Here is a 57,671-nt window from a genome sequence, read left to right as displayed (position 1 = left end):
CGACCGTTGCCGGGCCGTAGTTGTAGTTCACGCCTGCGCCGAAGGTGCGCTGCGTCTGCGCCGACAGATTGAAGTTGTTGCCGTTCGATGCCGAATTCGCGCCGTTGGCGTTCGTGTTCGTCGGCGAGTTGTTCATCTGCAGGTAGGCAGCCGCAAAGTTCAGCGGGCCGTTGCCGTACGATGCGCCAGCGCTCCATGCGCGGTTGTTCGCGAACTGGCCGGCGTCGTTGCTGAAGCCGTACAAGCCACCGAACTTGAAGCCCTGGTAGTTGACGCTCTGGTACTTGACCGCGTTCTTGATCGAGAACGAGTGGTCGAGGTTGTCGTTGTCGAACGGGTGAGCGGCAAGGTTGTTGCCGTAGCCTGAACCCGCTTCCGAAAGCGGGCCGAGGTAATCGACCATCGAGTCATACTGGCGGCCGAGCGTCAGCGTACCGAAGCGGTCGCTCTGCAGACCGACGAACGCCTGGCGGTTGAACATCGTGCCGCTCTCGGTGTCCTTGCCGTTGTTCAGGTTGAAGCCGTTTTCCAACGTGAAGATCGCATGCAGACCGCCGCCCAGGTCTTCGCTGCCCTTCAGGCCGAAGTACGTGTCGCCGACGGCGCCGCTACCCTGGTTCCATGCGGCGTGGCCGCCTGCATTGTTCGCGTAGACGATACCCGCATCCAGTGCGCCGTAGAGAGTAACGCTGCTTTGTGCGTGAGCGGAGGCTGCGAATGCGCCGAGGACGCCCGCGATAATCAAAGTATTCTTCATGACTTTCCTTATGACATTCAGACCGCGCTGAAGCGGCTCCGGGTATTGGAGCCACACCGGCAATCCCGAGCGAAGTCTACGTGTCAAAGGCTTTAAATCGCCTCGGCAAACGCTGTAACAGATATTTGCTAAATCTGGAAATATCGCAAAAAATCCCGTAAGTGCCTGTTTAAAATGAGAAATACAGAGTAACGCACGAATCGGCCCGAATCGGTTGTGTGGCAATCACGCGACGCCCGGATTCGCACGGTAATTCGATTATTGTGGAAATCGGCTTAATTTCCGGGTATTTCCGCCGATTAAAATTTCGTCGACCGGCTGAACTTTATCACGGCAATGCCGGTCTTATCGCGCGCGTGAATTATTGCCATATGCGGCGATTATTATTGCGTGAAATCGCGATTAACAAACGCGGCGTTTTCGGCTTCCTCGGCGTGGTTCGTCATTCCCCTCGCGCGGCACGCGCGCGGGCGCGGGCGCGCGCATCCGTTAAAATCCCCAAACACGCGTGCATCGCGCGCACCATCCGCATCGACGCCACTTCTACCGAACGGCCGCGTCGCCCTTACCCGTCCGGCGCGAGACCCCGTCATGACAAACAAAGCCACTCCTACGCACGCCCAGCCCTTCAGCGAGCTGCCGCTCGCGCCCGCCATGCTCGCCAACCTCACGCGCCTCGGCTACGTCGACATGACGCCGATCCAGGCGGCGAGCCTGCCCATCGCTTTCGCGGGCCACGACCTGATCGCCCAGGCCAAGACCGGCAGCGGCAAGACGGCCGCCTTTTCCCTCGCGCTGCTCTCGCGCCTCGACCCGCGCCGCCAGGACGTGCAGGCCATGATCCTCTGCCCCACGCGCGAGCTGGCCGATCAGGTCACGCAGGAGATCCGCCGTCTCGCTCGCGCCGAAGAGAACATCAAGGTGCTCACGCTGTGCGGCGGCACGCCCATGCGTCCGCAGGCGGCGAGCCTCGAACACGGCGCGCACATCGTCGTGGGCACGCCGGGCCGCATCATGGACCATCTGGAGCGCGGCAACCTCGCGCTCGGCGCACTCAATACGCTCGTGCTCGACGAAGCCGACCGCATGCTCGACATGGGCTTCTTCGACGACATCGCCACCGTGGCTCGCCAATGCCCCAAGGAGCGCCAGACGCTGCTCTTCTCGGCAACCTACCCCGAAGGCATTACGAAACTGAGCCAGCAGTTTCTTCGCAATCCGAAGGAAGTCAAGCTCGAAGAGCATCACGACGACAGCAAGATCCGCCAGCGCTTCTATGAAGTCACGGAAGACGAGCGCCTGCACGCCGTGGGCATGCTGCTCAACCACTACCGCCCCGTAAGCACGCTTGCGTTCTGCAACACGAAGCAGCAATGCCGCGACCTGCTCGACGTGCTGCGCGCACAGGGCTTTCACGCGCTCGCGCTGCACGGCGAGCTCGACCAGCGCGAGCGCGACCAGGTGCTGATCCAGTTCGCCAACCGCAGCTGCTCGGTGCTCGTGGCGACCGACGTGGCCGCGCGCGGCCTCGACATCGCGCAGCTCGAAGCCGTGATCAACGTGGACGTCACGCCCGACCCCGAGGTGTACGTGCACCGCATCGGCCGCACCGGCCGCGCCGACCAGGACGGCTGGGCGCTCAGCCTCGCGAGCATGGACGAAATGGGCCGCGTGGGCGGCATCGAGCAGGCGCTCAAGCGCGAAGTCGAGTGGAGCCCGCTCGCGGAACTGAAACCCGCCAGCGACGAGCCGCTGCTGCCGCCGATGGAAACGCTGCAGATCCTGGGCGGGCGCAAGGAAAAGATCCGTCCTGGCGACGTGCTGGGCGCGCTCACCGGCGAAGCGGGCTTCAGCGGCGCGCAGATCGGCAAGATCAACGTGACCGATTTTTCGACCTACGTGGCCGTGGAGCGCAGCATCGCGCGCGACGCGCTGCGCAAGCTCAACGCGGGCAAGGTCAAGGGCAAGAAGGTCAAGGCCCGCATGATGGACGAATGAGCCGACGAATCATCCGCGCCGGGTGCGCACGCTGCTTGCGCGTCCGCCGTGCACCGCGCCACAGCGCCCCCCGCGTTCAACAGGATCAGGAAAGCCATGAAACAAACGCTCAGAATCGATTTCGTCTCCGACATCGCATGCCCATGGTGCGCAATCGGCCTCTCGTCGCTGAATCTCGCGCTCGAACGTCTGCGCGACACCGTCGATGCGCAGATCGTCGTGCACCCTTTTGAACTGAATCCGCAGATGGGCTCCGGCGGCGAATCCGTGGTCGAGTATCTCGGCAAAAAGTACAACCGCACACCCGGGCAGATCGCCGAGACGCAGGCCATGATCCGCGAGCGCGGCGCGAGCGTCGGCTTCGCGTTCGGGCCGCGCGAGCGCGTCTACAACACGTTCGACGCGCATCGTCTGCTGCACTGGGCCGGCATCGAAGGCAAGCAGCTGCCGCTCAAGCTCGCGCTGCTGCGTGCCTGTCACGGCGAGGGCAAGGACACGAGCGACCATGCGGTGCTCGTCGCGGTGGCGCAGTCCGTGGGTCTCGACGCGGACAAGGCGCGCGAAGTCCTCGAAAGCGGCCAGTATGCCGACGAGGTGCGCGCCGAAGAGCACGAATACCAGGCGGCGGGCATCCAGTCGGTGCCGGCGATCGTCTTCGACCAGCAATATCTGGTCAGCGGCGGTCAGCCCGTCGATACCTTCGAACAGGCGATCCAGCAGATCCTGGCCGAGCGCGCCAAGGCCAGGGCCTGAACGGCTCAGGCGCCTGAAGCCCCCGCGCGGCGATGCCGCCCGCCCGCGCGAGCCGCGCTTTCACGGCCCGCCGCGCCGTCGTCCCAGGCGCCCGGCAATCCGCCAATGCCGGCCGCCCCCTCGCGGGCATGTACACTAGCGGGTTTTTTGCCCAGGTGGAAAAGTGCTAGCCCCGCAACGCCTCGCGTTGAGCGGCCCGACGCTCGTTCGCTTACTTGCCCGCTTCGGCGACGCCGAAGTGCCCGAATCCCGGCAATCGATCTCGGACCATCTGAGCCAGTGGCTCGGCTGGACGGACGCCATCGCGCTTTCGACGGCGCTGAGCGTCCAGGCGCCCGGCGGCGAGCCCGCCACGCGCGTGGGCGCCAGTGCCGAACAAAGCCAGAGCGAGCGCGTGCGCGCGGCGCTGAGAAAGGCCATTGCGGGCGAAGGCGCGCCCGCGCGGCGCGATGGACGCCGCACGCAGGCCGCCAGCCAGCCAGCCGATGTGGAACCCGATTTCGCGGATTTCCGCCAGCGCTACCTGGCGCTGCAACAGGCGATGGAGACCGACATCGCCGCGCTGCGCGCCCGTCTGCGTGCCGCGCTGGCCGCCCGCGCGCCAGCGCTCGCGCGCCTTGCGACGGTCGATACCGTGATGGAGCAGGCGCTCGGCGCGCGCGAGCGCAGCCTGCTCGCCGGCGTGCCCGCGCTGCTCGGCGCGCACTTCGAGCGGCAGCGCGCGGCGGCAGCCACGGAATCCAGCGGCGGGTCCGCCGCAGAAGGCGCCGCGCGCAACGCCTGGCTCGCCGGCTTTCGCAAAGATATGCAGAGCGTGTTGCTCGCCGAACTTGAGATTCGGTTTCAACCGGTGGAGGGGCTGCTCGCCGCCCTTCGCACCAGCTAACCCAAACGCTATGTCCCGCGCTATGTCCCGATTTCGCATTGAACCTGTTGTCTTCGTCGTGGGTCTCGCCGCCGTGTGCTGGATCGGCGCCGGCTACGCGGTCACGAACCCGCTTGCAAGCGCCGTCACGCTGCTGATCGGCGCATGCTATGTCGCGGGCGCCTGGGAGCTTTATCGCTTTCAGCAGGCCACGGCCACGCTCGCCCGGGCCGTCGCGCAACTGAACACGCCGCCCGCGCGCCTGGCCGGCTGGCTCGACACGCTGCATCCGGGCCTGCGCAACGCGGTGCGCGCGCGCATCGAAGGCGAGCGCGTGGGCCTGCCGGGCCCGGCGCTCGCGCCCTATCTCACGGGCCTGCTCGTGCTGCTCGGCATGCTCGGCACGCTGCTTGGCATGGTCGTCACGCTCAAGGGCACGGGCGCGGCGCTGGAAAGCGCCACCGACCTCGATGCCATCCGCGCCTCGCTCGCCGCGCCGGTGAACGGCCTCGGCCTCGCGTTCGGCACCTCGATCGCGGGGGTGGCCACCTCCGCCATGCTCGGCCTGCTCTCGGCGCTTTGCCGCCGTGCACGCATCGAGGCCGCGCAGCAGCTCGACGTCAAGATCGCGACGACGCTGCGCGCCTTCTCGCCGGCCCATCAGCGCGAAGCCTCGTTCAAGCTGCTGCAGCGCCAGGCCGACGCCATGCCTGCGCTCGTCGACAAGCTTGGCGCGCTGATGACGCTGATCGAGCGCCAGGGCGCCGCGCAGCACGAACAGCAGATCGCGACCCAACAGGCCTTTGCCGCGAACGCCGAAGCCGCCTGGAGCCGCCTCGCGGCTTCCGTGGGCCAGTCGCTCAAGGCGAGCGCCGCGGAAAGCGCGCGCGCCGCGGGTGCGGCGCTGCAGCCCGTAGTCGAAGCGACCATGGCGGGCCTCGCGCGCGAATCGGCGTCGATGCAGGGCGCGCTCACGCAGGCGGTACAGCAACAGCTCGAAGGGCTCGTGAACGGCTTCGAGGCGTCGACGGCGAACGTCGCCGAAATCTGGAACCGCGCGCTCGCGCAGCACCGCCAGACCGGCGAGGCACTCGCCGCCGACCTCGGCGGCGCGCTGGAGCGCTTCAACGCAAGCTTCGAGCAACGTGCCGCAGGCCTGCTCGATGGCGTGTCGACGCGCTTCGAGAGCGTATCGGGAACGATGTCGCAGGCGTGGCAGGCGGCGCTCGAACAGCAAGCGCGCGCCGGCGAGAAGCTCGCCGCAGGCAACCAGCAGGCGCTCGCCACGGCGGCGGCGGCGTTCGAGCAGCACTCGGCGGCGCTGCTGCGCGCGGTCGACGAATCCCATGCGGACCTGCAGACGAAGCTCGGCGCACGCGACGAAGCGCGGCTCGCAAGCTGGGCCGAAGCGCTCGCGGCGATGGCCGCCACGTTGCGCACGGAGTGGGAAGCGACCAGCGCGGTGTCGGCCCAACGCCAGCAGGAAATCTGCGCGGCACTCGCGCAAACCGCAAACGACATCGCCGCGCAAGCGCAGCAGCACGCGAGCAAGACGATTGCCGAGATCGATCGTCTCGTCGATGCCGCCTCGCAAGCGCCGAAGGCCGCGGCAAACCTGCACGCGGAAATTGCCTCGCGCGACGCGCATCGCCTCGAAGCATGGACTGCGTCGCTTGCCGCGATGTCGGCCGCCTTGCGCGAGCAATGGGAAGCCACGAGCGTGGCCACCGCGCAGCGCCAGCAGGAAATCTGCGCAACGCTCGCGCAGACCGCGAACGACATCACCACGCAATCGCAGGCCCATAACGCCAGCACGATCGCCGAAATCGGCCGCCTCGTGCAGGCCGCCTCGGTCGCGCCGCAGGCCGCGGCCGAAGTCATCGCCGAGTTGCGCCAGAAGCTTTCGGACAGCATGGTCCGCGACACCGCGATGCTCGACGAGCGCAACCGCCTGCTCGCCACGCTCGAAACGCTGCTCGACGCCGTGAACCGCGCCTCCACCGAACAGCGCTCGGCGATCGACGCGCTCGTTTCCACGTCGTCGGATCTGCTCGAACGCGTAGGCGGCCAGTTCAGCGCGAGCGTCGAAGCCGGGAGCGGCAAGCTGGGCGCGATCGCCGCGCAGGTGAGCGGCAGCGCCGTGGAAGTGGCCAGCCTCGGCGACGCGTTCGGCGCAGCCGTGAGCGTGTTCGGCGAATCGAACGACAAGCTCGTGGCACACCTGGAGCGCATCGAGGCCGCGCTCGACAAGTCGCTCGCGCGCAGCGACGACCAGCTCGCCTACTACGTGGCGCAGGCGCGCGAGGTCATCGACCTGAGCATGCTGTCGCAGAAGCAGATCGTCGAAAACCTGCAGCAGCTCGCGAGCCAGCGCGCGAGCGCCGGAGCGGAAGCGGCATGAACGACGAAATCGACGGCGGCGCGGCCCCCGCTGCGCCGGTCTGGCCCGCGTTCGCCGACCTGATGTCGGTGCTGCTGGGCGCGTTCCTGCTGATCCTCGTGGGCGTGGTCGGCATGCAGCTCGAACTGTCGAGCCGGCTCGCGAACGAGGTGAAGCAGCGCAAGGCCGAAACCGAGCGCCGCAAGACGCTCGAGGAAGCGCTCGCGGGCCCGCTCGCGGCGGGGCGCGTGACGCTCGTGAACGGACGCATCGGCATTAGCGGCAGCGTGCTGTTCGCGCTGAATTCGGACCAGTTGACGCCGCAAGGCCGCGATCTGCTCAAGAGCCTCGCCGGGCCGCTCACGGCGTATCTGAAGAGCCGCGACGAAATCCTGATGGTGAGCGGATTCGCCGACGACCAGCAAGTCCATGCCGGCAACCGCCGCTTCGCCGACAACTGGGAGCTTTCGGCTGAGCGTGCGCTGACGGTCACGCGCGCGTTCATCGACGAGGGCGTTCCCGCGTCGTCGGTGTTCGCGGCCGCATTCGGCTCCGAGCAGCCGGTGAGCGCCAACACCGACGAGGCCGGCCGCGCGAAAAATCGCCGCGTGGAGATTGCGCCGGTGCCGCGGCCGACCGTCGGCGAGGGCAAGCATGGCCGATGACGCGCACCCGCTGGCCGAACGGGCCGCCGCGCCCGACGCCCGCGCCCTGCTCGACGCCTGGCGCGCCCGCGGCGCGGACCGGCTCGACCCGCTGCGCTTTCACTTCATCGAGGCGCTGGAACGCCGCGCCGCCGCACACGCGGGCGAAGCGCGCCGGCTCATCGACGCGCGCCTCGCGCAACTGCTCGACGCCTTTGCCGGCGACCTCGCGCGCGAGGCATCGAAAATCACGCACGGGCTCGGCGGCGATAAGCCGGGAAGCGAACTGGGCCGCCTCGTCGATTCGCTCGCGCGTGCGCAACCCTCACAACCGGCGACGCGCGTGCGGCACGAGCCGGACCCGGAGCTAGTCGAATACTTCCGGCAAACGTGGTCGCGCGTGCGCGCCGAAAAGCAGTTGCGGCAGTCGCTGGACCAGGTGCCCAGAAACGCGGGGCCGCTCAATTCGAGCAGCCTCGTGCATCGCGCGCTCTCGCTGATGCGCGAAGTGTCGCCAGGGTATCTGCAGCAATTTCTCGCCTACGCCGATGCCCTTTCGTGGCTCGAGCAGTTGAACGCGAGCGTAGGGGTTGCGGCGCCGGTGAAGGAGGCGCCGCGGGCTGCGGCAGCGAAGAAAGGCTCGCGGGGCAAAGGGCGTTAGGGGCAAAGGGCGTTAGGGCCAGGGGCTGGCGGCCAGCGCAAGCCCGTTATGAATGTGAACAGGCCCTGGCGCCCTCACCCCGCCTTGCGCCGCGCCCGCACCGCCTGCGCCAGCCCATCCAGCACGGGTGCCGTCTGCGCCCAGCTGATGCACGCATCGGTGATCGACACGCCGCGCTTGAGCGGCACGCCCGGCTTCTGGTCCTGGCGCCCTTCTTCGAGATGGCTCTCGATCATCACGCCGACAATGCGCTTGTCGCCGCCCGCCAGCTGCTCGCCGATATCGCGCGCGACGTCGATCTGGCGCTGATGCGCCTTGTTCGAGTTCGCGTGCGAGCAGTCGATCATGACCTGCTCGCGCAGCCCCGCCTTCGCAAGCGCCGCGCAGCACGCCGCCACGGAAGCCGCGTCGTAGTTCGGCCCGCTCTTGCCGCCGCGCAGGATCACGTGGCAGTCGTCGTTGCCGCGCGTTTCGAAGATCGCGGCCATGCCCATCTTCGTCATGCCCATGAACGCGTGGCTCGCGCGCGCCGCGACGATGGCGTCGGCGGCGATCTGCACGCCGCCGTCGGTGCCGTTCTTGAAGCCGATCGGGCACGAAAGGCCCGAGGCGAGCTGCCGGTGGCTCTGGCTTTCGGTCGTGCGCGCGCCGATCGCGCCCCACGCCACGAGGTCGGCGATGAATTGCGGGCTCAGCAGATCGAGGAATTCCGTGGCCGTGGGCAGGCCGAGCGCGTTGATGTCGAGCAGCAGCTGGCGCGCCGCGCGCAGGCCCTCGTTGATACGGAAGCTGCCGTCCAGACGCGGGTCGTTGATATAGCCCTTCCAGCCCACCGTGGTGCGCGGCTTCTCGAAGTACACGCGCATGACGATCAGCAGGTCGTCCTTGAGCGTTTCGGCCTTCGCCTTGAGCAGCTTCGCGTATTCGATCGCCTGATCGTGGTCGTGGATCGAGCACGGGCCCACCACCACGACAAGCCGGTCGTCGCGCTGCGCGAGCACCCCTGCAATCTCGCCGCGGCTCGTTTCGACGAGCGTTTGCGTCTCCTGCGGCACCGGCAGCTCGTCGAGCAGCAGCGCGGGCGAGATGAGCGGCCGCACGGCGCCGATGCGCGTGTCGTCGATGCGGGTCGTGTCCTGGGTGGCGTCGGCCACGCCGACTTCCTGGTCGTGCTGCGGATTGTCGATACGGCTCAAGATGTTCTCCAGCTGCGCCTTTGACGCGCGCATCATGCATGTGTGGGGGATGAATGCGCGATTATCGCATCCGGCGCGCGAGCGGCATGCCAAACGTCATCCTGAAACGCAGCGAGGCGGCCCGAAGACCGCCTCGCACGAGCAACCGCAGCGAACGCCGCGCAGCTCAGCGCGCCGCGTCGCCCAGCGGATACCCCTTGCCCGCGAGGCGCCGCGCGATGCGCACGAGCGCCAGCCACTGCTGCGCGAGCAGGCCTTCGCCATAGTTCGCGCCGCGGCCGTGCGGCGCGGGCAACTGGTCGCGAATGCCGGTGGGCTCATGCTGCTTGTTCCACGACGCCGTGCGGAACATCACGTCCCACCACGGAAACAGCACGCCGAAGTTGCAGCCGTAGCGCGTGCCCTCGTGGCCATAGCCGATCGCATGATGGCGGCGATGAAACGCCGGGCTCACCACGATGCGCTCGAGCAGCCAGCCAAAGTCGAGCCGCGCGTTCACGTGCTGCACGCTCTGCATGAAGTTGCTCACGGCCACGAGCACGACGAACTGCGCGGGCGGCACGCCGATAACGAGCGAGATGCCCGCAAAGAACGCGGCCTGAACGATGTCGTCGAGAAAGTGATTGCGATCGTCGCACCACAGCGACATCTGCTGCTGGCTGTGATGCACGGCGTGCAGTTCCCACCACACGCCGAAGCGATGCTGCCAGCGGTGATACCAGTAGCCCGCGAAGTCGAGCACGACGAGATAGATCAGAAACGACACGAGCGGCTTGTCGGTCACGCCGGGCCAGAGGCTGTCCACCTCGATGTTCGGGATGTTGTGGATCGCCATCAGGCTCTGCCAGTGGTTGAACACTGGCGTGAGCAGAAAGAAGAACGCGATGTTCAGAATGCCGAGTTTCGCGATCCACGTGTACCAGACGTCGGCGCGCAGCGCCCGGCGATCCCCCCAGTCTTCCGCGGGCCGCAGCGCTTCGAGCGGGCGCAGCAGCACATACGAGGCGCAGATCTGGAGCACGCCGACGATCACCCAGTAGAGCGCGTCGTAGGTGTCCTCGTCGTAGCCCATCAGGCCGACCTTGTAGAAGATCGGCTGCACCACGTCCACGTAGACGAGCGTCTGCAGCCACGAAACGAGGTTGTCGGCCTGCGAAATCAGCGTATCGAGCATCGAGACTCCCCAATCAGTCCGGATTCGGCGCGTACACCGGCGCGCTGTTCGCGAAGTAGATGCCGTGCGGCGAGCGGCCCACCGCGATCGTGTCGATCAGCTTGCGCGTGTTCAGGTCGATGATGCCCACGTGCTTCGCGAAACGGAACGTCACCCAAAGATAGCGCTTGTCGGCCGAAAGCTCCATGTCGTCGGGGCCGGGGCGCAGCCCCGTGATGTCGGCGACTTTCGTGAGCGTCGTGTAGTCGAGAATGCTGATCGTGCTCTCCACGCGATTCGACACGGCGATATGTTTGCCATCGTCCAGATTGCGGAAGTTATGCGCGCCGCGGCCGGTCTGGATCTTTTTCACGACCGTGCGGTTGTGCCAGTCCACCACGGCCACGTCGTCCTCGCCCGTCATGCCCACGAGCAGGTATTTGTCGCCCGGGGTCATCCACAGGCCCGCGGGCGTGTTACCCACCTGCAGCTTCCAGAGCACCGTTTGCGTCGGCAGGTCGATGGCGGCCACTTCGCCTGTGTCCTGCAGCGTGACGAACGCCGTTTTGTTGTCGGAGGCGAACGTGATGTGGCTCGGCGTTTTCCCGAGCGCAATGCGCTTTGCGATCGTCAGGTTCTGGCCGTCGTAGCGATAGACGTCCACGCGGTCGAGCCGCAGACCGGCGGTCACGAACCATTTGCGATCGGGCGAGAAGCCAAGCTGGTACGGATCTTCGATGCCTTCCAGGCGGCGCTGTACCTGCCCCGTATGCGGGTCGAGGAACAGCAGGTCGTTCGATACCGAATCGGCGACGATGAGCGACTTGCCATCGGGCGTGATCATCAGGTGATGCGGTTCCTTGCCCGTGGGCTCGGTGCCGACCACGGTGCGGCTCGCCTCGTCGATGAGCGAGAGCTTTGCCTCGCCCGAATCGAGCACGATGACCTTGTCGTCGGCGTGGGCGAGTACGCCCCATGCGAGGCCGCTCATCAGCAGCGCAGTCGCGAGCGGTTTCTTCATACGGACCGGTGTACGCGAAAAGATCGGGAATTCTGGCATTTCGTAAGGGAAAGAAAGCAGCGAAGGCGCGTCGCGCCGGTTTGTGCTGAGATAGCGCCAGGGCAGGCGCGCGGATTGCCTGCTTAACGCGTGAGGGCCCGATTCCGATGACGCATTTTCAACGTATTCGCAAATGCTCGATGCGTGCCACAGGGCGATGGGCTGCGCCTTCAGACCCCGGCATGGGCGAGAAGTTGCATGGATCATCGCACCCGCGATGACGAGGCGCAGCGCGCCCCCGACGGCCTGACGCGCAACACGGCCGCCGCGGTGCGCGAAGCGCTCGAAGGACGCCGCCGCGGCGTCGCCCTTCTGTTGCCGCTTGCGGGTCCGGCCGTCGTCATCTCGGTGGCCTATATCGACCCAGGCAATATCGCGACCAACATCCAGGCCGGCGCGCGCTACGGTTACGCGCTGCTATGGGTCGTGCTGCTCGCCAACGTCATCGCCATGGTATTCCAGGGGCTTTCCGCGAAGCTCGGCATCGCCACGGGGCGCAATCTCGCCGAACTGTGCCGCGACAGCCTGCCCGTGCCGCTCGTGTGGCTCATGTGGGGCGTGAGCGAGATCGCGGCCATGGCCACCGATCTCGCCGAATTCCTCGGCGGCGCAATCGGCCTTGCGCTGCTCTTTCATCTGCCGCTGCTCGCGGGCATGGCGGTGACGGCCGTCGTGACCTACGCGCTGCTGTTTCTCCAACGCGCAGGCTTCCGGCCGCTCGAACTGCTGATCGGCGCGCTCGTGGGCGTGATCGGCATTTGCTATGTCCTGGAGCTTTTCATTACGCCGGTCGCGTGGCAGAGCCTTCTGCGCCACCTCGCCACGCCACGCTTGCCCGACGCGCAAGCCGTGACGATCGCGGTGGGCATCATCGGCGCCACGGTCATGCCGCACGCGCTCTTTCTGCACTCGGGGCTCACCCAGGCGCGTGTGCTTGCGCGCAACGATGCCGAGCGCAAGCGCCTCGTGAAGTTTTCCAACGTCGAGGTCGTGGCCGCGCTTGCGGTGGCCGGGCTCATCAACATGGCGATGGTGGTGATGGCCTCCGGCGCGTTCCACCAGGGCTACGCGGATGTCGCCGAAATCGGGACCGCCTACCGCACGCTCGCGCCGCTGCTCGGCGCGGCGGCCGCCAGCATCTTTCTCGTCTCGCTGATCGCCTCGGGCATTTCGAGTTCGGTGGTCGGCACGCTCGCGGGGCAGATGATCATGCAGGGCTTCGTGAACTTTCGCATTCCGCTGTGGCTGCGCCGCGCGGTGACGATGGTGCCGAGTTTCGTCGTGGTGGGGCTGGGCGTGAACGCCACCCATGCGCTCGTCATGAGTCAGGTCGTACTGAGCCTCGCCCTGCCGTTCCCGATGGCGGCGCTCGTGTGGTTCACGTGCCGCCGCGGCGTGATGGGGCCCCATCGTAACGGCGCGCTCACGGCCGCGGCAGCCGTGGCGGGCGCGGCCACGGTGCTCTCGCTCAACGTCGTGCTGGTGCTCGCGGCCTTCGGGGTGGCGGCGCCGGGGCTAGGGTAAAGGTCGGCTCCCCGCCGCGCGATGCATGCGTGAACGGCCGGTCGGTTTATCGACGCAGAAGCCTCGGACGACGCCTCGTTCGCGCCACGCGTGCAAACTCGCGCGAAACCATGCACCATTAGCGTTTTCGCCGCGCCCCGCTCTTGCGGCCGGTGCGGGTTTTGCAACCGCGCGCCGGCGTTCGTGCCCAACCACGTTACCCGAGCGCGCGTCACCTCCGACCTGCCATGACGAATCAGCCTGCCCAAGCCTTGCCCGAACAGCCCGTCGACATGATCATTTTCGGCGGCGGAGGCGACCTGGCCGCGCGCAAACTGCTGCCCGCGCTCTACATGGCGCACCTGCACGGCAACCTGCCGCCGGAAACGCGCATCATCGCCGTGGGCCGCAAGAACTGGACGATCGACGACTATCGAAAGTTCATGGAAGAGCAGTCGCGTCCGTTCATCGACGCAAAAGCGTTCGACGCGCAAGCGTGGGACCGCTATCTGAACCTGTTCCAGTACGTGATCATCGACGTGAACGATCCGGCCGATTACGCGAACCTGAAGGCGGCGTCGCGCGAGCATGCCCTGCGTGTGTTCTACCTCTCGACTTCGCCTGAACTGTTCACGACGATTTGCGACAACCTCACGGCAGGCGGCCTGATCGACGGCAGCTCGCGCGTGGTGCTCGAAAAGCCGCTCGGCCACGATCTCGCCTCGGCGAAGGAGATCAACGAGTCGGTGGGCCGGCATTTCTCCGAATCGCAGATCTACCGGATCGACCACTATCTGGGCAAGGAAACGGTGCAGAACCTGATGGTGCTGCGCTTCGGCAACCCGATCTTCGGGCCGCTGTGGCAGGCGCCGTACATCCGCAGCGTGCAGATCACGGTGGCGGAAACGGTGGGCGTGGGCAGCCGCGCGGGCTTCTACGATCACACGGGTGCGCTGCGCGACATGGTGCAGAACCACCTGCTGCAACTGCTGTGCATCGTGGCGATGGAACCGCCCGTTTCGCTCGACCCGGACGCCGTGCGCGACGAGAAGCTCAAGGTGCTGCGCTCGCTGCGCCCCATGTCGCTCGCCGATATCGCGCGCGACACCGTGCGCGGCCAGTACGCGGCGGGCGCCGTGGACGGTCAGCCGGTGAAGGGCTATCTGCAGGAAGACAACGTGCCGGCCGACAGCAAGGCGGAGACGTTCGTGGCGCTGCGCGCGCACATCAACAACTGGCGCTGGGCCAACGTGCCGTTCTTCCTGCGCACGGGCAAGCGCATGCAGAAGCGCCAGTCGGAAATCGTGATCGAGTTCGCGGACCTGCCGTTCTCGATCTTCCCGAGCGGCCCGCGCAACTACGGCAACCGTCTCGTGATCCAGCTTCAGCCGGAAGAGTCGATCCAGCTGCAGATGCTCGCGAAGGAACCGGGCAGCGGCATGAACATGCTCCCCGTGAGCCTGAATCTCGACCTGCAGCAGGCCATTCCCGAGCGCCGCGCGGAAGCCTACGAGCGCTTGCTGATCGACGTGATCCGCGGCCGCCTCACGCATTTCATGCGCCGCGACGAACTGGAAGCCGCGTGGACGTGGGTCGAGCCGATTCTCAACGGCTGGAAGGAACTGAACGACCGCCCGCGCACTTACACGGCGGGCACGTTCGGGCCGGCGGCATCGTCGGCGCTGCTCGCGCGCGAAAACATGTCGTGGGCCGAAGAGATGTAATGTGACGGACTGCGAGCGCCGCGCCTCATGCGGGGCGCTCGCAGCATGGCGCTACTGGTCGCCCGGATCCGGCCGGAAAAGGTCGAAGCCGGCAAACACGATCACACCGCTGAGCGCCATCAACGGCACCGAATGGCGCCCAAGAAAAAGCACCGCGGCCGCAAGCCAGGTTGAAATACAGAAAGCGCCGATGCGCCGCATGATGCCAACTCCCTACTCTTTAATGCCCTTCTGAAGCGTTGCCGCGCGATTCCAGCCTGACATCACCTCAACGTCGCGCGCGCCGTGCGCAGGCGCGACACCGTATCCGCGAACGCCTCGCCGCCGAGCGTGCGCTTCAGGCGGCTCGCGACGTTGAGCGCCTCGCGAATCGCCATGGCCTGTGCCGTTGGCACGATCGCCGCTTCGCGACCATCGCACACGTCTGCCCAATGATAATTCAAGCGCACGGCAGCAAAAATAGAACGGTCGGACGAATCCCTGTCGCATCGGCTATGATTCGAAGACTGCCGCAATCGTCTGGCCGCCGTACTTCGCCGTACATGACACCCACGGAGACATCGATGCCAATGCGCTGTTACTGCGTTATCCATCACGGCAAGCCGCTCGAGCTGGTCGAGCGCGACGTGCCCGAGCCCAGGGGCACCGAGGTATTGCTGCGCGTGAAGGCCGCGGGCCTGTGCCATTCCGATCTGCACATCTGGGAGGGCTATTACGATCTGGGCGGCGGCAAGAAGCTCTCGCTCGCCGACCGCGGCATCAAGCTGCCGCTCACGCCGAGCCATGAAATCTGCGGCGAGGTCGCGGCGCTCGGCCCCGACGCGCAAGGCGCGCCAGAAGCCCTTGCGGCGGGCACGCCGGCAGTCGTGCATCCGTGGATCGGCTGCGGCGAATGCGCGGCCTGCCGGCGCGGCGAAGAGAATATCTGCGCGAAGCCGCAGTCGCTCGGTGTGCTGCGCGACGGCGGCTTCGCGGATTACGTGATCGTGCCGCATCCGCGCTATCTCGTGGATCTCGCCGGCCTCGATCCCGTGAAGGCCGCGCCGCTCGCCTGCGCGGGCGTGACGACGTATTCGGCCATGAAGAAGTTCGGCGCGCGCATCCACGAAGGTCCCGTGGTCGTGATCGGCGCGGGCGGCCTCGGCATGATGGCGCTCGAAGTGCTCAAGGCGATGGGTGGACAAGGCGCGATCATCGTGGACGTGGACCCCGCCAAGCGCGCAGCCGCGCTTGCGGCGGGCGCGCTCGCGGCCATCGACGCGCGCGCGGACGACGCCGTGCAGCAGATCGTCGGGGCGACGGGCGGCGGCGCACGCGCGGTGCTCGACCTCGTGGGCGCGACACCTACAGTGAAGCTCGCGCTCGACTCCTGCGCGCGCGGCGGCCACGTGGTGATCGTCGGCCTGATGGGCGGCGACCTCACGCTCTCGCTGCCCATCATCCCGATGCGGCCGCTGAAGATCGAAGGCAGCTATGTAGGCACGCTGCCGGAGCTGCGCGAACTCGTGACGCTGATGCGCGAAGGCAAGTTGCATCCCCCGCCGGTCTCCACGCGGCCGCTCACGGAAATCAACGAGGCCTTCGAAGCACTCGTGCAAGGCAAGGTGGTCGGGCGGCAGGTGCTGGTGCCCTGATGCGTTTCGTCGCGCGCGGCCTTGTTCGGCGCGCGCGATGGCGAATCGTTCGGAATTCGAATCAATCGGGGAGATCGGCCCACGGCGACGATCCCCGTTTCTATACACGCAAGCGCCCGGAACGCCCCTTACGGTCTCCCCCGGCGCCCGCCCCATCCGAAAGCCATCTGCAAGATTTTCCGGGCCGGAAGCGCTGATCGTCCGAATAAGCGCACCGGATGCGCTCAATTCGCGCCGTTGCCCGGGCATGAGTTGTCGTAATCTCGACACTGCCTCAATGTCCGTGTCGCCCACGCGCCGCGCCCCGTCTCTTACGATTTTCGCCGTGACCATTTCGACGCCCCTCGCGCCCGCCCCCGACGACCTCCTGCGCGAAGCCAATGCGCACTGCGAAGCGCACCGCTTCGCCGACGCGCTCGCCTTGCTCGAACCGCATGTGGGCGGCCAACCCGGGGCGACGGACGACGCCGCGCTCGCGCCGGCGCTCAATCTCGCGGCCTTGAGCGCGATGGGCACGGGCGACGCGGCGCGCGCCCAGGCGTTGTGGCAGCGCTGCCTCGAGGCAAAGCCCGACTTCGCGCAGGCATACAGTGGTCTCGCCGCACTCTTTGCGGCGCTCGGCGTCCTCGACGAAGCCCAGGCGCTCTATGAACGGCTGCTGAGCCTCACGCCCGCCGACGCCGACGCACGCAGCAACCTGGGCGTCGTCCTGCAGCGCCAGGCGCGCCACGCCGAGGCGGAAGCTGTCTTTCGCGCCGTCCTCGCACAGCACCCGGCCCACGCCGACGCCCACTACAACCTCGGCCTCCTGCTGCAAGGTCAAGGCCGCCACGCAGAAGCCGAAAGCGCGCTTCGCGGCGCCATCGCTGCGAACGCGCGCCATGCGAAGGCCTACAACGCGCTGGGCGCCCTGCTGCGGGACAAGGCGCGCGGCGACGAAGCCGCCGAGGCCTTTCGCCAGGCCCTGCTGATCCACCCGCAGTATCCGGAGGCGCTCAACAATCTCGCCACGCTGCTCAAGGCGTCCGGCAAGCTCGCCGAAGCGGAACTCGCGGTGCGCCTCGCGCTGCAGATTCGCCCCAATTTCATCGATGCGCTGAACAACCTCGGTTGCGTGCTCACCGACCTCAAGCGCGTGCCCGAGGCGGAGGCGGCTTTTCGCCAGACGCTCGCACTCGCGCCGAACCACGCCGAAGCGCAGTACAACCTCGGCGTCGCGCTGCATACGCTCGAGCGGCTGCCCGAGGCCGAGGCGGCGTATCGCGAGACGCTGCGCCGCCTGCCGGGCCGCGTCGAGGCGTATAACAATCTCGCCTGCGTGCTGATGGCGCTCGGGCGCCGCGCCGAAGCCCTCGAGGTGCTCCACGAAGCCATCGCCGTGCGGCCCGATTTCGCCGAGGCGCACTTCAATATCGCGAGCCTGCACAAGGAATTCGGCCGGCTCGGCGAAGCGGAGGCCGGCTACCGCCGCGCGCTCGACGCAAATCCGGAATACGGCGACGCGAAATTCCGCCTCGCCACGCTGCTCATCAGCATGGGCCGCTTCGAAGAAGGCTTCGCGCGCTACGAATGCCGCTATACCATGCCCGGCTTCGTGCATCACGCGACGCAGCGTCTGCTGCAATGTCCCGCCTGGCAGGGCGAGCCGCTCGCCGGCAAAGCGCTGCTGCTGTGGCAGGAGGACGGCCTCGGCGACATGCTGCAATTCGGGCGCTATGCGCGCGTGCTCAAGGCGCAGGGCGCGGCGCACGTCGCGTTCGCCTGCCAGCCGCCCCTGCATCGGCTCTTTCGCGGCGTGCAAGGCATCGACGCCGTGCTCGACCATGAAGCCGGCGCGGCGGCAGCCGGCCAGTTCGACTACTGGGTGAGCCCGATCAGCGTGCCCCACCGTCTGGGCACGACAATCGAAACGATCCCCGCGCCGCTCGTCCATACGCCCGAGCCCGCGCTCGTCGAGCACTGGGGCGCGCGCCTCGCCACGCTCGCGCCGGGCCCGCGCATCGGCCTCGTCTGGAAGGGCAACCCCAAGCATTTCAACGACGCGCACCGCTCGCTGCCCTCGCTTGCCGCCCTCGCTCCGCTGTGGAACCTGCCGGGCGTGCAGTTCGTGAGCCTGCAGAAAGGTCAGGGAGAAGACGAGGCGCAGCATCCGCCCGCGAGCCTGCCGCTGCTGCACCTCGGCACCGAGGTGCGCGATTTCGTCGATACCGCGGCGATCATCGCGCAGCTCGATCTCGTGGTTTGCGTGGATACCTCCACGGCGCATCTGGCGGCGTCGCTCGGCAAGCCGTGCTGGGTGCTGCTGCCTCAGTACGACCTCGACTGGCGCTGGATGCACGAGCGCGAAGACTCGCCGTGGTATCCGGGCACGATGCGCCTGTTCCGCCAGCGCATGAACGAAGCGTGGAGCGCCGTTGTGGAGCGCGTGCGCGCGGCGTGCGCGCAGCGCTTCGGCATCTGAAAAGTCGGCAGCGAGAGCGGCGCGCGTGCGCCTCAATCCCAGATGTTGCGGAACGCCACGGCGACGATCACCGGCACGCACATCACGAGCGGAATGGCGAAGTACGGAATTTCCAGATCGACGACCCACTTGTAGACGATCCAGCCGATACCCAGCGCGAGCGTGAGCACGCCCACGAGCGCCGTGAGGGTGTTCAACAGCCACTTGGGCGGCTGCTTGCGCGCGGGTTTATTCTCGGGTGACGGGTTCATGACGGCGATGGCGGAAAACGAAAACGTCTCGATCCGGACTTCGGATGTCGAATATTTTACCCCGCTGCACGCCTTCAGCCGAAGCCCGGAGGACGCGCGGAACGGCTCGAGGGCAGGTTTTCCGGCGACCTCGTCATGATCGAATTCGCGAACCGCGAGATCGAGCGCGCGTGGTATCGGTCAAGCGCCTATCTGGCGATCCTGCCGCTGCGCACGGAACACTCGCGCGGCGAAGTGTTCCTGATCGATCAAGTCGAGATGCCGCATCGCGCGACCGACGTGCTGCGTCCCGCTCGCGAAAACGGCCCCACGAAGTGAAAGCATTTCGTTAGCTGAAAATCAGCAGCGAATGGTTTTCGCGCAGCACGTTTGCAAAGGAAATTCATCGCCTGCAAACGTTTTCGCGCGTTTCACAATTCTTTCTTCAACGACGGCGAAACTGTGCGCGCCCCATCCCCACAGAACGGATGCGCACATGAGAATACGCCTTCACAACCGCGCGTCGACGACCCTGTCGACCGCGGCGATCGTTGTACTCGCAACCATCACGCTCGATGCATGCGGCCCGGGCTACGGCTCGTCGGCGGCTTCGTCGACGCCGGATACACCGGAAAGCCGGAGTGCCGCGACGCAATCGCCATTGGCGAATAGCGCGCGCATCACGCCGCTGCCGACGCCCGACACCAACACGTCGGCGAACACGTCGGCCAACGCCTCGACAGACACCTCGACGAACCCGGGCGCCATCCCCGCTTACGGCGCGAACGCGGCAACCGCCGCGAACACCGCGAGCGACCCCGTGCAAGGCGCACAGGCCAGTCTCGCCGCCGACAGCGACCAGGTCACGCCGGTCCTGAGCTACGCGCCTGGCGACAGCGCGCAGACCCAGGCCAGCAACGGCAACGATTCCAGCAGTCCCGCAACATCCAGCCATTGAAGCATTGCACCTGCGTGCCCTTGCGCCACTGCGCCGTCGGGGCACGACACTCCAACCCCAAGCAGAAAGGTGAGCAACAATGACGTCAAACAGCCGTCGCCGTTTCCTGCAGACCGTCGCGCAATCGGGCGCCGCCGCAGCAGCAATGACCGTTCTTCCCGAGTCGATCCGCAATGCGCTGGCCATTCCGGCCAATTCGCGCACGGGCACGATCCGCGATGTCGAGCACATCGTCGTGTTCATGCAGGAGAACCGTTCGTTCGACCACTACCTGGGCCATATGCGCGGCGTGCGCGGCTACAACGACCGCCTGCCCATTGCGCTGCCGGGCGGCCTGCCGGTGTGGTATCAGCCGTCGAAGGAAGACGCCACGAAGCCCGTGCTGCCGTTCCACCTCGACACGTTCAAGACGAGCGCGCAATGCGTGGGCGACCTCGACCACTCGTGGTACGCGACGCACTACGCGATCAACAACGGTCTGTACAACCAGTGGCCGCAGTACAAGACCGACATGACGATGGGCTATTACCTGCGCGCGGACATTCCGTTCCACTACGCGCTGGCCGACGCCTTCACGGTGTGCGACAACTACTTCTGCTCGCTGCCTGGCCCGACGCACCCGAACCGCTCGTATCTCATGACCGGCATGGTCGATCCGACCGGCACGATGGGCGGCCCGCTGCTCGACAACAACGACTTCGTGGACGGCGACGTGCCGCCCACGTATCAACTGCTTTCGTGGACGACCTACCCCGAGCGCCTGCAGGCGGCCGGCATCTCCTGGCAGATCTACCAGCAGGGCACGAACGGCAACGACCCGCTGAACGGCAACTACGGCACGAACATCCTGCAGAACTTCGCGAACTTCATCAACGCGCAGCCGGGCTCGGCGCTCTACCAGCGCGCGCAAACGGTGCGCACCATCGCCGACCTGAAAAACGACGTACTCCAGAACAATTTGCCGCAAGTCTCGTGGCTGCTGCCGCCGGCGGCGTTCTCGGAGCACCCGAAGTACACGCCGGCCTATGGCGCGGAGTACACCTCGCAGATCATCGAAGCGCTGACTTCGAACCCCGACGTGTGGAGCAAGACCGTGCTCTTCATCATGTATGACGAGAACGACGGCTTCTTCGACCATATCGTGCCGCCGCAGCCGCCCACCACGCCGACGCAGGGCAAGTCGACGGTGAGCGTGGACGGCGAGGTCCACAACGTGGTCAACCCGCTGCGCGGCGGCAAGTACACCGCCGACGGCCTGCCCTATGGCCTCGGACCGCGTGTGCCGATGACCGTCGTCTCGCCGTGGACCAAAGGCGGCTTCGTCTGCTCACAGGTGTTCGACCACACTTCGGTGATCCGCTTCATTGAAGCGCGTTTCGGCGTGCAGGAGCCCAACATCACGGCGTGGCGCCGCGCCGTGTGCGGCGACCTCACGACGTGCTTCGACTTCCGCACGCCCGACGCCACGATGCCCGCGCTGCCCGACACGAGCAACTACATGGCGCTCGCCGACAATCAGTGCTCGGCCAACTCGGCGCCCACGGTGCCGGCCACGCCGCTGCCGGTCGACGCTCAGGAGCCCGGCGTGCGCTACGCGCGCGCGTTGCCCTACGAACTTCATGTGAACGCGAAGGCCGAAGCGCGGAACAACACGCTTTCGATCACGTTCGCGAACAAGGGCCGCCAGGGCGCGCACTTCTACGTGTACGGCACGAACCGCAGCGACGGCCCGTGGCGCTATACGGTCGAAGCGGGCAAGGCGCTCGACGACACGTGGGACCTGAGCGTGACGAGCGGCGTCTACGCGTTCGAGGTGCATGGCCCGAACGGCTTCGTGCGCCGCTTTGCGGGCACCGCCGCGCAATCGGGTCCGGGCAAGTCCGGCCGCGCACCGGCGCCCGCCGTGACGGCGCACTACGACGTGGCCAACGGCAACCTCTTCCTCAGGTTCTCGAACGCGGGCAGCAGCGTCGCGCACCTGAACGTGACCGACAACGCCTACGGCGCGCGCGAGCGCAACGTGGTCGTGCCGGCCGGCGCGCAAATCGACGAAGTCTGGGTCCTCGCTTCGAGCCATCACTGGTACGACCTCACGGTCACGAGCCGCGACGACGCGGCGTTCGCCTGGCGCTTCGCCGGACACATCGAGAACGGCCGGCCGAGCATCAGCGACCCCGCGGCCGTTGCGCCGGTCACGAAGCTGGGCTAAGCCCGACGCAAGACACGTTCTTACGATTGCTTTTCTGTTTCCTTGTTTGCGGCGCCTCCGGGCGCCGCTTTTTTTGCCTGTCCGCACACGCACATCGGTCAGGCTGCCGCGCCCGGACCGCATAAAAGCGCAGCCGGCGCAAGGAATGTCACTTCAGGATGCAGCCGTTCCACAACCTTACTGCCAGCTTTATGTTTTTGTTGTGAATGCGACTCATTTGCATTACTATTTGCAGCGCTTTCATGCGATCACGCATCAAAACCGCTTTCGCCTGATATCTCGCGCTCAACTCGTCAGAAGAACATGCACATTCCTGCCGCCCGCCGCTCTCGCTTCGCCCCCGTCCGTTTCCGTCCATGCCCGCCACCTGGGCGCCGTGCGCAACTCAGCGCCGCGCTTCTGGTGAGTGCCGGCGTCACGCTCACCACGCTCCCCGCATCCAGCTGGGCGCAACAGCAAGACAGTGGCCAGGCCGAAGCGCAAGACAGCACGCAAACGGGCAGCCCCCAGGCGCTGCCGACCGTCAAGGTCAGCGCCGCGCGCGACAGCCAGGCGGCCTCGCCGGATCGCGTGAGCGCGGGCGCGCTCGGCAACCGCAGGCAGGTGGACACACCGTTCTCGACCAACGTGGTGACGACGGAGGAAGGCAAGGATCGTCTCGCCGCCACGGCCAACGACCTCTTCAGGTACGACCCGGCCGTGACCGACGTCGGCAACAACATGACCGGCGAAAACTCGGCGTTCAGCATTCGCGGCCTGGCGGTCGACATGCTCAACGGCGTGAAGGTGGACGGCCAGAACTTCCCCTCGTGGGACACCGAGCTTTCGCTCGAACCGTTCGAGCAGGTCGAGATGCTCAAGGGCCTTTCGGGCTTCATGTACGGCTTCAGCACCCCGGGCGGCATTGTCAACTACGTGCTCAAGCGTCCGACCGACGACCCGTACCGCAGCTTCTCGATCGGCTATCAGTCGGCGGGCGTACTCAGCCAGAAGATCGACCTGGGCGGCCGCTTCGGCCCGGATAAACAGTTCGGCTATCGCCTGAATCTCGTGAACGAAGACGGCAACACCGCCGAAGCGAATGGTCACGTGCGCCGCCAGGTGGCATCGCTCGCGCTCGACTATCGCATCACGCCGGACCTCACGTGGACGGTCGACGCCTTCTACCAGAAGCGCAAGACCACCGGCACGCTGTTCGGCCTCTACTTCGGCTCCGACGAGAACGGCAATCCACTCGGCATTCCCGACGCGAGCAAGGTCACGCGTCGGCTCACGCAGCCGCAAAACTGGTACGAAACGGAGATCGCCTCGTTCGGCACCGGGCTCGACTATCGCTTCTCGGAAAACTGGCACGCGAATATCAAGTACCGCTTCGCCAAGGAAAATCGCTACAACTCGGATAGCCTGCTCTCCGTGTTCAATACGCAGGGCGACTACACCAACACGCTCTATGCCGCGTTGACGCGCTACTTCTACCAGAACGTCGATGCCAACGTGCAGGGCAAGTTCAATACGGGCCCGTTCAAGCACGATGTGGTGGCGGGCGCGAGCTATCAGAGCCAGCAAAACGAATACGACAACAGCGAAGGCTGGAACAGCGGCTATTTCCTCGGCATCGGCAACCTCTACGGCAGCACGCTGCTCACGAACGGCGCGGTGCATATCGGCGAAAACCTGTACCGCCACGAGATCACCACGCAAACGGCGCTCTACGCGAGCGACACCGTGCAACTGACTTCACGCCTGTCCGCGCTGCTCGGTCTGCGCTATACGCAGTTCCGCGACACCACCTACAACCCCGATCAGTCGCAGGCGGCGAGCTATCGCGCGAACCCGGTCACGCCAACCGCCGCGCTCATGTTCAGGCTCGATCCGCATTCGACGCTCTACGCGAGCTATGTCGAAGGTCTGCAGCAAGGCGGCGCGGCGAGCAACACGAACGTCAACTATCCGCAGACCTACGGCCCGCTCAGGAGCAAGCAGTACGAAGTGGGCTTCAAGGCCGACCATCGCAACTGGGGCGCGAACCTCGCATTGTTCCGCGTCGATCAGGGCTACGAGTACACGAATACGGCCAACGTCTTCGTGCAGAGCGGCACGAAGCGCTACGACGGCGTGGACGCGAGCGGCTGGCTGCAACTCGCCAACGACTGGCGCGTGCTGGGCGGCGTGATGTGGCTGAACGCGAAGGCCGTGGACGTGGACGACCCGGGCGTGGAAGGCAAGCGCGTGTACGCTACGCCGCGCTTCACGCTCACGGGCCGCGTGGAATACAACCCGTCGTACCTGCGTGCGCTCACGGTCGCGTTCGGCGGCAAATATGTCGGCAATATGGCCGTCGATGCCGCGAACACGCAGTTCGTCCCCGCCTATACGACGTGGGACCTGAGCGCGAAATACGAAACCCAGGTGGCCGGCAAGGACGTCACGCTGCGCGCGGGCGTGAACAACCTGTTCAACCGCCGCTACTGGACTGCGGCGTGGGGCTATTACGTGATGCCGTCCGCCACGCGCACCTTCGTTGCCAACGCAACGCTCGAATTCTGATAGTTTGACGCGCTTCTTCTGCTTCTTCTCATAGTGTGGGTTAAAAAGGGCCAATGTCTCCCGACGTCGGCCCTTTCCCTTTACACGCCCTGCAGCATCGGCGAACCAGTGGCACAATGGGCGCTCCGCATTTTCCGGCTCCCGCCCGCGCGCATTGCCGTGCGCGGCGGGAGTTCGTCGTCGAACCGTTGACAAGGATCGTCCCATCATGAGTTCCAGCGTGAAGCCCTATCCCGACACCCAGATCTACATCGACGGCGCATGGCGCGCCGGCGCGAAGACGATTGCTGTGATCGACCCCGCGACCGAAGCGGAAATCGGCCGCCTGAGCCTCGCGAGCGAACAGGACCTTTCGGATGCGGCCAGCGCCGCCGAGCGCGCCTTCCGCGAATGGCGCAAAGTCTCGCCGCTCGAGCGCAGCAAGCTCATGCGCCGCGCCGCGCAACTGCTGCGCGATCGCGCAGACGACATCGCCGCGATCATGACGCGCGAGCAGGGCAAGCCGTTTGGCGAAGCGAAGCTCGAAACGCTCGCGGGCGGCGACACGATCGACTGGTTCGCGGAAGAAGGCCGCCGCACCTATGGCCGCGTGATTCCCTCGCGTTCGGACGCCGTTCGCCAGATCGTCACGCGCGAGCCGGTGGGTCCGGTCGCCGCGTTCACGCCCTGGAACTTCCCGCTCAACCAGGCCGTGCGCAAGGTGTCGGCCGCGCTCGCCTCGGGCTGTACCGTCGTGCTCAAGGGACCGGAAGAAACGCCGGCCAGCTGCGCCGAACTCGTCAAAGTGTTCGTCGACGCGGGCCTGCCCGCAGGCGTGCTGAACCTCGTATTCGGCGTGCCGGCGGAAGTGTCGTCGTACCTGATCGCGCATCCGGCCATCCGCAAGATCTCGTTCACGGGCTCGACGCCGGTGGGCAAGCTGCTCGCCTCGAAGGCCGGCGAGCACATGAAGCGCGCGACGATGGAACTGGGCGGCCACGCCCCCGCCATCGTGTTCGCCGACGCCGACGTGCCGCGCGCCGCGAAGCTGCTCGCGAGCGCGAAGTTCCGCAACGCGGGCCAGGTCTGCATTTCGCCCACGCGCTTCATGGTGGAAGACGCTGCGTACGACGAATTCGTCGAGCACTTCGTCGCGACGGCGCGCGCGATCAAGGTCGGCAACGGTCTCGAAGACGGCGTGCAGATGGGCCCGCTCGCGAACGACCGCCGCCTCGCGGCGATGGAACGCCTCGTGGCCGACGCGCGCGAACAGGGCGCCAAGGTGCTGACGGGCGGCGAGCGCGTGGGCCGCGAAGGCTACTTCTTCGCGCCGACCGTGCTCACCGACGTGCCGCTTTCCGCGCGCATCATGAACGAGGAGCCGTTCGGCCCGATCGCGCCGATCTCGCGTTTTTCGAGCTACCAGGACGCAATCGTCGAAGCGAACCGCCTGCCGTATGGTCTTGCCGCGTATGCCTACACGCGCTCGAGCGCGACTTCGGCTGCGCTCTCCGACGACGTGGAAACCGGCATGCTGTCGATCAACCATCACGGCCTCGCCCTGCCGGAAACGCCGTTCGGCGGCGTGAAGGATTCGGGTTACGGCTCGGAAGGCGGCAGCGAAGCGATGGAAGCCTATCTCGTCACGAAGTTCGTGACCGAGCATCGTTGATCGCTTCACGCTGACAACGCGCGCGCTTCTCCGGCTTACGGTTCGGGAAGCGCACGCGGATATTGCGGCAAGCCGTCCGCGAGCTGCACCCAGGCCAGCTTTTGCGAGGTCCAGGTGTGGCTGTCGGGCGGCGCGTCATCGGGACGATCGAGCGTGCCCGTCGCCACGTCGATCTCGTCCGCGAACGCCGCGTGCCGGTAGGTGAGCGGCGTGCCGCAATCGGCGCAGAACGCGCGCTCGACACCCGGACTCGACGCACGTGCTTTCGTTGCGCCCGCAACGAGCCGGAACGCACTCCACGGCACACTGATCCAGCCGACGAACGGCGCGCCCGATGCGCGCCGGCAATCCACGCAATGGCACACCGTGCTGCCAACCGGCGCAGCCGAAATCCGGTAGCGGACCTTGCCGCACAAACAGCCGCCAGTCAGCATGGTTCTCTCCTTCTCACATCGAGCTTGTTCGAGGCGTTCAGCGCTGAAAACGCGCGCGCCCTGGCATCGTTGCACGATTTCGCCTCGCACAGGGAATAAACCGCCGTGACGTGTTGTTGACACCAGTAACGGCCCTCGGGCCATCGACTGGACCCATCATGCGCACATTCGCACACTTTTCGCTTTCGATTGCGTTGCAGCGCGCACGCACGGGAGCGCGCCCATGAACCGCGCCTCGATCTGCGTGCCATGCCGGCTCGCGGCCATTGCGGCCGTGGTGGGTTGCGCTGGCGCGGCATTTGCATGGACGGCCGGCTGGCTCACGCCGCAACGCCTCACCGCGCCGCATATCGTCAATACGTTCGAGTCGAACTACGGCATCCATATGGGCTATCGGCGCAATCACGCCAAGGGGCTCTGCGTGGAAGGCTGGTTCGAAAGCAACGGCAACGGCGCGCAGGTCTCGCGGGCAGCCGTGTTCGCACCGGGCCGCACGCCCGTGATCGGACGCTTTGCCATTCCCGGCAGCAATCCCGCCGCGCCGGACGCGAGCACGCCCGTGCGCAGCATGGCGCTGCTCTTCCAGTTGCAGGACGGCGAGCAATGGCGCACCGGCATGAATTCCGTACCGATCTTCGTCGTTCGCACGCCGAAGCAGTTCTATAGCCAACTGGTCGCCTCGAAACCGGACCCGGCGACGGGCAAGCCCGACGCCGCGAAGCTCGACGCCTTCTTCCAAGCGAATCCGGAAACGCTGCCGTTCCGCCAGTGGCTGAAAGCGCACCCGCCCTCCTCCAGTTTCGCGAATACGGCGTTCTACAGCGTCAACGCCTTCATCGCGACCGATGCCGCCGGCAACCAGCATGCCGTGCGCTGGCAGACCGTGCCCGAAGCGGCTTATGCGCCGCAAACGCCGGCAGAAAAAGCCGACCCGAACTTCCTCGCCGACGACTTCTTCACGCGTTTCGCCCGGGGGCCGCTACGCTGGCACCTGGTGCTCACGGTCGCCGCACCCGGCGACCCCACGAACGACGCCACGCAGTCATGGCCCGCCGACCGCCATCAGATCGATGCCGGCACGCTGGTCCTGCAGCGCGCCGAACCGCAAGCCAACGGCATGTGCCGCGACGTGAACTACGACCCGACCATCCTGCCCGACGGCCTGAAGCCTTCGGACGATCCCTTGCTCGCCGCCCGGTCGGCAGCGTATGCCGTTTCGTTCAATCGACGCACACGCGAGGAAGCCAACCTCTCGCAAACGCAGGGAGGCGCGCAGCCATGAGACAACCGGGCCAACACTTCAGCGCGCTGCAGCGCGTTCTGCACTGGTCGATGGCAGTCCTGATCGTCACGATGCTGTTCGTCGGCGTGGGGATGGTCGCGACCGTTTCGAGGCTGCATGACGCGCTGCTCGCGCTCCACCGGCCGCTGGGTATCGCGCTGCTCGCGCTCGTGCTGCTGCGCGTAGCCGTGCGGCTCAAGCGCGGCGCGCCGCCCTTGCCGGCCGATCTGCCCATCTGGCAGCGACTTGGCGCGCACGCCTCGCATCTCGTGCTCTATGCGTTGATGATCGCCATGCCGCTGATCGGCTGGTCGATGCTGTCCGCGGGCGGCTATCCCATCGTGATGCTCGGCGGCGTGCACCTGCCTCCGATCGTGCCTCACGACGTCACGCTCTATGCATGGCTGCGCGCCGCGCATACGTGGCTTGCCATGGCGCTCTACGCGACGGTCCTGCTGCATCTGGGCGCCGCGCTCTTTCACGCGCTCATTCGCCGCGACGGCGTGCTCGCCAGCATGGCGCGCGGCGAGGCACGCGGTTGACGCGAGGCCGGCCTGCCGAACCTGGTTAGCCCGGCGTGGCGGCTGTCTCGGCCGTGGCCGTCGTGGTGGTCTGCCAGCCGAGACCGAGGCTCTTCTGCAGCGACACGAAGTCCTTGAGCAAGTCGGCCTGGCCGGACACCACGTTCTGCTGCGCAGCGAATTCCGTGCGCTGCGTGTCGAGCAGATCGACGAGGCTCGACGCCCCCGCACGGTAGCGCTGGCGCATGAGCGTCGCGGAGCGCTCGGCGGAAACCTGCACCTTCTGCAAGGTCACCAGATGCTCGCGCTGATAGCCATAGCGCGAGAGCGACGCGTTCGCGTCCTGCAGCGCCGCGAGCACGGCTTTTTCGTAATGCGCTTCGGCTTCGTCGCGCGACGCTTGCGCGCCACGCACCGCGCCCAGCGTGCGCCCGAAGTCGAATACGTTCCACTGCAGATATGGCGCCCCTACCCAGCTGAAGTTGCTCTTGCGGAACAGGTGCCCCGGCTCCGCGGCCGAAAAGCCGAGGTCGCCGAACAGTGTGAGTTTGGGCAGAAAGTCCGCCACATGCTCGCCGATCTGCGCGTTGCTCGAAGCGAGACGCCGCTCCGCCGCACGGATATCGGGGCGCTGCGCGAGCATCGTGGTGGGATCGCTCACGGGCACGCTTGCGGGCAGCGCGGGCAGCGGCTGCGCCGTTGCCAGTTCCGCATCCAGCGCGCCGGGGGCCTTGCCGGTCAGCACGGCCAACTGATCCAGCGATATTTCCACTTGCGCCGCGAGCGGCGTAATCGTGGAGCGCGTGTTTTCCACCTGGGTGGTGAGCCGCTCCACGTCCACCTCGGCCGCCGTGCCGCCCGCGCGGCGCTGCTCGGTGAGCGTGAGCATCTCCTGCTGCAGCTGCGCCGTGCGCTGCGCGATGGCGAGGCGCTGCTGCTCGTCGCGCAGGTCGATGTAGGCTTGTGCGACTTCGGCCGCGAGCGATACCTGGGTGTCCGCAAGATCGGCGTTCACGGCATCGGCCTCGTCGCTCGCCGCTTCCACGGCGCGGCGCGTGCCGCCGAACAGGTCGATTTCCCACGAGGCATCGAAGCCCGCCGTGTAGAACGTGACCGGGCCGCCGCCGGAAGCGCCGCCCTGACCCGAACTGCTGCCCGACGACGTCAAGGCGCTCAGGTCCGGCTGGCGCAAGCGGATCGCCGCCGCGCTCGCGCCGACCTTCGGCAGTTCGGCGGCGCGTTGCTGTTGCAGTTGCGCGCGCGAAGCGCGCAAGCGCGCCTGCGCCGCGCGCACATCGGGATTGTGCGCGAGCGCCGCTTCGATCAGCGTGTTCAGTTGCGGGTCGTTCAGCACGAGCCACCATTGGCTCGGTGCACGTGCGGGCGTCACGCCTTGCGCGGGCGTGCGCAGGAACGACGCGGCGTTCGCCGCTTCCGGCGCGACGGCCGGTGCGCCGCGATAATCGGGGCCCACGGTGCAGGCGGCCAGCGTGCAGGCAGCGGCAAACGCGCTCAGCGCGGCGCAGGAGATTCGGGAGTAACGGGTTGCCGTCATGAGTCAGTGATAATCTTCAGTGGCCGCCAGACGGCGCTTGTGCACCGGGCTGCGGCTTCTTGAGCAGGAGCGCGAGCGGCACGCAAGCCGCCAGTGCAATGCCGAGCACCCAGAATGTTTCGGAGTACGTGATGACCATCGATTGCAGCGAGATCTGCGCCGCGATCTGGCCGAGCGCCTGCAGTTGCGAGTGCGCCATGTCGCCCGTCTGCGTGAACCAGTTGGCCGCGCTCGCGGCCACACGCTCCTGGCCGATGATCGAATTGGCGCTGAGCGATTCGCGCAGCACGGCGGTATGGAACGCCTCGCGCCGGTCGATGAGCGTGCCGATGATCGCAAGGCCCACCGAGCCGCCCAGATTGCGCGCCATGTTGTAGAGCCCGGCCGCGTCGCCGGAGTCTTCGCGCGACACCGCCGCCATCGAGGCCTGGTTCAGCGGCATCATCGCGAGCATTTGCGCCACGCCGCGCACGAGCTGCGACCAGACGAAATCGTGACCGACGCTCTGCGCGGTGAGCGAAATGTCGAGCATGCAGCTCAGCGTGAAGAGCAGCAGCCCGGACACCACCAGAATGCGGAAATCCACCTTGCCTAGCAGGCGCGGCAGAATCGGCATCACGAGGAACGCGGGCAGCCCCGAAAGCAGCATGATCGCGCCGGACTGCTGCGCGTTGTAGCCGGCGACGAGGCTCAGAAACTGCGGCAGCAGGTACGAAATGCCATAAAGCCCGGCGCCCACCGCGAACACGATAATGATGACGCTCGCATAGCGCGGATTGCGCATGAGCGACAGACGCAGAATCGGCTTTTTCGCGGTGAACTGCGAAAGCGCGATGAGCGCCATACCCGCGAGCGAGACCCACGTGAGCGTGACGATGAAGCTCGACTCGAACCAGCGTTCGCGCTGGCCCTCTTCGAGAACGACCGTCAACGAACTCAGGCCCACTGCCAGCCCGGCAATGCCGAGCCAGTCCGCCTTGAGAAAGGCTTCCCAGTGCGGCCGGTCGGCTTCGAGCCCGACGAGAAGCAGCGTGATGAGCGCAAGACACACGGGCAGATTGATGAAGAAGCACCAGCTCCAGCTGATGTTCTCCGCGAGCCAGCCGCCCACCACGGGCCCGAGCAGCGGGCCGAGCAGCACAATCAGGCCGAACACCGTCATGCCCACGGGCAGCTGCGACAGCGGCAGGCGCGTGCGGATGATGGTCTGGCCGGTCGGGATCATCGCGCCGCCCGTGAAGCCCTGACCGATGCGCCCGGCGATCATCATGCCGAGCGTGGTCGACCAGCCGCACATCATCGAAAAGGCGATGAAGAGCGCCGAGTTCGCGAGCAGGAAATTTCGCAGTCCGAACACCCTCGTGAGCCACGCGGCGAGCGGAATCATCACGATCTCGGACATCAGGTAGCCCGTGGAAATCCACGTGCCTTCGGTGCCCGTCGCGCCAATCTGCCCCTGGATCTGCGGCAACGCCGAGTTCGTGATGGAGATGTCGAGCGTGGCCATCAACGCGCCGAGCGCACCCGCCGCGACGGCGATCCAGTCGGCCGCGCTCGCGCGCTCGCCATGCGGATGCGGCACCGCTGCGCGAGCCGTATTAGCCACGGTGGTTCTCTTGATCGATACGGCGGTCGTCCTCACGCGCGGAGCGCGTGTCGACATCGACGGTCACCGACATGCCCGGCAGCAGCACGCTGCGCGTTTGCGGCCCGGTTTCGAGGCGGATGCGCACCGGCACGCGCTGCACGATCTTCGTGAAGTTGCCGGTGGCGTTCTCCGGCGGCAAGAGCGCGAACTGCGCGCCCGTGCCCGGCGAGAAGCTGTCCACCACGCCGTGCAGCGTGTGGCCGGGCAGCGCGTCGACGTGCAGCTCCACGGGCTGGCCTGCGCGCATGCGGCCTATTTGCGTTTCCTTGAAGTTCGCCGTGAGGTAGGTGCGCTGCACCGGCACGACGGTCAGCATGCGCGTGCCCGGCTGCACGTACTGGCCCACGCGCACGGTGCGGTCGCCCACCCGGCCCGCCAGCGCGCTCTTCACCACGGTGTTGTCGAGGTCGAGTTGCGACTGCGCGGCGTTCGCCCGCGCCGCCTCGAGCTGCGCGCGCGCCTGCGAGAGCTGTGCGTTCAGTGCCGAGATTTGCGAGCGTGCGGAGGTGACGGCGGCTGCGTCGGCGGCGAGCGTGGCCTGCGCCTTGTCGCGTTCGCTCTTGAGTTCGGCCAGCCGTTCGGTGGTTTCCGCACCCGTGGCGGCGAGCGGCGCGTAGCGCGCCACTTCGTCGTTCGCGTGGCGCAGGCTCACCTGGGCGACTTCCTGCTGCGCCTGTGCCTGAGCCACGTTCGCGCGCTGCTGCTCGATCTGCGCCTGCGCATTCCCGATGTCCGCCATACGCGCATCGACGTTGGCCCGCGCCTGGTCGAGCGCCACCTGATACTGGCGCGCGTCGAGCTTCACGAGCGGATCGCCCGCCTTCACAGCCTGGTTGTCGGCCACGTAGACGTCCGTCACGTAGCCACTCACCTTCGGGGCGATCGTCACGCTGTCGGCTTGCAGATAGGCGTCGTCGGTGGATTCGATGAAACGCCCGACGACCCACCAGTGGCCCAGCCACACCGCCGCGCCGACGAGTGCCGCGAGCGCCAGCAGGATCAGGATGGTTCGTTTGGCGCCGCTGCGCGCGGGCGCGGCGGCGGCGTCCGGCACGTCGCGCACGGGCGCGCCTGCAGTCGTAGACATGATGTTGTTTCTCGATTTATTCCAGTCGGCAAAATTATTCCATCTGGAAAAATTGTGTCAAGTGTTATATTTCGCAGGGATATGAAAGGAAATTGCATGAGCGAAGGTAAGAAACTGCGACGTTCGCCCGAAGGAGGCTATGCGCGTGGCGACGAAACGCGCCGCAAGATCATCGAGGCGGCCATCAGCCTGTTCGGGCAGCACGGCTTCGACGGCGCGTCGACGCGCGACATCGCCGCGCGCGCGGGCGTGAACGCGCCGGCGCTGCAGTATTACTTCGAGAACAAGGAAGGCCTCTATCGCGCCTGCGCGGAGTCGATCGCCGACGAATCGTGGCAGTCGTTCGAACCGGCCGTGCAACGCGCACGCGTTGCGCTCGCACGCAACGCGGACACCGAAGCGCTGATCGACGCCTTCATCGACATCCAGTCGGCCGTGGCCGACCGTTCCTTCGTCAAGCAGCACGGGCCGGACCAGCGTCTGTTCTTCGCGCGCGAACAGGGCGGCGGCGAACCGGAGATCGGCTCTGAAATCCTGCGTGAGCGCGTGCGCTTGCCGCTGAACACCATCAACGTGGAACTGCTCGAACGCATCACCGGCATGCCGGCCCACGATCCGCTCACCGTGGTGCGCATGTTCAGCCTGTACGGGCAGTTTCTGCTTTTCTTCATCGCACGACGCTCCACGCTCACGATGCTCGGCTGGGACGACATCGACAGGTCGAAGGCCGATTTTCTGAAGCAGAGCATCGCGGAACAGACGCGCGTGCTGCTGCACCACTGGAATCGCGAGCGCGACCAGCACAAACGAAACGCTCAAGATAACTAAGCACTATTCAGGCGGCTGGCACGATCACGCGGCGTCAGCGGGGAATCCTCGCGGCGCATCTGCGCGCGTGTTAGTGTTCGGGATTCCCTCCCGCATGGAGCCGCCAGCATGTCCCCCCTCGCCGCCGTCGCCAGCATTCTCCTCGCTGTTCTACTCGGCGCCATGAGCCCTGGTCCGAGCTTCGTGCTCGTCGCGCGCAACGCGATCGGTCTCTCGCGCCGCGACGGCGTCGCCACCGCACTAGGCATGGGCACGGGAGCGATCTGCTTCGCGGGTATCGCCCTCGCCGGGCTCTACACCCTGCTCGCCACCGTTGCCTGGCTGTACGCCGCGCTCAAGATCGCGGGTGGCGCCTATCTGCTCTACATCGCTTCGCGCATCTGGCGCGGCGCCGGCTCGCCAGTCGCGATGAGCGGGACGGCCGTACCGGGCGGGCGCCCCGGCAAGTCATACTGGAGCGGCCTCACCACCCAGTTGAGCAACCCGAAAACGGCCATCGCCTACGGCGGCATCTTCGTCGCGCTGCTGCCGCATAACCCGCCGCTGTGGTGCTACTTCGCGCTGCCGCCGCTCGTCTTCGCGATCGAAACCGGTTGGTACACGGTCGTCGCGCTGTGCTTTTCGAGCCAGCGTCCGCGCGATCTCTATCTGCGCGCCAAGGGCTGGATCGACCGCATTGCGGCTGGCGCGATCGGTGCGCTGGGCCTGCGCCTCATTTTCGGCGCCGGACATCGCGGGATCTGATATCACCCCGCCGGACGCGGCCAGGAGGTCGCGTCGCGCCCGGCACACCGGAATTTTTTCGCGAAGCGCTTGACAATCTATCTTCCAGTAGATAAATTGGAGCCCATGAACACGAAGTTGACAGTCCGGGAGCAGGTTCTCGATCACGCCATCACGCTCATGATGCTGCGCGGCTATAACGGCTTCAGCTACCGCGACCTGTCAGAACTGGTGGGCGTGAAAACGTCGAGCATCCACTATTACTTCCCGTCGAAAGACGACCTGGTGCTCGAAGCGGTGAGCCAGTACAGCGGCGAAGTCATGGCGGGATTGCAATCGATCGACGCGGCGCTGCCGGCGCGCGAAAAGCTCGCTACGTACACGCGGCTCTTCGGCAAAACGCTGGGCGACGGCAACCAGATCTGTCTCTGCGGCATGCTGGCGGCCGATATCGAGTCGCTGCCGGAAACCGTGCGCCACGCTGTGCAGGCGTTCTTCCGCGCCAACGAAAGCTGGCTGGCCGAGGTGCTGGCTCAAGGCGCGAAAGAAGGCACGCTGGTCGTGCGCGGCAAGCCGGAAAGCTCGGCCCGTACGTTGTTCGCGGCCTTGCAGGGCAGCGTGCTGGCGAGCCGGCTGTTCCATACGAAGTCGCGCCTCGAAGATGTCGAAGCCATGTGGCGCGTGGCTCAGTAAAGTATTCTCGCCCGTAAGACGGGGCGGCTAGCCGCCTCTTTTATTGGGCCGCGAATTCTATCTTCTGATAGATAGCTAGAAGGAGGGGCATCATGAACGTGTTTCGACGGCCGGAAATCTATCTGATGATCGATAGACTGCAGAAATTGACGGCCGGAAACTCGCAAGCGCTGCTCTTCTGCTGGACCCTGGTGCACATGGCTGTCGCCTTGCACCACTAAATTGAGTGCCGTACACCGCCGTACTTTCAATGAACCGTCTTTGCTCAAAGGAGCCTGTCATGTCGATCGAAAAAGTCCTCTACCGCGCCGAAGCCAACGTCACCGGCGGCCGCGATGGCCGTGCCGTCATTCCCGCCAGCCACCTGGACCTCAAGCTCACCACGCCGCGCGAACTCGGCGGCGCGGGCGGCGACGGCACGAACCCCGAGCAGCTGTTCGCCGCGGGCTACAGCGCATGCTTCATCGGCGCGATGAAATTCGTCTCGGCGCGCGACAAGATTGCTCTCCCCGCCGATGTCTCGATCACCGGCAATGTCGGCATCGGCCAGATTCCGAATGGCTTCGGCATCGAAGTCGAACTGAAGATCTCGTTGCCCGGCATGGATCGCGCGGCCGCCCAGGCGCTCGTCGACAAGGCACATATCGTGTGTCCGTACTCGAACGCCACGCGCGGCAACATCGACGTGACGCTCACCATCGTCTAAACCACGAGCAACACGCAGCACGAGTCGAGGGCCGCCCAAAGCGGCCCTCGGCCTTTTTGCCGCTCGCTCACGCAGCCTGAGCGTCGCGCGCGAGCCCCGCCATGAGGCCGCTTGCGCGCTGTACCTTGGCGAGCACTGCGCGATCGAGCACGGAGCGCCCTTCGGGCACCGCGAGCGTGAGGAACGAACGCGCACGCGTAATGCCGGTGTAGACGAGTTCGCGCGTGAGAATGGGGCTGTAGGTATCGGGCAGCACGAGCGCCGCGTGCGTGAACTCCGAGCCCTGCGATTTGTGGACAGTGAGCGCAAACACCGTCTCCACGCTCTGCAGCCGGCTCGGCGAGACCCACTTCACGCCGCCCGAGCCGTCGCCGGCCGGGAAGGCCACGCGCAGCACGCGCGGCTCGCCCGCCGCAACGGGCAGTTCCAGCGCGATGCCGATATCGCCGTTCATGAGCCCAAGCTCGTAGTCGTTGTGCATGACGAGCACGGGCCGGCCCGCGTACCACTCGCCGTGCGGGTCGACGAGCCCCTCTTCGTGCAGCAGGCGCGCCACGCGGCGGTTCAGGCCTTCGACGCCCCACGGGCCGCGCCGCAGCGCGCAAAGCAGCTGAAACGCGCCGTGCGCCTCGAGCACGCCGGCGGCCCAGCCCGACAGTGCCTCGGGCGTCGCGCCGGGCTCGGGCCGGGTCGCGCGCATCGTGTCGAGGTAGTGGCGGTAGCCCTGGCGCTGCGCGTGCACGGCACCATGTTCGCCCACGCGGCCATCGACGATCAGCGAACGCAACGGGCCGTCATCGTCGGCGGGACACACGAGGCGCGCGAGATCTTCGTAACCCCGCGCCCAGATCTTCGCGACACCCACTGCATCGCCCATGTTCACGCGTTCGGCCAGCGCGCCGATGCCGCTTTCCGATGCGAAGCGATGGCTCTCGCGCAGCATCGCGATGGCTTGATCGAGCGGCAGGCCGTGCACGTCGAGCATGGCCGCGTCGATGCGCTCGCCCGTGGCGGCTTCGAGCCATGCCCGCGACGCCTGCGTGTAGTGGCCTTCGCGCGCGCGGTCGCACAATTCGCCCAGCACCGCCCCAGCCTCGACCGAAGCGAGCTGGTCCTTGTCGCCAAGCAGGATGAGCCGCGCGGAGGACGGCAGCGCGTCGAGCACGGCGGCCATCATTTCGAGGTCGACCATCGAGGCCTCGTCGATCACGAGCACGTCCACGGGCAGCGGATTCGCCGCGTCGTGCCTGAAGCGCCGGCTGCCGGGCCGCGTGCCGAGCACACGATGCAATGTGCTCACGACGGTCGGAATCGCATTGCGCAGCGCCACGGCGTCGACGTGTGCCTGCAGCGTATCGAACGGCAGCCGCGCCACCGCGCCCGCAATCGATTCGTTCAAACGCGCCGCGGCCTTGCCGGTGGGCGCGGCAAGCCGGATGCGCAAGGGCCGCGCGGCACGCGCTCCCCGCCCCGCGTGCCCGAGTGCGAGTGTTTGCAGGAGTGCCAACAGTCTCACGACCGTCGTCGTCTTGCCCGTGCCCGGCCCGCCCGTGACGATGCTGAACGCGCTGCGCGCGGCGAGCGCGCAGGCGAGCTTCTGCCAGTCGGCGGCGCGCGCAGCCTGAGCGGCTCGTGCCTCGCCGTTACGCGGTGCGAACAGCGCATCGAGCGCCGCGTGCGCGATGTCGAGCGGCAGCGCGGCTTCGAGCTGGGCGGCGCGGGCGAGCCGGCGCTCGATGCCCTCGCGCACGTCCTGCTCGTATTGCCAGTAGCGCCGCAAATAAAGCCGCGTACCCGCGAGCACGAGCGGCGTGTTGCCTTGTGCGACGCCGGTGGCCGATGTCTCTTCGCTCACCAGATCGGGCATCGCGAGCGCCGCGCGCCATTGCGCGAGCGTGACACCCGCGAGCACTTCGGCAGGCGGCTGCGCCGGCGCCGCGGCCAGCACTTGCGGCCCGTCGGGCGGCAGCGAAAGCGCGAACGCCGGATCGTCCAGCGTGGCCTTGAGGTCGAGACACACATGACCACGCCCGAGCTGATGGCTCGCAAGCGCGGCCGCGAGCAGCAACAGCGGCGGGCTGTGCGGCGCTTCGGTCCACAGAAAGCGCGCGAATGCGGCATCGAGCGTACGCAGCCAGCCGCGCTCGACCCAGTTGTCGAGCACGCCGAGCATCTGCCCGGCCGTTTCGCGCGCGGCGCCCGACCCCGGTTCCGGCGCGGCGCCCGGCAAGTCCAGATTCTCGAACAAGTCGCCGGTGAGGCCGTCCTGCCCTTTCGTGCGGCGCCTCGTCATGCCACGTCCTCCAGCGCGTTGCGACGCGCGAAGAGCGCGTCGAGCCGTTCGATCAGCTCGCGCGGCGGCCGCTCGCAATGCAGCCCCTGTCCCGGCGCCCGGCCGCCGCGCAGGAACAGATACACGGCCCCGCCCACGTGGCGGTCGTAATCGTAATCGGGCAGGCGCGACTTGAGCAGCCGGTGCAGCGCGAACAGATAAAGCACGTATTGCAGTTCGTAACGCGAATGCAGGATCTGCGCGCGCATTTTCGCGCTCGTGTACGACGCATCGTCGGGGCCGAGCCAGTTCGACTTGTAGTCGGCCACGTAATAGCGGCCTTCGTGTTCGAACACGAGGTCCATGAAGCCCTTGAGCATGCCGTTGAGCGTGGCGGCGTCGAGCGCGGGGCGCGCCTCGCCGTCCAGCGTGAATTCGGTGACGAGCGCATCGATTGCGAGCGTATCGACGGCATGCGCCGTGACCCAGAATTCCAGTTCGGCCATATACGCGCCGGGTTCGAGCTGCGCGAACGCCACGGGCGCCACGCGCTCGCCTTCGATATCCGGCAGGCGCAATGGCGTGCGCACCAACTCCAGTATCCACGCCGTGAGCGTGTCGATCCAGTGCGACCAGCCGCGCACGCTGCAGCGCCGCGCGACCATGTCGCGCACGCGCGCTTCGTCCCGCGCGATTTCGGCGAAGCCTTCGTTGGCGGCCCATTCCATCAGTTCGTGCAGGAAGGTGCCCGCGTCCGCGCCGCGCTCGAAGCCGTGCATCGGCGCAAACGCGGGGGCGACGAGCGTCTGGCCGGCGCTTGCGAATGCTTCGTCGTCCTCGGGCGGCACGCCCGCCTCGAGCAGTTCGAGGAACACGTCCTCGCTGCGCGTGTCGGGCACGCCGCGCGCATCGTCCGCTTCGACAGGAACGCCCGAACCGATCGACGTTTCGAGCGTCTTGAGGCTCGAATAGCTCGCGATCCACCAGCGTTCGCGCTCGCGAGGCACGAGCGTGCGCGCCTCGCCGCGCACGGCGCCGGTGTCGCGCAGCGCGAGCACGTCGCGGCTTGCCTCGGGAGCAGGGGCGACGGCGATGTCTGCGCAAGGGCCGCGCAATGTGTCGAGTAATGCTTCGGTTTCCTCAGCAGGCATGGCCGCGCCGCCGCCCAGCAGATAACCCAACGCGCTCGCCTCGACGCCCTGCACCGGACCATAGCCGACCCACGTCGCGTAACGCGCGCGCGTCAGTGCGACGTAGAGCTTGCGCAGATCTTCGCCGAGGCGCTCGCGATCGGCCTGACGCAGCACGCGCGCGTCGGCTTCGAGCGTGACGCGCAGTTCGCCATCATCGTCGTGCCACTCGAGGGGCACATCGTCGGGCTTGACGGCGCGATGCGCGCACGCGAACGGCAAGAACACGAGCGGATATTCGAGGCCCTTCGACTTGTGGATCGTGACCACCTGCACGAGTCCCGCATCGCTTTCCAGACGCAACTGGCGCGCGTCCCCCCCGCCGCCCGCACTTTCGTCTTCGCGCTGCTCGTCGAGATAGCGGATCAGCGCGTGCTCGCCGTCGAGCTGCGTGCTCGCCTGTTGCAGCAGTTCGGCCAGATGCAGCAAGTTGGTGAGCGCGCGCTCGCCATTGAGCCCTGCGCCAGCCGCTTCGCCAAGCAAGCGCTGCGGCACGTGAAAGTCGTTGAACAAGCGCCGCAACATCGGCAGCACGCCCTTCCTGCGCCAGCATTCGCGATATTCGCGGAACTGCAGCACGCGCGACTCCCACGCGAGCTCGTCGTGGCCGAGCCGGTCGAGTTCGGCCCATGCGAGCCCGAGCGTCGGCGTGGCGAGCGCCGTGCGCACGAGGCGGCCGTCGTCGGGCTCGGCGCAGGCCGCGAGCCAGAAGCGCAGTTCTTCGGCCTGCGGCGTCTGGTACACCGAGTCGCGGTCCGAGAGATAGACGCTGCGCACGCCGCGCGCGGCCAGCGCTTCGCGTATCGCCTGCGCCTCGCTGCGGTTGTTGACGAGCACCGCCATGTCGGCGGGCTGCAACGGCCGCATGCCGCGTTCGCCCGAGAAGCCCGCCGCCTGCTCCTGGCCGAGATTGAGCAGGCGCACCATCCCGGTCGCGCAGCTGCCGGCCATGCCAGCGAGATACGCGCCCTTGCTGAGCGGCTTGCCATCCGCGGGAGGCGGCATCCACCAGACGTTGAGCGCGGGCAGCGCCGCACCGGCCGCTACCAGCTTCTCGGGCCGTCCATGCGCATCGGCAGCCACGAACGGCAACGCATTGTCGCGTCCATCAGGGCTGCGAAACAAAAACGCGCCGCTGCCCTCGGGCCGCGATTCCGCCGCCTCGAAGCAACGGTTCACCGCCTCGACCATCGCGCGCGTCGAGCGGAAATTCTTCTTTAGCGTATAGAGCCGCCCTTCGCAGGCACGGCGCGCACGCAGGTAGGTGTAGATGTCCGCGCCGCGAAACGCATAGATCGCCTGCTTCGGATCGCCGATCAAGACGATTGCCGTCCCGGTGTCATGGTCGGCGATACGATAGATCGCGTCGAAGATCTGGTACTGAACCGGATCGGTGTCCTGAAACTCGTCGATCAGCGCAACCGGGTACTGCTTGCGGATGACTTCTGCGAGACGCGGACTGTTCTCGCGCAGCAGCGCCGCGCGCAGCCGCGTGAGCAGATCGTCGAAGCCCATCTGCGAGCGGCGCGCCTCCTCTTCCTCGAAGCGCTTCGCCACCCAGCGCGCCGCATGGCACAGCAGGTCCTGTTTCGCTTCGGGCGGCGAAGCCAGCGACTCGCGCAAGCTTTCCATCGCCACGAAGGCCGCGTGCTCGGGCGGCTCGCCCTTCACCCAGATCTCGGCGAGGCCCGCGGGCGTGAGGCGCGTCCACACTGCCGCCTTGTCGTCGAAGCCCGGATGCGCGGATTCGGGATCGTTGGCCCAGTCGCGCAGCTTGGCGATCCATGTTTCGCTGTGCTTCGAATTGAGCTTTCTGGCGTCGAACTGCTTCGCTGCGCGCGCCGCGCCCAACAAGGCCTCGACCTCGTCGATCCAGACGCGCCACGGCGCCTTCAGCGTCTCGAGTTCGTCGCGTGCGCGCTTGCGGGCCTCTGCGAGCGCCGCGCCGGGCTCGCATGCAGCGGGCAAACGATCGGCGTGCGCGAGCAGCCCGCGTATCGTACTGTGCAATTCGTCGGGACTCGCGAACCACGCCCTCACTTCGGCGGCGCTCGCCGCGTCGAGGGGCGCCAGGAAGGTGCGCCAGTAGTCGCGCACGACTTCGGCGCGCAATTCCGTCTGGTCGGTTTCGAGCGTCTGCGAAAAGAGGCTGTCGCTGTCGAACGCGTGCTCGCTCAGCATGCGATTGCACCAGCCGTGGATCGTCGAAACCGCGGCCTCGTCCATCCATTCGGCCGCAAGTTGCAGGCGGCGCGCGCACGCGGGCCACTGCTGCGGCGAGTAGTCCTCGCGCAGATCGTGCAGCAGGTCCTCTCCCGGCTCGCGCTCGGACACGTCTTCGGGCTCGGCGCGAAAGCAATCGGCGGCTTCGATCAGGCGCGCGCGAATACGCTCGCGCAGTTCCTTCGTCGCCGCGTCGGTGAAGGTCACGACGAGAATTTCAGGCGGCGTGAGCGCGCGGCCCGCTGTGCGCGCCTCGTCATCGACATCCGCTTCGCCGCTTGCCGCGTTGAGCACGCCGTGCCCCAGCACGAGGCGCACGTACAGCATGGCGATCGTGAAGGTCTTGCCGGTGCCTGCGCTCGCTTCGATCAGGCGGCTGCCGTAAAGCGGAAAGCGCAGCGGCTCCAGGACTTGCGCATCCATGTTCCCGAGCGGATTCATGCGGCTCCTCCTGCCTCGCCCGAGGCCCGCTTCGCACGCGACGACGCGAGCGGCGCGCGGCTCACCGGCAGCAGCAGCGTCGCGGCGAGCGTCATGAAATCGTCGTGGGCAACGAGGGCTTCGAAATCGGGGAAGGCGCGGCGCAAATACGGATTCGTCCCGCGTTCGCCGGGCGTGCGGCCATTGCCCTCGTAGGCCGCGCGTGCGGCTTCCCACGCTTCGGCCGGCACCGTCGCGCGCGTGCCGTCGAAGGGATCGGGCAACTTGCGCAGCCATGCAAACGCGGTCTTCACCGCGAGCGGCAAGGGCCGGCGCGCACCGTCGTCCCATGCGGCAAGCAGCGCGAGCAGATAGTCGCGCGCAACCTGCGCGTCGAGTGGCGCGAACTCCGCCACGCCCACCTTGCTGACGATCACCGTGGTCACCGGGCCGGCCGCGATCTGCGCGGCCACGTGCGCGACCCACCAGGGCACGAGGCGATCGCTGCGATAGCGGCTGTCCTTCACGAGCGTGCCCGGCTCCAGAATCACGCGGCCGAGTGCGCCGTCCGCTCCCGCACGCAAATCGTCGAGCCAGTCGTCGAGCGAAACGACGCGGCCTTCCAGCGTCGCATCGAGCCGAATTTCGTACTGGTGCTCGAGCGGCTCGGGCCAGCGCGCGAGCGCCTTGCGATATTCGGCAAAAAGCTCGGGCATGGGCGCGAGCAGTTCTGCGCCGATCACCTCGCCGAAGCCGCCGGCCGCGAGGTCGCCGCTGCGATGCATGCGCTCGAGGCGCGCCAGCGCGGCCGGTTCGAGATCGTCTTCGCCGCGCTCCATCGCGAGAACCTGCGCGCGGATCAGCTCGCCCTGGAGCTGCCACGCCTGCAACGCATCCACCTCGAAGGGTTCGTGATTTTCGCTCGCCGCGTCCTCGCTTTCGAAGGCCACACGCAGACGCTGCCGGAAGAAGCTGCGAACCGGCTCGCGCAGGAATTCGCCGAGCTCGCGAATCGACAGCGGCTCGTCGCGTTCGGGCGGCGCGAGGACTTCGGCGTTCGCTTCAGCCGCAGGCAACTGTGCGGGCTTGCTCCACTCGTGCGCATACGTGTAGAGCGTCGCCTCTTCCGGGCGCGGCGGAAAATAGTCCGGGCTGAACGGCTGCAGGCGATGCTCGATGGTCAACGCATCGAGCAGCGCTTCGCCATCGTTGTCTTCTGCGCCTTCGAGCCGCCAGCCGGCCTTTAGATGATCGCGCAACTGTCCGACGAGCACGGAAGGCGGGCGCGGCGTGTTGTCGGTCACGCTGCGCCCGATCCACGAAACGTGCAGATGGTCGCGTGCCGAGAGCAGCGCTTCGAGGAACAGATAGCGGTCGTCTTCGCGGCGCGAGCGGTCACCGGGGCGATAGTCGCGGCGCATGAGGTCGAAGTCGAGCGGCGTGCGGCTGCGCGGATAGTCGCCGTCGTTCATGCCGAGCAGGCACACGCGCCGGAACGGAATGGCCCGCATCGGCATGAGTGTGGCGAAGGTCACCGCGCCCGCGAAGAAGCGCTGCGAGAGGCCGCCGCCTTCGAGCGCCGCGAGCCAGTTCTCCGCGACGATGGCGAGCGGCAAGGTCTGCATGAGCGCGGCTTCGTCGCAGGCCTCGCGCCACGTTTCGAGCGCGCCGTCGAGGCGGTCCAGCGTGTAGGCGTCTTCGTCCTGCGCCGCGAAAAAGGCCGCCTTCAACGCCCGCAGACGCTCGCACCACACGGGCACCGTAGCCGGCTCGCGCAGCGTGCGCCACGCGTGGTCGAGCGCATCCACGAGGCGCGTGAGCGGACCCAGCAACGCGGCGTCGAGCCCCCCGATCTCGCTGTACGGTTCGATGCCGCGCCATGCGCCCGCACGTTCGCCGGCGGCGTAGCCCAGCAGCATGCGCCGCAAACCGAACGCCCAGCTGTTGGGCGCGCCCAGTTCGTCGGCCTGGGGGAGCCCGAGACTCGCACGCTGGTCCGCATGCAGGCCCCAGCGGATATTCGCGCCGTCGATCCAGTTGCGCAGCGTGGGCACGTCTTCGGCGTCGATGCCAAAGCGCGCGCGCACGGCCGGCACTTCGAGCAGGTCGAGCACGTCGCTCACGGTCACGCGCGCGTACGGCAGCGAAAGCAGCATTTCCAGCGCGCCGACGAGCGGGTCGAACGCGCGCTGCGCCCGGTCGGCCACGCTGAACGGAATGCTGCGCGGGTCGTTGCCGTCGAGCAGGCCGAACACGGCCTGGATATGCGGCGCGTAGACCTCGATGTCGGGCACCATCACGATCACGTCGCGCGCACGCAATGTGGGGTCCGCCGCAAACGCGGCGAGCAGCCGGTCGTGCAGGATCTCCACTTCGCGCTGCGCACTATGCGCGATGTGAAAGCGAATGGATTCGTCTTCCTGCGCATCGACCGGTTCCCAGTGCTCGCGCGTCTCGCCAAGCGGCCGCAGATCGCGAATGTCGTCCTGCAACTGCGAGAGCAGCGTGAGCGCATCTTCGCCGTCGAACAGATCGATACGCTGGCCGATGCGCGTGAAATGCGGGGTGTACGTCTCGCGCGCCTCGTCGCTATCGTATTCGTCGAGCAGGCCGATGAAGTCGCGCCCCTGCTTGCCCCAGGCCGCGAGCAACGGCTGGGAATGCAGATGCAGCTGCGCCTCGTCGAGCTGGTCCGGCGCGCCCGCGCGGCGGCGCTGGCGCGCGTGGCGCGCGCGCAGCAGGTCCTGGTCGGCGACGATGTCGGCCCAGTAGTGCATGCACGGGTTGTGCACGCACATCAGCACCTGGCTCCAGCGCGCGAGCGCCGCGAGGACTTCCACCGACTGGCGCGCGAGGCTCGAAATGCCGAACACGACGAGCCGGCGCGGCAAGCCCTGCGGCCGCGCGTCGCCCGCCTGCCACGACTGCGCGCGCGCCATGAACGCTTCGTGCACGGCGGCGCGCCCCGTGTCGCGCAGGCCGATGCCGTCTGGCGCCTGCGCGCTCACGTCCGCGAGCAGCGCGCGCCAGAGCGCCGCCTGCCAGCGCGCCTCCTCGGGCAACGGCGTGCGCGTATTGCGCGCATCGATCAGCACGTCCTCGTTCGCGGCCCACGCAGCGAGCCAGTCCGCGCGATAGACCTGGTACTGGTCGAGCAAATCCGCCACGCGCTGCGCGAGCTGGAAGCACTTGCGCTGGTCCTCGTCGTTGGCCATGAAGCGCCTGAGTGGCTCGTATTCGCAGCCCGGCTCGTCGAGCAGCGCCGGCAGCATGCGCATGAGACGCCAGACGAGGCGCGACTTGTCGAACGGCGAGACCGCGGGCACGGCGTCGTTGCCGAGCACGGCGCGATACACCTGCCACAGGAAACGCGACGGCAGCGACATTTCGAACGCCGCCGCGATCCCGCAGCCGCCCTCCTCGGGATCGGCGGCAAACGCGAGCTTGAGCCACTGCGCGATGCCGTTGCTCTGCACGAGGAACATTTCCTTTTCGAGCGGCGCGACCGGGTTCTGGCGGATCCAGCTCACGATCAGGTCGCGCATGCGCTCGGGCTGATTGCCGTGAACGAGCATCAGCCCGGTGGGCAGGTCGCGCGCGCTCAAGCGAGGCTCCGGCGCGCCCGGCACACGTTACGCGCGGGTCGGGCAGATGGGGCGAGGAAGCGGAGAAAAGGAATGACGGCCATGTCGCCTGTTCGTGTTGGGTGCCGGTACTTGCCGATACTTGCCGGCACGAATGGCGCAGGCGGCATTGCGCCCACGCGATGCGACAGTTTACGACAATCGGGACCGCGGCGAGCACCGCTGTCGCGCGCAGGCCGCTGCGTTGGCGCCGCGACCGGCAAGGCACGTTCGCAAGCCTGGTATTAGCGTAAGCAGGCTTTAGCCCAACCGCTTGCCCGTAACCGGATCGAAGAAATGCAGGCGCGCCGGCGGCAAGTGCACCGCCAGCCGCTCTCCGGGCGTGGGCCGCGTTTCGTGCGGCAGGCGCACCACCACATCCGCGCTGCCCCAGCGGCCGTGCGCGAGGTTGTCCGCGCCGAGCAGCTCACACGTCTCGACTTCGAGCGTCACCGGCTCGTTGGCGCCGCGCGCGTGCATATGCTCGGGCCGCACGCCCAGCACGCATTGCGCGCCCTTCGGCAGCCAGGCCGGCGCATCGCCAAGGGGCAGATGCGGCCCGTTGCCCTCGCTTTCGAAGCGCCGGCCGTCGTCGCTCACGCGCCCGCGCAGCAGGTTCATGGCCGGCGAGCCGATGAAGCTCGCCACGAACATCGAAGCGGGCCGGTCGTACACCTCGCCAGGCGTGCCGATCTGCTCCGCGCGTCCGCCATTGAGCACCATCACGCGCTGCGCAAGCGTCATCGCCTCGATCTGGTCGTGCGTGACATACAGGCTCGTCGTACCCAGACGCGCATGCAGACGCTGGATTTCAAGGCGCATCTGCACGCGCAGCTTCGCGTCGAGGTTCGAAAGCGGCTCGTCGAACAGGAACACCGAAGGCTCGCGCACGATCGCGCGGCCCATCGCCACGCGCTGACGCTGACCGCCCGAAAGCTCGCGCGGTTTGCGCTCCAGCAGCTTGCCCAGTTCGAGAATTTCGGCGGCCGCCGCGACGCGCGCCTCGATCGTCGTGCGGTCGAGGCCTTGCAGCTTGAGGCTGTAGCCCATGTTGCGCGCGACCGTCATATGCGGATAAAGCGCGTAGTTCTGGAACACCATGGCGATGTCGCGATCCTTGGGCTCCACGCGATTGACCACTTTCCCGCCGATGGCGATCTCGCCCGCCGTGATGGTCTCCAGCCCCGCGACCATGCGCAGCAGCGTGGACTTCCCGCAGCCCGACGGGCCGACGAGCACCAGGAATTCGCCGTCCGCCACCTGCACGTCGATGCCGTGCAACACCTGTTGCGCCCCGTCGTACGACTTCGTGACGCCCCGTATGCTCAATGCCGCCATGCCGTCCCCCGAATTGCACCCATGCTTATTTCTCCACGTCCACGAGGCCGCGCACGAACCAGCGCTGCATGGCCAGCACCACCACGAGCGGCGGCAGCATGGCGATCATCGTCGCGCACATCACGAGATGCCATTGCGTGGCCGCGTCGCCGCTCGAAATCATGCTCTTGATGCCCACCACGGCGGTCGTCATCGAGGCCGTGCTCGACATGAGAATCGGCCACAGATACTGGTTCCAGCCAAAAATGAAGGTGATGACGAACAGCGACGCGATGTTCGTTTTCGATAACGGCAGCACCACGTCCCAGAAAAAACGCAGCGGCCCCGCGCCGTCGATGCGCGCGGCCTCGATCAGCTCGTTGGGCAGCGTGAGGAAGAACTGGCGGAACAGAAACGTGGCCGTGGCCGAGGCGATGAGCGGCAGCGTGAGGCCCGCGTAGGTGTTCGTGAGATGCAGCGTGGCCGCGACCTGCACCGTCGGGAAAATGCGCACTTCCACGGGCAGCATGAGCGTCACGAAGATCAGCCAGAACGCGAGGCGCCGGAACGGAAAGCGGAAAAACACGATCGCATAGGCCGAGACGATCGAAATGGCGATCTTGCCCACCGAAATCGCCAGCGCCGTGATGACGCTGTTCATGAGCATCGCGCCGAACGGGCTCGCCGCGCTGCCCGTGCCCACGTTCCACACGGTGGCCATGTTCGCGAACAGATGGGTGCCCGGCACGAGCGAGAGCGGCACCGAGAAGACTTCTTTCTCGTTCATCGTGGCGGCGCAGAACGCCACGTACACGGGGAAAGCCACCACCGCCACACCGAGCACCAGCATGACGTGGCAGAACAGGTTGAAGTATTTGCGGTTCTCTACCATAGCTAGTACTGCACCCGGCGTTCGATGAAGCGGAACTGGAAAATCGTGAGTGCGGTGACGATCAGCATCAGCACGACCGACTGCGCGCCCGAACTGCCGATGTCGAGGCCCCGAAAGCCTTCGTCGAAGATCTTGTAGACGAGCGTGCGCGTGGCCTGACCAGGCCCGCCGCCCGTTGCCGCGTCGATCACCGGGAAGGTGTCGAAGAGCGCGTAGACCACGTTCACCACGAGCAGAAAAAAGCTCGTGGGCGAAAGCAGCGGGAACGCGATGCCGAAGAAGCGCCGCACGGGGCCCGCGCCGTCGATGGCGGCGGCCTCGAAAAGCGATTGCGGAATCGACTGCAGGCCCGCGTAGAAGAACAGGAAGTTGTAGCTGATCTGCTGCCAGACCGATGCGATCACAACGAGCGTCATGGCCTGGCCGGGATTGAGCGCGTGATTCCATGTCACGCCCAGGCGTGCGAGCGCAAAGGTCACGAGGCCAATGCTCGGGTTGAACAGAAAGCCCCACAACACGGCGGCGATGACGGGCGCGACCGCATACGGCCAGATGAGCAACGTTTGATAAAAGCGCTTGCCGCGCGTCACATGGTGCGCCATGGCGGCCAGCAGCAGCGAAATGGCGAGGCCGCCGAACGTGACGAGCGCCGTAAACACGAGCGTCGTCTGGACCGAGGCCAGATAGAGCGGATCGTGCAGGAGCCGCGTGAAGTTGGCGAGGCCGACGAAGACGGACGACGTGCCGAAGGCGTCCTGGGCCTGGGTGGACTGCAGGAGCGCCACCCCGGCCGGCCATAGAAAAAAGATCACGGTCACCGCAAGCTGCGGGCCGACGAGCAGGTACGGCAGCAGGCTCGCCCCAAAACGGGAGCGTTGTTCCATTGCGTCACTCTCCTCGAGCGGCGGCGTCCGGACGGGCGCGAACACCGGTTCACGCGGCTTGTTGATCGAATTGAACCGCCGATTTGGCCACCCTATGGGCGGCGCCGCGTTCGCATTCTAGCCGAGACGCGTGACAATGCGGATCAAAGCGCGGATCAAAGCGCGGGGCAAAGCGCGGGGCAAAGCGCGGGGCAAAGCGCGAGACTGGCGGCCGCGCCGTTCGACTGCCGCTCAGGCGAGCGCCGCCGCGGCAAATTTGCCCATGTCCGTGGCCGGATCGCGCAGCGCATCGAGATCGAGCTTCATGCCCTTGCCCACGAGCTTCTTGCCGCACAGGAAATCGGGCATCGAATTGACGGCGTCGACCGCGAGCAGCACGCGCTCCTTCAGGTAGTACACCGCGAAGCGCCGTGCGCCGGGGTCGCCGCGCACGATGGCCTCGTCATAGCCTTCGAGCAGGCCCACCGTCTGCAGCTTGAGGTCGTACTGATCGGACCAGAACCACGGCGCGTCGCACGCAGGACGCGGCTTGCCGACGATCGCGGCGGCCGCGAGCTTCGCCTGCTCCACCGCGTTGTGCACGCTCTCCAGGCGCCCCGCGCGGCCATAGTGCGCAAGCGGCCGGTGCGCGCAATCGCCGATCGCAAAGACGTCCGGGTCGTTCGTGCGCGCGTCGTCGTCCACCTGGATGCCGTCGGCGCACGTGATGCCCGCCGCTTTCGCGAGCGCCTCGTTCGGCAGGATGCCGATGCCCACCAGTGCAAGCGTGGCGGGTACGATCTCGCCGTCCGCCAGCTTCACGCCGGTGAGTTTGCCGCCCTCGCCCACGAGCGCCTCGATCTTCGCGTTCAGGCGCAGTTCCACGCCCTGCGCGCGATGCTCGTTCGCGTAGAACGTGGAAACGGTCTCGCCCGTCACGCGGCCCAGCACGCGCGGCGCGGCTTCGAGCACGGTGACCGCGTGGCCGAGCTGGCGCGCCGCCGCTGCCGCTTCGAGGCCGATATACCCGGCGCCGATCACCACGAGCTTCGCGCCCGGCTTCACGCGCTCGCGCAGCCCATCCGCGTCGGCGAGCGAGCGCAGCGCGATCACGCCGGCGAGATCGTGGCCCGGCACCGTCAACACGCGCGGCGTCGAGCCGGTGGCGAGAATCAGCTTGTCGTATTGAAGCTGGCTGCCGTCGGCGAGCGTGAGCGTGCGGCTCGCGCGGTCGAGCGACTGCGCGCTCGCGCCGAGCGTAAGCTCGATGCGCTGCTCGTCGTAGAACGCGCGCGGTTTGAGCCACAGGCGCTCGAGGTCGGCCTCGCCCTTCAAATAGGTTTTGCTGAGCGGCGGCCGGTGATAAGGCGGCACCGGTTCTGCGCCGACCAGCACGACGCGGCCGCCGAACCCATATTGCCGCAGCAGCGCCGCGGCGTTGCCGCCTGCGTGCCCTGCCCCAACGATCACCACCGTGCTGCCGTTTTCCTGCATGTCCGCTCCCGCATTTTCCCGCTTACTGCAACGTTAATGGATTCACTGCGCGCATCGGCGGCCACGACTCATACGCGCTTGAACCCTCGCGTCAATGGATTGCCCGCGCCGTCCGCCGCGCCAGGATCGAGATCATCTCATGGTTTGCAGGTGCACGCCGCGCCTGGTCGAAGGCGCGATCGTCCGGCGCAGGCATGAGGATATTGCTCGGGACTTCGAAGGAGCACAAAACCTCGTTGAGCGGGCCTGGCGCTAGAATCGTGGAACCGGGTCTCGACGCCCCCCTTGCACTGGAGAATCGCGCGCCATGAATTCGACCCCGCTGCCCCGCCGCCCGCGCGTGTATCTCGCCGGCTTCGACGTCTTCCGGCGCGACGCGCTCGAGCACGGCGCACGCCTCGTCGCCGCGTGCGCGGAATTCGGCTTCGAGGGCGTTTATCCGCTCGACGCGCAGGCGCCCTCGGACCTCGACGGCCCGCGCCAGGCCGCGTGGATCTATCGCGCGAACGTCGAATCGATCCGCGCCGCCGATATCGTGATGGCAAACGTCAACGACTTTCGAGGCCCCGGCGAGCCCGACTCCGGCACCGCTTTCGAGATCGGCTATGCGGCCGCGCTAGGCAAGGAAATCTGGGCCTACTCAACCGACGAAGGCACGCTCATCGAACGCGTGCCTTCCGTGCCCGACGCGCAAGGGCGCGTGTGCGAACGCGGCTATCTGGTGGAAGATTTCGGCCTCGCCAGGAACCTGATGATCGCGTGCGCGGCGCGTCTCGTGCAGGGCGACGCGCGCGCGTGTCTCGAAGCCATGGCGCAAGGGCGCACGCCATGACCGCGTGCAAACGCCTGTGCTGGCGCCGGCGCCGGCAAAAAATTCAATGATGCATGGCGCTCATCGTGCTCATGCGCTGGAGCGCGCGAATGCGCGCCACCGCGGGGCGGTCCGTCACGGCGACCTGATAGAGCTTCGCGAGGTCGGCCTTGAGCGCCGTGCGTGAGCCGGCGTCGAGATACACCATGTGCCCCGAGGGATAGAAGCGCGCGCTCAGGTTGTCGCGCACCTTCTGGTCGAGAAGCGGCATCTTCTGCAGGTCGATCACGGTCTGGTAGAACGGCGTGACGAAGTCGTAGTAGCCGTTCGCCGAAAGCACGCGCAGATCCGGATTCAGCGCCATCACCGCGGCGAGATCGCCGGCCGTGTAGAGCACGATATTGCCCTGCGCGTCCACGCCCTTTTGCGCGCCCGTCGGATCGATATGGCCGAAGTTCCAGTTCTTGAACGCCTGGTCGTTCAGGTCCGTGAACGACGAGTTCGTGCGGAACTTGAGCTGCTCGTTCAGGTAGCTGTTCCACATCGCCGTATAGACGCCGCTCACTGCCGTCATGGTGGGATCGTTGCCGCCCGAGTTGGGGTCGATGCTGCCGGCAATGCCCGTGTCGATGGCGGTCACGCGGCCGTCGTACGAGCCGAGCGCCACGCCCTTGTCCTTCAGGAGCGTCGTCAGAAAAAGCGAATTGCCGCGGCTGTCGTACGAGGCGATGTCGAGATTCCACGACTCGAGCGTTTGCGTGTCGATGCCCGTGTATTGCGACAAGGTCTTGAGCGTCGCCGGAATGCGCTTGTCGTTCGGATCGGGAAACTTCGAGAGCGCCTGCAGATAATCGGTGCGCGCGAATTGCGCGACCTGCGCGGCGAACGCCTGCAAGTCGGTCGGCGCGGGCGTCACGCCGAGACGCTTGTGGTACCACGCGTCGGCGGCCGCCGTGGGCAGCGCGCCCACTGGATTGCCGCTTTGCGTGTAATCGAGAATCGACGACTGCAGCGTGATGCCGTTCAGATCCACGCCATCCTCGTGCAGCCGGTAGGCCAGCACGCAACTACGCGCCGTGCCATACGATTCGCCATAGAGAAACTTGGGCGAATTCCAGCGATCGTTCGCCGTGAGATAGCGCTTGATGAATTGCTTGAGCGAATCCGCGTCCTGGTCCACGCCCCAGAAGTCGCGATTGTGATGCGGCGCAATCGCGGCCGAATAACCCGTGCCCACCGGATTGATGAAGATGAGGTCGCTCTTGTCGAGCAGGCTGTCCGGATTGTCTTCGAGCGTATAGGGCGCGGGCGGCGTGAAGCCCGGCATCGAGGTCTTGATGCGCTTTGGCGCGAACGAGCCGAGCAGCACGAACACGGAAGAAGAGCCCGGGCCGCCATTGTAGAAGAACGTGACGGGACGGTCCTGCGCCTGCACGCCGTCCTTCGTGAACGCCACGTAGAAGATTTTGGCGTCGGGCTGCGAACTGCCCGGATCGACGGTCACGAGGTGACCCGCCGTCGCCGTATAGGCAATGACTTCCTTGCCGATCTGGATGGCGTGATGCGTGATCGCGGCGTTCTCCGTCATGTCGGTGACGAAATCGTCGGGACCGTTGCCGTAAGCGGTGGGATCGAAGCACGGCTGGTCGGCCTGGGAGCGATGCTTGCCGTTGCCGCTCGCGGGACTGGCCCCTTGAGCGCCGCCGTTGCCCTTGGTGGACTGCGCTTCGTCGTTCATGTCGTCTCCACTTTCTGAGTGTTCGCGTTTGAGACAGTGAATGCAACTTCGAATGCAACCTCTCATGCAACCCGCATCGCGCCCGCCGCTTGCCTCTTGTGCTCAGCTCGGGCCGCAGCGGCGCGCCGCGCTCATCCTACGCCGAGCCGAGCGCGGTTGCCACCTTGCTGCCCACCGGCGTGCCGAGGCCCGTGCAGGCGTCCCAGCCCGGCGCCGCCGAGAAGTCGCCATTGCTGCCGATCGTCACGTCGTTGAAGGCACCCGGCTGCGCATAGAGCTTCGCGTTCGCGAAGCCCACGGGCGTGCCGCGCGCCGCGTTGATGCGCGCGATCAGCGCCGCCCACAGTGGCGCAACGGCGCTCGTGCCGCCCACCACCGTGTCCGCGCCCGCCACGCGCACCTCGTAGCCCGTGGCGGGATCGGCGTCGCCAGCGACGTCGGGCACGCCGCGCCGCACCAGCGCGCCCGCCCCGCCGCTGCTTCGCACGACGCGCAGTCCTTTTTGCCAATCCGGCAGCGCAAACGTCGCGCTTATGCCGCCGCCGGTCGCGCCGTTTTCGCCTTCGCTCCACACGGTTTCCTGCGTGATGCGTCCGTTCGACGCCGCGATGTGCGTGCCGCCGCAGCCGAGCGCGTAAGGGCTCGATGCAGGAAAGTCGACATGATCGGCGCCGTCGCTCGTGCCGTCCGACGAGCCGCTGTCGCCCGAAGCCGCGCACACGGTCACGCCGAGTGCGACGGCCGTTTGCAGCGCGTCGTTCAGCGCGCTGAGCGTTTGCTGCGACCATGCCGACTCCGGCGCGCCCCAGCTGATCGAGATGACTGAAGGCTTACGCTGGCTGTCGTGCAGCGCGGCGCTCACCGCATCCACGAAACCCGCCTCGCTGTTCGGCGCGAAATACACGGCGATGAGCGCGCGCGGCGCCAGCGCACCGGCGATCTCCACGTCGAGCGTGACTTCGGCGTCGGGGCCGTTGGGGTCGCCGGTCGGCGCGTTCGTCGCCTGATCGACGGAGACGTCCTCCACGCGCGGCGCGCTCACGCCCAACTCCTTGAAATACGCGCTGAGATCCGCCGTGTCGTATCCGCCGCCCATTTCGATGAGGGCAATGCATTGGCCGCTGCCGTCGCCCGCGGGAAAGCTGTAAAGCTCCGCGAGTTGCAAGGGCGTGAACGATCGGGTCACCGCGCGCGCGGCGCGGATGGGCGGGCGGATGGGCGCACCAGGTGCGCCCGGCGCGTCTGCCGGCGCACTGGCCAGACTCGTCGGCACAACGCGAAAGTGCGGCTGGGCCTTCGCGCGATTGTCGAGCCCGACCACGGCGGTGACGACCTCGTGCATGTCTTCCGGCAAGTGCAGGGGGCCGCTCGGCTGGTGAAAGTGATGCGTGGTTTTGCCGACCTGATGCTCGAATCGCTGCAGCTCGATGCCGAAGGCGGCGTTGTACTGCCGCACGGTGCCCGAGAGCACGACGCGGCGCGCCGAGGCATCGGCCTGATCCACGGCGAGCCCATGCGCGCTCGCGAACTGCTTGACACGCTCGATATCGCCAGCGCTCGCGCCAAAGCGCTGCTCGTAGTCCTTGCGGGAAACCGGCTGCGCGGCAGGATCGTTCGCGGTGAGCCGGTCCACCAGCTCGTGGAACTCCGCCGAAGCCTGACGCCGCAGGATCAGCACGATCCTGAAGCGCTCCGCCGGGTCGCAAGCGCCGACGCACTGCGCGCCAGCGGGCGCGGGATGTTCACTGCCTGCCACGGGAAGGTGCCTGGTCATGGCCGGTTGCTCCTCCATGAAGCGCGTGTCTGGATTCTGGCCTTCGGACACGCGTTGACTTACGGGAGTTCCCCGAGCCAAACCGGCCCGGAATGCCGTACAGAATCGTTGGAATATTCACGCAGCATGGCCGCCGCACGAGCGGCCCGCCACGCAGCGCGAGCGCAAACGACGCGTTGCGCGCATTCGGCATGCCTGCCAGAGCCGTTATACACCGGTGACGATTGCAAAGGGGTGCCGGGAACACAGGAAAGCCAGGTCGCGCGCAGGGTTGGGGGATGGTTGGGGAGGTGATGCGAGATGGGCGAAAAACGCGCGGACGCCGAGCCCGCGCGTTTGAAGTACCCCGTAGCGTGGTTATGCCGCTATGGAGTTTTATGCCGCGGCGGGCAGCGCCGCCGGCAGATGCGTTTGCAGATACGCTTCGAATTCGTCCTTGACCTCCGGATGGCGCAGTGCGAACTCCACCGTCGCCTTGAGGTAGCCGAGCTTGCTGCCGCAGTCGAAGCGCGTGCCCATGTAACGGTACGCGAGCACCTGTTCTTCAGTGAGCAGCGACTGCAAGGCATCGGTGAGCTGAAGCTCGCCGCCTGCGCCCGGCTTCAGCGCGCGCAGATGTTCGAAGATCGTGGGCATCAGCACGTAGCGGCCCACCACGCCGAGATTCGACGGCGCGACTTCCGGCGCCGGCTTTTCGACGATGCCAGACAGCTTGAACACATCCTCTTCCCACTCGCGGCCATCGACGATGCCGTAAGACGCGCTGTTTTCACGCGCGATCGATTCGACGCCCACCACCGAGCTGTGATAGTGATTGAACGTGTTCACGAGTTGCTTCATGACCGGCGTGGGGCTGTAGAGCAGGTCGTCCGCGAGAATCACGGCGAACGGCGAACCGCCCACGAGCTTTTCCGCGCACAGCACGGCGTGGCCCAGACCGAGCGCCTCGGCCTGGCGCACGTAGAAGCAGTCCACGTTGGCTGGCTTGATGCTGCGAACGACGTCGAGCAGCTTTTGCTTGTTGCGGGCTTCGAGTTCGCATTCGATCTCATACGACTTGTCGAAATGGTCTTCGATCGCGCGCTTGCTGCGGCCGGTCACGAAGATCATTTCGGTAATCCCCGCGGCGATCGCCTCTTCCACCGCGTACTGAATGAGCGGCTTGTCGACGATCGGCAGCATTTCCTTCGGGCTCGCCTTGGTGGCGGGCAAGAAGCGCGTCCCAAGGCCTGCAACAGGAAATACCGCTTTGGTTACTTTCAGCATGATGTCCATTCCCAGATCGTTCGTTTGAGTCTCGGTCTCGCAGCGAGGCAAGCCGACTTCCCCGAGGTTCTGCCGTGGCAGATTCTTGTATTGAATGAGATTGTTTAGCGCTTTTTAAGGCAGAAAAAAAGTCAATAAATTCCAATTACGCGCATCCAGCATAACAGCGGAAATTATTGCCATTCATATCGAATCATTCCAGACGGATCGGCATGAATTTCCTGCTCCGTCTTGTGTCGATGACGCGGTTGGTTCGCGCGTAGTCTACTCGGCTTCGTCGACGGGCGGCAAGGCCCCGGAGCGCGTGCGCGCGCGCCGGATGGGCTCATTGCGCAAAGCCTCGCGATACGCGGACACTGCTACGAGTATCAACAGCACGGCCACGCCGGCCAGCAAGTGCAGGTTCATCGGATTCTCCAGCGACCATAGTCGATCACACTCAAACTAGCATTCCAAATTCGATAAATAAACCGCTTTGTTTTTCAATTCATTTATTTCTCCATTTCTCATGGCATCACGAATACATTTCGAAAATATTTTGCTTATTTCCCTCGCGCGCGCGCCCCTAAGATCGCGGGGTACTCTCCCCAAGGACCGGCCGATACCGATGAGCAATCCCGTACTCCAAACCGCCATGCCGCCTGCATCCGCCCTGCCTGCCGCAGCAACTGCCACTGCGGCGCGGCCCGTGGCCGCGGCCCGCGAGCTTGCCGGCGAGCATCTGATCGAGGCCCTGCGCGGCTTTGCGGCCCTGCTGGTGGCGTATTTCCATTGCCGCCAGGTCACGTGGATCGGCATGGGCGCGTTCCACCAGCTGCATGCCAGCCTCGCGAGCCCCGGTACCCTTGCCGCGTGGCTGACGTTTCCCGTTGCGTGGGGATCGGCGGGCGTGCCGATTTTTTTTGTCATCAGCGGCTATTGCATTCATCGCAGCGGCGCGGCGCGGCTCTTTTCGAACCCCGATTTCCGGCTCGACGCGCGGCAGTTCTGGCTTCGCCGCTTCGTGCGCATCTATCCGGTGCTGCTCGCTGCGTTGCTGCTCACGCTGGCTGTGGATTCGGTCAGCCTCTCGCTGCTTCCCGTGAGCCACAAGATCAACGAGATTGGGGTGCGCGATTTCTTCGTGAACCTGTTTTCGCTGCAGGGCGTGGCCGGCAAGACGTATGGTTCGAACGGCGCGCTCTGGACCCTTTCGCTCGAAGTGCAGTTTTACCTGCTGTACCCGTTGCTTTTCGCTGCGCGCCGGCGTTTCGGACTGACTGTCGTGCTTGCCGCCGTGGCCCTCATCAATGCCGTATCCGCGTTGACGCTGGAGCGGCACGACATCGTCGTCTTCACGTCGTACTGGTTCTCGTGGATGCTCGGCGCGTGGATCGCCGAAGTGCGCTTGCGCGGTTCCTCCGGGTTCCGGTTTGCCTATCCTGCTGCGGCGCTGTTCGCCGTGGCCGGTTGTGTGGCGTTTCACTTCGGGCAGTTTGGGGCGTTCCAGCTCTGGGCTTGTGCGTTTGCCTGCTATCTCGTCAAGGCGCTTGCGCAGCCCGCTGTTTCTTCTCCTGGCTTGCTGCAGTCGCTGTTCTCCAAAATCGGTGACTTCAGCTATTCGCTCTATCTCATTCACTTGCCGCTCTTTGTGCTGCTCGGGTCGCTGCTGTTTCGCTCTGCGTTGCAGACTTCGATCTGGCCGTCGTTTGGGTTTACGCTCGGCGTGATTCCCGTTGCATGGGTGTTCTATCGGCTCTTCGAGAAGCCTGCTCTTGGTGCTGCTGCTCGGCTCAGGAAGCGGGGTAGCAACGCTTGATCGCCACTCATTGCTGTTTTGGCCTTTCCTTGAATTCGCGTCGGGACGCAGGCGTTGCCCCTGTGCGGGGCGGCACCTACTTTTCTTTGCAGCGGCAAAGAAAAGTAGGCAAAAGAAAGCCGCTCACAC

The 57,671-nt window shown here is 66.6% G+C and carries 47 protein-coding genes (1 of these 47 running past the window's edge); 25 read left to right on the top strand and 22 right to left on the bottom strand.

Annotation, left to right across the window (positions count from 1 at the left end; genetic code table 11):
• On the bottom strand, positions 1–757 hold the 5' portion of the coding sequence (locus C7411_RS24265) for a porin (protein ID WP_110386590.1). It extends 401 nt beyond the left edge of the window; only the first 757 of its 1,158 coding nucleotides appear in the window; it begins with the start codon at positions 755–757; its stop codon lies beyond the left edge, outside the window.
• A 591-nt stretch (positions 758–1,348) separates the two neighbouring features.
• On the opposite strand from C7411_RS24265, the gene dbpA reads away from it, so the two are divergent.
• The 6 genes from dbpA (at position 1,349) to C7411_RS24235 (ending at position 8,058) form a co-directional block, all read left to right on the top strand.
• Positions 1,349–2,755 (top strand): ATP-dependent RNA helicase DbpA, encoded by a 1,407-nt coding sequence (gene dbpA / locus C7411_RS24260; RefSeq protein WP_110386589.1) that lies wholly within the window; start codon positions 1,349–1,351, stop codon positions 2,753–2,755.
• 96 nt (positions 2,756–2,851) lie between these two features.
• Positions 2,852–3,508, top strand: a complete 657-nt coding sequence (locus C7411_RS24255; protein ID WP_110386588.1) for a DsbA family oxidoreductase — start codon at positions 2,852–2,854, stop codon at positions 3,506–3,508.
• A 163-nt stretch (positions 3,509–3,671) separates the two neighbouring features.
• Positions 3,672–4,394, top strand: a complete 723-nt coding sequence (locus C7411_RS24250) for a DUF3348 domain-containing protein (RefSeq protein ID WP_110386587.1) — start codon at positions 3,672–3,674, stop codon at positions 4,392–4,394.
• 22 nt (positions 4,395–4,416) lie between these two features.
• A complete protein-coding gene (locus C7411_RS24245) occupies positions 4,417–6,774 on the top strand; it encodes a DUF802 domain-containing protein (protein ID WP_110386586.1) in 2,358 nt (785 codons plus the stop codon).
• A complete protein-coding gene (locus C7411_RS24240; RefSeq protein ID WP_110386585.1) occupies positions 6,771–7,418 on the top strand; it encodes an OmpA family protein in 648 nt (215 codons plus the stop codon). The genes C7411_RS24245 and C7411_RS24240 overlap by 4 nt, the downstream gene beginning before the upstream one ends.
• Entirely contained in the window at positions 7,408–8,058 is a 651-nt protein-coding gene (locus C7411_RS24235) for a DUF2894 domain-containing protein (protein ID WP_110386584.1), read from the top strand. The genes C7411_RS24240 and C7411_RS24235 overlap by 11 nt, the downstream gene beginning before the upstream one ends.
• A gap of 74 nt (positions 8,059–8,132) precedes the next feature.
• Here the strand turns inward: C7411_RS24235 and C7411_RS24230 are convergent, their stop codons facing one another.
• The 3 genes from C7411_RS24230 to C7411_RS24220 all read right to left on the bottom strand — a co-directional run bounded on the left by C7411_RS24230 (position 8,133) and on the right by C7411_RS24220 (position 11,428).
• Positions 8,133–9,254, bottom strand: coding sequence for a 3-deoxy-7-phosphoheptulonate synthase (locus tag C7411_RS24230; RefSeq protein WP_110386683.1), 1,122 nt, complete (start codon positions 9,252–9,254; stop codon positions 8,133–8,135).
• Positions 9,255–9,420: 166 nt separating this feature from the next.
• Positions 9,421–10,428 carry a sterol desaturase family protein gene (locus tag C7411_RS24225; protein ID WP_110386583.1) on the bottom strand — a complete coding sequence of 336 codons (1,008 nt, stop codon included), beginning with the start codon at positions 10,426–10,428 and terminating at the stop codon, positions 9,421–9,423.
• Between the two features lie 13 nt (positions 10,429–10,441).
• Positions 10,442–11,428, bottom strand: a complete 987-nt coding sequence (locus tag C7411_RS24220; protein WP_110386582.1) for a YVTN family beta-propeller repeat protein — start codon at positions 11,426–11,428, stop codon at positions 10,442–10,444.
• A 237-nt stretch (positions 11,429–11,665) separates the two neighbouring features.
• On the opposite strand from C7411_RS24220, the gene C7411_RS24215 reads away from it, so the two are divergent.
• Positions 11,666–12,991: an Nramp family divalent metal transporter gene (locus C7411_RS24215; protein WP_110386581.1), complete on the top strand. Its 1,326-nt coding sequence runs from the start codon at positions 11,666–11,668 to the stop codon at positions 12,989–12,991.
• A gap of 227 nt (positions 12,992–13,218) precedes the next feature.
• Complete coding sequence (gene zwf, locus C7411_RS24210) at positions 13,219–14,694, top strand: glucose-6-phosphate dehydrogenase (RefSeq protein WP_110386580.1); 1,476 nt, start codon at positions 13,219–13,221, stop codon at positions 14,692–14,694.
• 51 nt (positions 14,695–14,745) lie between these two features.
• Here zwf and C7411_RS37630 read toward each other — a convergent pair whose 3' ends face one another.
• Both C7411_RS37630 and C7411_RS37120 read right to left on the bottom strand, forming a co-directional pair.
• A complete protein-coding gene (locus tag C7411_RS37630) occupies positions 14,746–14,895 on the bottom strand; it encodes a hypothetical protein (protein WP_165822884.1) in 150 nt (49 codons plus the stop codon).
• 62 nt (positions 14,896–14,957) lie between these two features.
• On the bottom strand, positions 14,958–15,137 hold the full coding sequence (locus tag C7411_RS37120) for a hypothetical protein (protein ID WP_133253700.1): 180 nt from the start codon (positions 15,135–15,137) through the stop codon (positions 14,958–14,960).
• 126 nt (positions 15,138–15,263) lie between these two features.
• Here C7411_RS37120 and C7411_RS24205 point away from each other — a divergent pair, with 126 nt between their 5' ends.
• Both C7411_RS24205 and C7411_RS24200 read left to right on the top strand, forming a co-directional pair.
• Positions 15,264–16,328 (top strand): alcohol dehydrogenase, encoded by a 1,065-nt coding sequence (locus C7411_RS24205; RefSeq protein WP_110386579.1) that lies wholly within the window; start codon positions 15,264–15,266, stop codon positions 16,326–16,328.
• A 325-nt stretch (positions 16,329–16,653) separates the two neighbouring features.
• The gene (locus C7411_RS24200) at positions 16,654–18,789 is read left to right on the top strand and encodes a tetratricopeptide repeat protein (protein ID WP_110386682.1); all 2,136 of its coding nucleotides are present in this window, start codon (positions 16,654–16,656) and stop codon (positions 18,787–18,789) included.
• A 32-nt stretch (positions 18,790–18,821) separates the two neighbouring features.
• Here the strand turns inward: C7411_RS24200 and C7411_RS24195 are convergent, their stop codons facing one another.
• Positions 18,822–19,040 (bottom strand): hypothetical protein, encoded by a 219-nt coding sequence (locus C7411_RS24195; protein ID WP_110386578.1) that lies wholly within the window; start codon positions 19,038–19,040, stop codon positions 18,822–18,824.
• A gap of 51 nt (positions 19,041–19,091) precedes the next feature.
• Here C7411_RS24195 and C7411_RS24190 point away from each other — a divergent pair, with 51 nt between their 5' ends.
• From C7411_RS24190 to C7411_RS24170, 6 genes are all read left to right on the top strand, one after another.
• Positions 19,092–19,358: a DUF1330 domain-containing protein gene (locus C7411_RS24190; RefSeq protein ID WP_110386577.1), complete on the top strand. Its 267-nt coding sequence runs from the start codon at positions 19,092–19,094 to the stop codon at positions 19,356–19,358.
• A gap of 157 nt (positions 19,359–19,515) precedes the next feature.
• Positions 19,516–19,977 (top strand): hypothetical protein, encoded by a 462-nt coding sequence (locus C7411_RS24185; protein WP_110386576.1) that lies wholly within the window; start codon positions 19,516–19,518, stop codon positions 19,975–19,977.
• A gap of 79 nt (positions 19,978–20,056) precedes the next feature.
• Positions 20,057–22,186 (top strand): phosphocholine-specific phospholipase C, encoded by a 2,130-nt coding sequence (locus C7411_RS24180; protein WP_110386575.1) that lies wholly within the window; start codon positions 20,057–20,059, stop codon positions 22,184–22,186.
• Positions 22,187–22,331: 145 nt separating this feature from the next.
• A complete protein-coding gene (locus C7411_RS37625) occupies positions 22,332–22,592 on the top strand; it encodes a hypothetical protein (protein WP_165822882.1) in 261 nt (86 codons plus the stop codon).
• Positions 22,490–24,733 carry a TonB-dependent siderophore receptor gene (locus C7411_RS24175; protein ID WP_110386574.1) on the top strand — a complete coding sequence of 748 codons (2,244 nt, stop codon included), beginning with the start codon at positions 22,490–22,492 and terminating at the stop codon, positions 24,731–24,733. Before C7411_RS37625 ends, C7411_RS24175 begins: the two co-directional genes overlap by 103 nt.
• Positions 24,734–24,941: 208 nt before the next feature.
• Positions 24,942–26,384 (top strand): NAD-dependent succinate-semialdehyde dehydrogenase, encoded by a 1,443-nt coding sequence (locus C7411_RS24170; protein ID WP_110386573.1) that lies wholly within the window; start codon positions 24,942–24,944, stop codon positions 26,382–26,384.
• A 35-nt stretch (positions 26,385–26,419) separates the two neighbouring features.
• Here the strand turns inward: C7411_RS24170 and C7411_RS24165 are convergent, their stop codons facing one another.
• Entirely contained in the window at positions 26,420–26,818 is a 399-nt protein-coding gene (locus C7411_RS24165; protein ID WP_110386572.1) for a GFA family protein, read from the bottom strand.
• A 223-nt stretch (positions 26,819–27,041) separates the two neighbouring features.
• Between C7411_RS24165 and C7411_RS24160 the strand changes: the two genes are divergently transcribed.
• Positions 27,042–28,100: a catalase family peroxidase gene (locus C7411_RS24160; protein WP_110386571.1), complete on the top strand. Its 1,059-nt coding sequence runs from the start codon at positions 27,042–27,044 to the stop codon at positions 28,098–28,100.
• On the top strand, positions 28,097–28,642 hold the full coding sequence (locus tag C7411_RS24155; protein ID WP_110386570.1) for a cytochrome b: 546 nt from the start codon (positions 28,097–28,099) through the stop codon (positions 28,640–28,642). The genes C7411_RS24160 and C7411_RS24155 overlap by 4 nt, the downstream gene beginning before the upstream one ends.
• Positions 28,643–28,667: 25 nt before the next feature.
• Here C7411_RS24155 and C7411_RS24150 read toward each other — a convergent pair whose 3' ends face one another.
• From C7411_RS24150 to C7411_RS24140, 3 genes are read right to left on the bottom strand one after another with little or no spacing between them, the layout of a single operon-like run.
• Positions 28,668–30,176, bottom strand: a complete 1,509-nt coding sequence (locus C7411_RS24150; protein WP_110386569.1) for an efflux transporter outer membrane subunit — start codon at positions 30,174–30,176, stop codon at positions 28,668–28,670.
• Between the two features lie 16 nt (positions 30,177–30,192).
• A complete protein-coding gene (locus C7411_RS24145; protein ID WP_110386568.1) occupies positions 30,193–31,839 on the bottom strand; it encodes an MDR family MFS transporter in 1,647 nt (548 codons plus the stop codon).
• Positions 31,775–32,911 (bottom strand): HlyD family secretion protein, encoded by a 1,137-nt coding sequence (locus tag C7411_RS24140; protein WP_110386681.1) that lies wholly within the window; start codon positions 32,909–32,911, stop codon positions 31,775–31,777. The genes C7411_RS24145 and C7411_RS24140 overlap by 65 nt, the downstream gene beginning before the upstream one ends.
• A 96-nt stretch (positions 32,912–33,007) precedes the next feature.
• On the opposite strand from C7411_RS24140, the gene C7411_RS24135 reads away from it, so the two are divergent.
• From C7411_RS24135 to C7411_RS24120, 5 genes are all read left to right on the top strand, one after another.
• On the top strand, positions 33,008–33,739 hold the full coding sequence (locus tag C7411_RS24135) for a CerR family C-terminal domain-containing protein (protein ID WP_110386567.1): 732 nt from the start codon (positions 33,008–33,010) through the stop codon (positions 33,737–33,739).
• A gap of 108 nt (positions 33,740–33,847) precedes the next feature.
• Positions 33,848–34,483 carry a LysE family translocator gene (locus C7411_RS24130; protein ID WP_110386566.1) on the top strand — a complete coding sequence of 212 codons (636 nt, stop codon included), beginning with the start codon at positions 33,848–33,850 and terminating at the stop codon, positions 34,481–34,483.
• A 105-nt stretch (positions 34,484–34,588) separates the two neighbouring features.
• Positions 34,589–35,155, top strand: coding sequence for a TetR/AcrR family transcriptional regulator (locus tag C7411_RS24125; RefSeq protein WP_069266028.1), 567 nt, complete (start codon positions 34,589–34,591; stop codon positions 35,153–35,155).
• 92 nt (positions 35,156–35,247) lie between these two features.
• Complete coding sequence (locus tag C7411_RS38660) at positions 35,248–35,376, top strand: hypothetical protein (protein ID WP_258365440.1); 129 nt, start codon at positions 35,248–35,250, stop codon at positions 35,374–35,376.
• A 59-nt stretch (positions 35,377–35,435) separates the two neighbouring features.
• On the top strand, positions 35,436–35,861 hold the full coding sequence (locus C7411_RS24120) for an organic hydroperoxide resistance protein (RefSeq protein ID WP_042261835.1): 426 nt from the start codon (positions 35,436–35,438) through the stop codon (positions 35,859–35,861).
• A 67-nt stretch (positions 35,862–35,928) separates the two neighbouring features.
• On the opposite strand, the gene recD is transcribed toward C7411_RS24120, so the two are convergent.
• The 7 genes from recD to C7411_RS24085 form a co-directional block, all read right to left on the bottom strand.
• Positions 35,929–38,154, bottom strand: coding sequence for an exodeoxyribonuclease V subunit alpha (gene recD, locus C7411_RS24115; protein WP_110386565.1), 2,226 nt, complete (start codon positions 38,152–38,154; stop codon positions 35,929–35,931).
• Positions 38,151–41,987 (bottom strand): exodeoxyribonuclease V subunit beta, encoded by a 3,837-nt coding sequence (recB, locus tag C7411_RS24110; RefSeq protein WP_207786562.1) that lies wholly within the window; start codon positions 41,985–41,987, stop codon positions 38,151–38,153. Before recB ends, recD begins: the two co-directional genes overlap by 4 nt.
• The gene (recC, locus tag C7411_RS24105) at positions 41,984–45,571 is read right to left on the bottom strand and encodes an exodeoxyribonuclease V subunit gamma (protein ID WP_243413317.1); all 3,588 of its coding nucleotides are present in this window, start codon (positions 45,569–45,571) and stop codon (positions 41,984–41,986) included. Before recC ends, recB begins: the two co-directional genes overlap by 4 nt.
• 279 nt (positions 45,572–45,850) lie before the next feature.
• Entirely contained in the window at positions 45,851–46,927 is a 1,077-nt protein-coding gene (locus C7411_RS24100; RefSeq protein WP_110386564.1) for a sn-glycerol-3-phosphate import ATP-binding protein UgpC, read from the bottom strand.
• 25 nt (positions 46,928–46,952) lie between these two features.
• Positions 46,953–47,798 (bottom strand): sn-glycerol-3-phosphate ABC transporter permease UgpE, encoded by an 846-nt coding sequence (ugpE, locus tag C7411_RS24095; protein ID WP_110386563.1) that lies wholly within the window; start codon positions 47,796–47,798, stop codon positions 46,953–46,955.
• A 2-nt stretch (positions 47,799–47,800) separates the two neighbouring features.
• Complete coding sequence (gene ugpA / locus C7411_RS24090) at positions 47,801–48,682, bottom strand: sn-glycerol-3-phosphate ABC transporter permease UgpA (RefSeq protein ID WP_110386562.1); 882 nt, start codon at positions 48,680–48,682, stop codon at positions 47,801–47,803.
• A gap of 231 nt (positions 48,683–48,913) precedes the next feature.
• The gene (locus tag C7411_RS24085) at positions 48,914–50,155 is read right to left on the bottom strand and encodes an NAD(P)/FAD-dependent oxidoreductase (protein WP_110386561.1); all 1,242 of its coding nucleotides are present in this window, start codon (positions 50,153–50,155) and stop codon (positions 48,914–48,916) included.
• Positions 50,156–50,462: 307 nt separating this feature from the next.
• Between C7411_RS24085 and C7411_RS24080 the strand changes: the two genes are divergently transcribed.
• On the top strand, positions 50,463–50,987 hold the full coding sequence (locus C7411_RS24080; RefSeq protein ID WP_110386560.1) for a nucleoside 2-deoxyribosyltransferase: 525 nt from the start codon (positions 50,463–50,465) through the stop codon (positions 50,985–50,987).
• A 43-nt stretch (positions 50,988–51,030) separates the two neighbouring features.
• On the opposite strand, the gene C7411_RS24075 is transcribed toward C7411_RS24080, so the two are convergent.
• From C7411_RS24075 to C7411_RS37620, 4 genes are all read right to left on the bottom strand, one after another.
• On the bottom strand, positions 51,031–52,704 hold the full coding sequence (locus C7411_RS24075) for a S10 family peptidase (protein WP_110386559.1): 1,674 nt from the start codon (positions 52,702–52,704) through the stop codon (positions 51,031–51,033).
• A gap of 136 nt (positions 52,705–52,840) precedes the next feature.
• On the bottom strand, positions 52,841–54,478 hold the full coding sequence (locus C7411_RS24070; protein ID WP_110386558.1) for a S53 family peptidase: 1,638 nt from the start codon (positions 54,476–54,478) through the stop codon (positions 52,841–52,843).
• Between the two features lie 375 nt (positions 54,479–54,853).
• Entirely contained in the window at positions 54,854–55,744 is an 891-nt protein-coding gene (galU, locus tag C7411_RS24065) for a UTP--glucose-1-phosphate uridylyltransferase GalU (RefSeq protein WP_110386678.1), read from the bottom strand.
• Positions 55,745–56,008: 264 nt separating this feature from the next.
• Positions 56,009–56,152: a hypothetical protein gene (locus tag C7411_RS37620; protein WP_165822883.1), complete on the bottom strand. Its 144-nt coding sequence runs from the start codon at positions 56,150–56,152 to the stop codon at positions 56,009–56,011.
• A gap of 199 nt (positions 56,153–56,351) precedes the next feature.
• Between C7411_RS37620 and C7411_RS24060 the strand changes: the two genes are divergently transcribed.
• Complete coding sequence (locus C7411_RS24060; RefSeq protein WP_373682645.1) at positions 56,352–57,542, top strand: acyltransferase family protein; 1,191 nt, start codon at positions 56,352–56,354, stop codon at positions 57,540–57,542.
• The last annotated feature ends 129 nt before the right edge of the window (positions 57,543–57,671 follow it).

The organism is Paraburkholderia silvatlantica, assembly GCF_003096715.1.
Taxonomy (GTDB): domain Bacteria; phylum Pseudomonadota; class Gammaproteobacteria; order Burkholderiales; family Burkholderiaceae; genus Paraburkholderia; species Paraburkholderia silvatlantica.
This window is presented reverse-complemented; position numbering and strand designations above follow the sequence as displayed.

What these genes read in the sequence shown, in the direction of transcription:
- dbpA (WP_110386589.1), top strand. Translation starts at nt 1,349, where the DNA reads ATGACAAACAAAGCCACTCCTACGCACGCCCAGCCCTTCAGCGAGCTG.
- C7411_RS24255 (WP_110386588.1), top strand. Translation starts at nt 2,852, where the DNA reads ATGAAACAAACGCTCAGAATCGATTTCGTCTCCGACATCGCATGCCCA.
- C7411_RS24245 (WP_110386586.1), top strand. Translation starts at nt 4,417, where the DNA reads ATGTCCCGATTTCGCATTGAACCTGTTGTCTTCGTCGTGGGTCTCGCC.
- C7411_RS24240 (WP_110386585.1), top strand. Translation starts at nt 6,771, where the DNA reads ATGAACGACGAAATCGACGGCGGCGCGGCCCCCGCTGCGCCGGTCTGG.
- C7411_RS24235 (WP_110386584.1), top strand. Translation starts at nt 7,408, where the DNA reads ATGGCCGATGACGCGCACCCGCTGGCCGAACGGGCCGCCGCGCCCGAC.
- C7411_RS24225 (WP_110386583.1), bottom strand. Translation starts at nt 10,428, where the DNA reads ATGCTCGATACGCTGATTTCGCAGGCCGACAACCTCGTTTCGTGGCTG.
- C7411_RS24220 (WP_110386582.1), bottom strand. Translation starts at nt 11,428, where the DNA reads ATGAAGAAACCGCTCGCGACTGCGCTGCTGATGAGCGGCCTCGCATGG.
- C7411_RS24215 (WP_110386581.1), top strand. Translation starts at nt 11,666, where the DNA reads ATGGATCATCGCACCCGCGATGACGAGGCGCAGCGCGCCCCCGACGGC.
- zwf (WP_110386580.1), top strand. Translation starts at nt 13,219, where the DNA reads ATGACGAATCAGCCTGCCCAAGCCTTGCCCGAACAGCCCGTCGACATG.
- C7411_RS37630 (WP_165822884.1), bottom strand. Translation starts at nt 14,895, where the DNA reads ATGCGGCGCATCGGCGCTTTCTGTATTTCAACCTGGCTTGCGGCCGCG.
- C7411_RS24205 (WP_110386579.1), top strand. Translation starts at nt 15,264, where the DNA reads ATGCGCTGTTACTGCGTTATCCATCACGGCAAGCCGCTCGAGCTGGTC.
- C7411_RS24195 (WP_110386578.1), bottom strand. Translation starts at nt 19,040, where the DNA reads ATGAACCCGTCACCCGAGAATAAACCCGCGCGCAAGCAGCCGCCCAAG.
- C7411_RS24185 (WP_110386576.1), top strand. Translation starts at nt 19,516, where the DNA reads ATGAGAATACGCCTTCACAACCGCGCGTCGACGACCCTGTCGACCGCG.
- C7411_RS24180 (WP_110386575.1), top strand. Translation starts at nt 20,057, where the DNA reads ATGACGTCAAACAGCCGTCGCCGTTTCCTGCAGACCGTCGCGCAATCG.
- C7411_RS37625 (WP_165822882.1), top strand. Translation starts at nt 22,332, where the DNA reads ATGTCACTTCAGGATGCAGCCGTTCCACAACCTTACTGCCAGCTTTAT.
- C7411_RS24175 (WP_110386574.1), top strand. Translation starts at nt 22,490, where the DNA reads ATGCACATTCCTGCCGCCCGCCGCTCTCGCTTCGCCCCCGTCCGTTTC.
- C7411_RS24170 (WP_110386573.1), top strand. Translation starts at nt 24,942, where the DNA reads ATGAGTTCCAGCGTGAAGCCCTATCCCGACACCCAGATCTACATCGAC.
- C7411_RS24165 (WP_110386572.1), bottom strand. Translation starts at nt 26,818, where the DNA reads ATGCTGACTGGCGGCTGTTTGTGCGGCAAGGTCCGCTACCGGATTTCG.
- C7411_RS24160 (WP_110386571.1), top strand. Translation starts at nt 27,042, where the DNA reads ATGAACCGCGCCTCGATCTGCGTGCCATGCCGGCTCGCGGCCATTGCG.
- C7411_RS24155 (WP_110386570.1), top strand. Translation starts at nt 28,097, where the DNA reads ATGAGACAACCGGGCCAACACTTCAGCGCGCTGCAGCGCGTTCTGCAC.
- C7411_RS24150 (WP_110386569.1), bottom strand. Translation starts at nt 30,176, where the DNA reads ATGACGGCAACCCGTTACTCCCGAATCTCCTGCGCCGCGCTGAGCGCG.
- C7411_RS24145 (WP_110386568.1), bottom strand. Translation starts at nt 31,839, where the DNA reads ATGTCGACACGCGCTCCGCGCGTGAGGACGACCGCCGTATCGATCAAG.
- C7411_RS24140 (WP_110386681.1), bottom strand. Translation starts at nt 32,911, where the DNA reads ATGTCTACGACTGCAGGCGCGCCCGTGCGCGACGTGCCGGACGCCGCC.
- C7411_RS24135 (WP_110386567.1), top strand. Translation starts at nt 33,008, where the DNA reads ATGAGCGAAGGTAAGAAACTGCGACGTTCGCCCGAAGGAGGCTATGCG.
- C7411_RS24130 (WP_110386566.1), top strand. Translation starts at nt 33,848, where the DNA reads ATGTCCCCCCTCGCCGCCGTCGCCAGCATTCTCCTCGCTGTTCTACTC.
- C7411_RS24125 (WP_069266028.1), top strand. Translation starts at nt 34,589, where the DNA reads ATGAACACGAAGTTGACAGTCCGGGAGCAGGTTCTCGATCACGCCATC.
- C7411_RS38660 (WP_258365440.1), top strand. Translation starts at nt 35,248, where the DNA reads ATGAACGTGTTTCGACGGCCGGAAATCTATCTGATGATCGATAGACTG.
- C7411_RS24120 (WP_042261835.1), top strand. Translation starts at nt 35,436, where the DNA reads ATGTCGATCGAAAAAGTCCTCTACCGCGCCGAAGCCAACGTCACCGGC.
- recD (WP_110386565.1), bottom strand. Translation starts at nt 38,154, where the DNA reads ATGACGAGGCGCCGCACGAAAGGGCAGGACGGCCTCACCGGCGACTTG.
- recB (WP_207786562.1), bottom strand. Translation starts at nt 41,987, where the DNA reads ATGAATCCGCTCGGGAACATGGATGCGCAAGTCCTGGAGCCGCTGCGC.
- C7411_RS24100 (WP_110386564.1), bottom strand. Translation starts at nt 46,927, where the DNA reads ATGGCGGCATTGAGCATACGGGGCGTCACGAAGTCGTACGACGGGGCG.
- ugpE (WP_110386563.1), bottom strand. Translation starts at nt 47,798, where the DNA reads ATGGTAGAGAACCGCAAATACTTCAACCTGTTCTGCCACGTCATGCTG.
- ugpA (WP_110386562.1), bottom strand. Translation starts at nt 48,682, where the DNA reads ATGGAACAACGCTCCCGTTTTGGGGCGAGCCTGCTGCCGTACCTGCTC.
- C7411_RS24085 (WP_110386561.1), bottom strand. Translation starts at nt 50,155, where the DNA reads ATGCAGGAAAACGGCAGCACGGTGGTGATCGTTGGGGCAGGGCACGCA.
- C7411_RS24080 (WP_110386560.1), top strand. Translation starts at nt 50,463, where the DNA reads ATGAATTCGACCCCGCTGCCCCGCCGCCCGCGCGTGTATCTCGCCGGC.
- C7411_RS24075 (WP_110386559.1), bottom strand. Translation starts at nt 52,704, where the DNA reads ATGAACGACGAAGCGCAGTCCACCAAGGGCAACGGCGGCGCTCAAGGG.
- C7411_RS24070 (WP_110386558.1), bottom strand. Translation starts at nt 54,478, where the DNA reads ATGACCAGGCACCTTCCCGTGGCAGGCAGTGAACATCCCGCGCCCGCT.
- galU (WP_110386678.1), bottom strand. Translation starts at nt 55,744, where the DNA reads ATGCTGAAAGTAACCAAAGCGGTATTTCCTGTTGCAGGCCTTGGGACG.
- C7411_RS37620 (WP_165822883.1), bottom strand. Translation starts at nt 56,152, where the DNA reads ATGAACCTGCACTTGCTGGCCGGCGTGGCCGTGCTGTTGATACTCGTA.
- C7411_RS24060 (WP_373682645.1), top strand. Translation starts at nt 56,352, where the DNA reads ATGAGCAATCCCGTACTCCAAACCGCCATGCCGCCTGCATCCGCCCTG.